The 51,047-nt window shown below is 62.8% G+C and carries 35 protein-coding genes, 2 tRNA genes and 1 pseudogene; 12 read left to right on the top strand and 26 right to left on the bottom strand.

The window, feature by feature from the left end; all coding sequences use genetic code 11:
* Positions 1 to 125, bottom strand: a 125-nt coding sequence (locus FGM15_08100) for a PHP domain-containing protein (GenBank protein ID MBU3665819.1), incomplete at its 3' end; no start/stop codon positions are given.
* Positions 126 to 221: 96 nt separating this feature from the next.
* Between FGM15_08100 and FGM15_08095 the strand changes: the two genes are divergently transcribed.
* A complete protein-coding gene (locus FGM15_08095) occupies positions 222 to 845 on the top strand; it encodes a hypothetical protein (GenBank protein ID MBU3665818.1) in 624 nt (207 codons plus the stop codon).
* Between the two features lie 217 nt (positions 846 to 1,062).
* Positions 1,063 to 1,136, top strand: a tRNA-Gln gene (locus FGM15_08090).
* A gap of 110 nt (positions 1,137 to 1,246) precedes the next feature.
* On the opposite strand, the gene FGM15_08085 is transcribed toward FGM15_08090, so the two are convergent.
* The 10 genes from FGM15_08085 to FGM15_08040 form a co-directional block, all read right to left on the bottom strand.
* Complete coding sequence (locus tag FGM15_08085; GenBank protein ID MBU3665817.1) at positions 1,247 to 3,043, bottom strand: hypothetical protein; 1,797 nt, start codon at positions 3,041 to 3,043, stop codon at positions 1,247 to 1,249.
* A 76-nt stretch (positions 3,044 to 3,119) separates the two neighbouring features.
* Positions 3,120 to 11,666, bottom strand: coding sequence for a hypothetical protein (locus FGM15_08080; GenBank protein ID MBU3665816.1), 8,547 nt, complete (start codon positions 11,664 to 11,666; stop codon positions 3,120 to 3,122).
* A 250-nt stretch (positions 11,667 to 11,916) separates the two neighbouring features.
* A tRNA-Leu gene (locus FGM15_08075) sits at positions 11,917 to 12,001 on the bottom strand.
* 64 nt (positions 12,002 to 12,065) lie between these two features.
* The gene (locus tag FGM15_08070) at positions 12,066 to 13,400 is read right to left on the bottom strand and encodes a cbb3-type cytochrome c oxidase subunit I (protein MBU3665815.1); all 1,335 of its coding nucleotides are present in this window, start codon (positions 13,398 to 13,400) and stop codon (positions 12,066 to 12,068) included.
* Entirely contained in the window at positions 13,397 to 15,790 is a 2,394-nt protein-coding gene (locus FGM15_08065; GenBank protein ID MBU3665814.1) for an HAD-IC family P-type ATPase, read from the bottom strand. Before FGM15_08065 ends, FGM15_08070 begins: the two co-directional genes overlap by 4 nt.
* Complete coding sequence (locus FGM15_08060) at positions 15,772 to 16,542, bottom strand: sulfite exporter TauE/SafE family protein (GenBank protein ID MBU3665813.1); 771 nt, start codon at positions 16,540 to 16,542, stop codon at positions 15,772 to 15,774. Before FGM15_08060 ends, FGM15_08065 begins: the two co-directional genes overlap by 19 nt.
* 67 nt (positions 16,543 to 16,609) lie before the next feature.
* On the bottom strand, positions 16,610 to 17,998 hold the full coding sequence (gene ccoG, locus FGM15_08055; GenBank protein ID MBU3665812.1) for a cytochrome c oxidase accessory protein CcoG: 1,389 nt from the start codon (positions 17,996 to 17,998) through the stop codon (positions 16,610 to 16,612).
* Positions 17,999 to 18,014: 16 nt separating this feature from the next.
* Positions 18,015 to 18,560 (bottom strand): c-type cytochrome, encoded by a 546-nt coding sequence (locus tag FGM15_08050; GenBank protein MBU3665811.1) that lies wholly within the window; start codon positions 18,558 to 18,560, stop codon positions 18,015 to 18,017.
* 166 nt (positions 18,561 to 18,726) lie between these two features.
* On the bottom strand, positions 18,727 to 21,078 hold the full coding sequence (ccoN, locus tag FGM15_08045) for a cytochrome-c oxidase, cbb3-type subunit I (GenBank protein ID MBU3665810.1): 2,352 nt from the start codon (positions 21,076 to 21,078) through the stop codon (positions 18,727 to 18,729).
* Positions 21,075 to 21,269, bottom strand: a complete 195-nt coding sequence (locus tag FGM15_08040; GenBank protein ID MBU3665809.1) for a hypothetical protein — start codon at positions 21,267 to 21,269, stop codon at positions 21,075 to 21,077. The genes ccoN and FGM15_08040 overlap by 4 nt, the downstream gene beginning before the upstream one ends.
* A 173-nt stretch (positions 21,270 to 21,442) precedes the next feature.
* Between FGM15_08040 and FGM15_08035 the strand changes: the two genes are divergently transcribed.
* Positions 21,443 to 22,237: a helix-turn-helix domain-containing protein gene (locus tag FGM15_08035; protein MBU3665808.1), complete on the top strand. Its 795-nt coding sequence runs from the start codon at positions 21,443 to 21,445 to the stop codon at positions 22,235 to 22,237.
* A 66-nt stretch (positions 22,238 to 22,303) separates the two neighbouring features.
* On the opposite strand, the gene FGM15_08030 is transcribed toward FGM15_08035, so the two are convergent.
* The 5 genes from FGM15_08030 to FGM15_08010 all read right to left on the bottom strand — a co-directional run bounded on the left by FGM15_08030 (position 22,304) and on the right by FGM15_08010 (position 31,013).
* On the bottom strand, positions 22,304 to 22,564 hold the full coding sequence (locus FGM15_08030) for a hypothetical protein (protein MBU3665807.1): 261 nt from the start codon (positions 22,562 to 22,564) through the stop codon (positions 22,304 to 22,306).
* A 65-nt stretch (positions 22,565 to 22,629) separates the two neighbouring features.
* Positions 22,630 to 24,114, bottom strand: coding sequence for a glutamate synthase subunit beta (locus tag FGM15_08025; GenBank protein MBU3665806.1), 1,485 nt, complete (start codon positions 24,112 to 24,114; stop codon positions 22,630 to 22,632).
* A 3-nt stretch (positions 24,115 to 24,117) separates the two neighbouring features.
* Positions 24,118 to 28,710: a glutamate synthase large subunit gene (gene gltB / locus FGM15_08020; GenBank protein MBU3665805.1), complete on the bottom strand. Its 4,593-nt coding sequence runs from the start codon at positions 28,708 to 28,710 to the stop codon at positions 24,118 to 24,120.
* A 132-nt stretch (positions 28,711 to 28,842) separates the two neighbouring features.
* Positions 28,843 to 30,240, bottom strand: coding sequence for a ribosome biogenesis GTPase Der (locus tag FGM15_08015; GenBank protein MBU3665804.1), 1,398 nt, complete (start codon positions 30,238 to 30,240; stop codon positions 28,843 to 28,845).
* Entirely contained in the window at positions 30,237 to 31,013 is a 777-nt protein-coding gene (locus FGM15_08010) for a hypothetical protein (protein MBU3665803.1), read from the bottom strand. Before FGM15_08010 ends, FGM15_08015 begins: the two co-directional genes overlap by 4 nt.
* Here FGM15_08010 and FGM15_08005 point away from each other — a divergent pair.
* Together FGM15_08005 and FGM15_08000 are read left to right on the top strand one after the other, a co-directional pair.
* Positions 30,763 to 31,569 carry an ATP-binding cassette domain-containing protein gene (locus tag FGM15_08005; protein ID MBU3665802.1) on the top strand — a complete coding sequence of 269 codons (807 nt, stop codon included), beginning with the start codon at positions 30,763 to 30,765 and terminating at the stop codon, positions 31,567 to 31,569. The two genes, FGM15_08010 and FGM15_08005, sit on opposite strands and share 251 nt — an antisense overlap.
* Positions 31,551 to 32,405: a squalene synthase HpnD gene (locus FGM15_08000; GenBank protein ID MBU3665801.1), complete on the top strand. Its 855-nt coding sequence runs from the start codon at positions 31,551 to 31,553 to the stop codon at positions 32,403 to 32,405. Before FGM15_08005 ends, FGM15_08000 begins: the two co-directional genes overlap by 19 nt.
* On the opposite strand, the gene FGM15_07995 is transcribed toward FGM15_08000, so the two are convergent.
* The 7 genes from FGM15_07995 to FGM15_07965 all read right to left on the bottom strand — a co-directional run bounded on the left by FGM15_07995 (position 32,399) and on the right by FGM15_07965 (position 37,906).
* The gene (locus tag FGM15_07995) at positions 32,399 to 33,571 is read right to left on the bottom strand and encodes a hypothetical protein (protein ID MBU3665800.1); all 1,173 of its coding nucleotides are present in this window, start codon (positions 33,569 to 33,571) and stop codon (positions 32,399 to 32,401) included. The genes FGM15_08000 and FGM15_07995 overlap by 7 nt on opposite strands.
* Positions 33,513 to 34,391, bottom strand: coding sequence for an acetylglutamate kinase (gene argB, locus FGM15_07990; protein ID MBU3665799.1), 879 nt, complete (start codon positions 34,389 to 34,391; stop codon positions 33,513 to 33,515). Before argB ends, FGM15_07995 begins: the two co-directional genes overlap by 59 nt.
* 2 nt (positions 34,392 to 34,393) lie before the next feature.
* A complete protein-coding gene (gene argJ, locus FGM15_07985) occupies positions 34,394 to 35,629 on the bottom strand; it encodes a bifunctional glutamate N-acetyltransferase/amino-acid acetyltransferase ArgJ (GenBank protein MBU3665798.1) in 1,236 nt (411 codons plus the stop codon).
* On the bottom strand, positions 35,602 to 36,636 hold the full coding sequence (locus tag FGM15_07980) for an N-acetyl-gamma-glutamyl-phosphate reductase (protein MBU3665797.1): 1,035 nt from the start codon (positions 36,634 to 36,636) through the stop codon (positions 35,602 to 35,604). Before FGM15_07980 ends, argJ begins: the two co-directional genes overlap by 28 nt.
* A gap of 118 nt (positions 36,637 to 36,754) precedes the next feature.
* On the bottom strand, positions 36,755 to 37,255 hold the full coding sequence (locus FGM15_07975; protein MBU3665796.1) for a hypothetical protein: 501 nt from the start codon (positions 37,253 to 37,255) through the stop codon (positions 36,755 to 36,757).
* A 46-nt stretch (positions 37,256 to 37,301) separates the two neighbouring features.
* A complete protein-coding gene (locus tag FGM15_07970) occupies positions 37,302 to 37,658 on the bottom strand; it encodes a type II toxin-antitoxin system VapC family toxin (protein MBU3665795.1) in 357 nt (118 codons plus the stop codon).
* Positions 37,655 to 37,906 (bottom strand): prevent-host-death protein, encoded by a 252-nt coding sequence (locus FGM15_07965; protein MBU3665794.1) that lies wholly within the window; start codon positions 37,904 to 37,906, stop codon positions 37,655 to 37,657. Before FGM15_07965 ends, FGM15_07970 begins: the two co-directional genes overlap by 4 nt.
* 90 nt (positions 37,907 to 37,996) lie before the next feature.
* Between FGM15_07965 and FGM15_07960 the strand changes: the two genes are divergently transcribed.
* The 5 genes and pseudogenes from FGM15_07960 (at position 37,997) to feoB (ending at position 45,526) form a co-directional block, all read left to right on the top strand.
* Complete coding sequence (locus FGM15_07960; GenBank protein MBU3665793.1) at positions 37,997 to 39,274, top strand: 8-amino-7-oxononanoate synthase; 1,278 nt, start codon at positions 37,997 to 37,999, stop codon at positions 39,272 to 39,274.
* 20 nt (positions 39,275 to 39,294) lie between these two features.
* A complete protein-coding gene (gene pepF, locus FGM15_07955) occupies positions 39,295 to 41,142 on the top strand; it encodes an oligoendopeptidase F (GenBank protein MBU3665792.1) in 1,848 nt (615 codons plus the stop codon).
* Positions 41,139 to 42,347 (top strand): PAS domain-containing protein, encoded by a 1,209-nt coding sequence (locus FGM15_07950; protein MBU3665791.1) that lies wholly within the window; start codon positions 41,139 to 41,141, stop codon positions 42,345 to 42,347. The genes pepF and FGM15_07950 overlap by 4 nt, the downstream gene beginning before the upstream one ends.
* Positions 42,348 to 42,410: 63 nt before the next feature.
* A complete protein-coding gene (locus FGM15_07945) occupies positions 42,411 to 43,325 on the top strand; it encodes a metal-dependent transcriptional regulator (GenBank protein MBU3665790.1) in 915 nt (304 codons plus the stop codon).
* Positions 43,326 to 43,328: 3 nt separating this feature from the next.
* A pseudogene (gene feoB, locus FGM15_07940) lies at positions 43,329 to 45,526 on the top strand (ferrous iron transport protein B).
* Between the two features lie 6 nt (positions 45,527 to 45,532).
* On the opposite strand, the gene hisF reads toward feoB, so the two are convergent.
* Positions 45,533 to 46,309, bottom strand: a complete 777-nt coding sequence (hisF, locus tag FGM15_07935; GenBank protein ID MBU3665789.1) for an imidazole glycerol phosphate synthase subunit HisF — start codon at positions 46,307 to 46,309, stop codon at positions 45,533 to 45,535.
* On the opposite strand from hisF, the gene FGM15_07930 reads away from it, so the two are divergent.
* A complete protein-coding gene (locus tag FGM15_07930; protein ID MBU3665788.1) occupies positions 46,290 to 47,000 on the top strand; it encodes an N-acetylmuramoyl-L-alanine amidase in 711 nt (236 codons plus the stop codon). The genes hisF and FGM15_07930 overlap by 20 nt on opposite strands.
* A 10-nt stretch (positions 47,001 to 47,010) precedes the next feature.
* Here FGM15_07930 and FGM15_07925 read toward each other — a convergent pair whose 3' ends face one another.
* Positions 47,011 to 47,667: a hypothetical protein gene (locus FGM15_07925; GenBank protein MBU3665787.1), complete on the bottom strand. Its 657-nt coding sequence runs from the start codon at positions 47,665 to 47,667 to the stop codon at positions 47,011 to 47,013.
* 320 nt (positions 47,668 to 47,987) lie between these two features.
* On the opposite strand from FGM15_07925, the gene FGM15_07920 reads away from it, so the two are divergent.
* On the top strand, positions 47,988 to 50,555 hold the full coding sequence (locus FGM15_07920; GenBank protein ID MBU3665786.1) for a hypothetical protein: 2,568 nt from the start codon (positions 47,988 to 47,990) through the stop codon (positions 50,553 to 50,555).
* A gap of 55 nt (positions 50,556 to 50,610) precedes the next feature.
* Here FGM15_07920 and atpC read toward each other — a convergent pair whose 3' ends face one another.
* Positions 50,611 to 51,030, bottom strand: a complete 420-nt coding sequence (atpC, locus tag FGM15_07915) for an ATP synthase F1 subunit epsilon (GenBank protein MBU3665785.1) — start codon at positions 51,028 to 51,030, stop codon at positions 50,611 to 50,613.
* Positions 51,031 to 51,047 lie beyond the last annotated feature (17 nt).

Genomic DNA, 51,047 nt, shown 5'->3' with positions numbered 1-51,047 from the left:
GTCATTCCCACGGCTTTCATCCCGGACTCCGAAACCTTGCGCATCAAGTCGGCAATGCGCACCGCCCCGTCGAGCATGGAATACTCGGTGTGCACATGCAGGTGCGCGAAGTCGGGGACGGCCATGGACAAAGATTAAAGCACGGCACAAGGCTGGCAAGCGGTAGAGGGAATTACTTTTCCGGGTGGCCAAAAATAGCGGCACGGGTAACCTCGCACGCCATGCCGCAAGAAGAGAATATCCTCGTTGTTCCCAGGGCCGTCTTCGAAAGAATCGGTGCATTCCAAGGGCTTTGCTTGGACACCGAACGCTACATGTCGGCCCTCCTTGACCCCGCTAACAACTTATTCCTGCCCCGTTCCGCGGCGGAGAATGACCCCGGTCACAAGCAGATCATTCCCTATCTGGTCATCCGGCACGGCGATCGTGTGCTTTGTTACACGCGCGGCAAATCCGGCGGCGAATCGCGCCTCCACGCCAAGATGTCGATCGGCATCGGCGGACACATGAACGACGGCGACACGCACGCCGCGCATTTCGACCGCAACGCCTACCTGCGTGCTGTCGAACGCGAACTGAACGAGGAGATCGAAATCCCCGGTGCTTACACGCAGCGCATCGCGGCCCTCATTAATGACGACAGCAACGACGTCGGCCGTGTCCATCTCGGCGTGGTGCATCTCATCGAAGTTGACTCGCCCGATGTGCGCCCACGCGAGGACGCCATCGCCGACCCGGAATTTCTGGCCCTCGCCGAGTTAGAGGAGTGCCGCGACCGTCTTGAAACCTGGTCGCAGATTTGCCTGGGCGGACTGGCACAGTTGCTTGTCACGCCTGCCCGCTAAAGCACCTCCGCCGTCTTCAACCAAAACGCCAACGCCACCAAGACCTCCATACCTTTTTGCGAAACTGGACGCCCGCAACTCCCATAATGAACTTGCGCAGCACCAGATTCAGGGCTACTTCTTCCGTCAATCGTGGCTAATGCGCCAGTGTATCCGCCCATCCTTAGGGAATATATACGAAAACTTTCGTAAACTCCTAATAATAAGGGAGATAAAATGCCTCGTGGTGTAACGGTAGCACAAGTGACTCTGGATCACTTTGTCATGGTTCAAATCCATGCGAGGCAGCCACTTGACGCTCAGCAGTTTACGCTGGTTTTTCACAAAAGGTAGAGTTCCCGGGCTTTTGCTGTCCATGGAACTCTCGGGCTTGCTCCGAGTTCCAAGGGGCCGGATCACCCTCAGTTCGCTGCCTTTACCTTTTGCGAACCCTCGCTTTTCAGTATGGGAAGCACAAGACGGTATTCCGGATCGGTCAAATGCGCCCCTTTGATGCCGCGCGCGAGTCGGGCTGCCTCGGCTTGTGATCCGCTGGCGGCGAGGACTGCCGCGAGAACCGCCTGCTGGCCGGCGAAAAGCTGGTGGCTTACCGGCTCCAAGGCCGCCAAGGCCAGACGCGCCTCCGCCGGACGCCCGTCATTGAGCAAAGCCAACGCATGGGTGATTCGGAAATCGACATTTGTCGGCTCGTCTGTGCTCACGCGTGCGGTCAAAGCAGGATCAACGCGCTCACCCGCAAGCAAACTCTTGCGCCACCGAAAATCACGGACTGTGGGAACGGGGTTTTCCGACACCGGGTAGCGGCTCATTCCCTCGTCAATCAACCTCGGTTCGCCGCGCATCCCGAAGCGGTAGCGCGCAACCCGCAGGACATATTCGGCGAGGGCCGGCTCGCCGCACATTTCGAGCAAAACCTCGTCGGCAAGCCCTGACTCGTTGCGGGCATCGACCTCGGCCAATGTTTCCGGAAGCGTGAGCGAATTCACGGACGCCCGCACGGCGCGGCGCAGCGCCGTTTGGGCAAGAGCAGTCCGCCCCAGGGCAGCCTCTGCCTTCGCCCGCAAAAGCTGTGAGGCAGCCTCGTCCAAAGGCGACCCGGCATCGAGCAACCGGAGCACCTCCTGCCAGTCGCGCGCCTCGACCGCTTCGTCGGCCCGCAACCGGAATACCTCCGGCGAGTGCTTGGCTTCCCGCGAGGTCACCGAGCGCAACACCTCCTCGCGCGGCCGGTTTTTCTCCGCCAGCCATGAGACGTATTTGACACGCTGTTTGAGCGGGGCTCCGACGAACACCGGGGCCAGCTGCGCCACTGCTTCGTCGGTTGTCCAATGACGATCGTTCACCATCGCTGACGCCGCGGGAAGCAGCGCCTCGTTGTCGGAGGAGAGATTGGCAAGCGCGCGTTCCGCCCATGTGCGGCGTGTGGCAGGACCGACCGGAATATAAGTCAACCCGAATGCCAAGGCCTTGTTGGCCTCCGGCCCCGCGGCGGCCGAGGAAACGATGCGCACCGCTTCGGCCGTTGCATCAGGCGTGCCGATGGCTGCAAGGACGCGGGCCAACTCCAATTGCAGAGGGATTGAATCGTTTTCGGCAATCGCAGCACGCATGAATTTCTCCGCATCCACCAGATTGCCGTATCGGAAAGCGCGGCGGCTCCGCCAAGCATTTGCCTCCCCTGTGCGTCCGGCATTATCGAGGACGGTCTTGACCTCGCTCATGTCCGCATCGGTTCCCAGCACGGCGGCGGCCTCCGCCCACGCCGACAAGTCTTCGTCGTTCATCTCCCCCATTTGCCGCAGTGTCTTCCAGTAGGCCAACGACGACCGATCACCCAAACCCGTGCGCGAAAGCGCACGCGCCCGCACGACCGGCGCAAGATCGGGTTTCAGCGCGCCGGCCGACTCGGACTGCAGGAATGCCAGTCGGTATTCCTTGCGCTCGAAACTGGCCACGGACTTGTGCGCCAAATCGTAGGCACGCCAGAGCATGAAAAGCTTCACCGCGGGGTATGCGAGGATGAGCCCGACCACTGCAAGCACTGGAATCCAGAGAAGAACACGCCGAAATACCGCTTGCCGGTAATTGCGATGCCGGCTGCGGCGGATACGCCCGGTGGCTTCCTTCCACCAGAGCCGTATGCCGGGAATGATCGAGGCGAAAAACTTTTTGATCTTTCTGCGCCTGCGCCGCCTCATAATGCTCGGACGAGTAGCCTAACGGTTTCAGCCGTTGGTGACGCGCGGAAAAACTGTCCGCAGAATAAAAGGCCGTTCAGGAAACCTTGTCCCGCCTCCGCCAGCGCGCATACGCCGCACCCCCGAGAAGCAGCGCAGCCGCGGCCCATGTGCCGGGCTCGGGAATAGGCTCCAAACCCGGCGTGTAAACCAGATTCAGATTACTGCCGTTGGTGCTGATTATGATCGAACCGGTGCCGATGACATTGGCGAAGCCGGCTGTCCCGTTGATCGACGCAAGATTGACGTTGAACTTGTTTGCATCGAAGCCATTGATGCCTCCCGTCGCGGTGGCGATCGTCCATGTGTAACCCTGCGTTTTGTCAAAATTGATCGCCGGGCCGTTGGTGTCGGACAGGATTCCGGAGAGCGACCAGAGGTTGATATTGAACTTGTTGGTATCCGAAAGCTGCGTGAGGTCGAGTTCCCCGTCTATGTCGAGCAAGTCCCACCCGTTGACATTTCCGGCCGTGCCCTCGGCGTCATAAATCTGCCAGTTGTAATTGCCGCCTCCCAGCCATGTGGCAACGCCATTGATGGACAGCGTGCCGGGCGAGTTACCCGGATTGACTGTGCCGCCGGACTCGACGGTTGTGGCACCGACTGTTCCGCTTCCGGACAGCGTTGCGCCGTTTTGCACGACCACGGCGCTGCTGGCCAGGGAGCCGTCAACCTCGAGCCCTCCGGAGGAAACAGTCGTCTGTCCGGAGAAAGAATTCGTTCCTGTGACTTGCAAGAAGGCCGCACCGGTCTTCACCAATGAGCCCGCCCCGGACATCGCGCCGGCGTAGGTTCCATTGGAGGTTTGGTTGAACACGACCGCCGCGTCATTGGTGATCGCACCTTGCAAGCTGGTTGTGTCGCCCACCAGAGCGCCGGCGTTGACCGCAGTGCCGCCCGTGTAATTGTTGGCTCCGGTCAGCGTCAAGGTGCCAGCGCCGCTCTTGGCCAAAGCACCCGCACCCGTGATCGAACCGGAGAATGATTCCGCGCCGCTGGCTTTGTTGACCGTCAAAGTCCCGCTGGAATTGGTGACGCTTCCGGCCCCGGTCAGGCCGGCAATCTCTTGGCTGCGTCCCCCGATATCAAAGGTCGCACCACTGCTCACGGCTACAGTTGTGCTTGTGGAAAGCTCACCCGCGCCCCCCAAGGCCAGCGTGCCCATGGAAATGGTCGTCGCTCCTATGTAGGTGTTGGCGCCCGAAAGAGTCACTGTCCCTGCGCCGCTCTTCGCCAAAGATCCGGTGCCGCTCATAGCACCGGCGTAAGTGCCGCTGGAGCTTTGGTTGAATTCGACCACTGCATCGTTGGCAATCGCACCTTGCAGGCTCGTCGTGTCGCCCAACAATTTGCCTGCACCGACCGTTGTGCCTCCGGAGTAGCTGTTCACGCCGGAAAGCGTCAGCGTGCCCGCACCCGTCTTCGCCAAGGTGCCGGTGCCGGTCATGTTCCCGGCGTAGGTGCCATCGGTTGTTTGGTTGAACACAACGGCAGCGTCGTTGGTGATCGACCCTTGCAGGCTGGCTGTGTTGCCGGCCAATGTCCCCGCAGTGACCGTCGTCCCGCCCGTGTAGATGTTGGTGCCGGTAAGTGTCAGCGTGCCCAAACCAATTTTCGTAAGCGCGCCCCCGCCGGAGATGACGCCCGCAAGGGTGACCGCGTTGCCGTCGGTATCGAACGTGCCACCGCCGGTCAATGTCACTGCCCGGTTGTTGGTCAGACCGGCAGCAGTCTTGAGAGTGCCACCTTCCAAATGGAGTCCGCCGGCGGCATTGCCGAGATTGGCATCGGAGCTGATCTGCAGCGTTCCACCGTTGATGTGGGTGACACCCGTGTAGGAATTGCTCCCGCTGAGCGTCACGGTGCCGATGCCGGACTTCGTCAGCCCCACGGTGCCAAGCAAGTTGGCGCTGATGCTTCCATTGACCACCTGGAAGGTTTCACTGCTGGTGATCGAACCGGCGCCGATGATCGATCCATCGTTGAGAGTGACTTGCCCGAGGGACTGCGACGTCGTGCCCACGTCCGCCGTTCCGCCATTGACGCTAAGCGCCCCGGAACCGAACCCATTGTTGGCCGTGGCCACGACCGTGCCGTTGCTGATCGTCGTGCCTCCGGCAAAGTTGTTGGAGGCGGCGAGCGTCACCGTGCCGCTGCCGGCTTGCAGGATCTGGCCCTGCAGGAGATTGCCGGCCAGCGTGACATTGCCGCTGCCGTTGTTGACCAAATAGCCGTTGGTAAGGGAAGGACTATCACCGATGAGCGTGAGGTTGTTGCTCACTACCAGCGAGCCGGAGTTGGTGAGATTATGCGCGAGGACGCTTCCGCCGTTGAACACCACGGTTCCCGTCGTGTTGGTCACGTTGATCTGTTCGGCGGCAACGCCCCCCGCGGCGACGGTGATGGGACTGTTGCTGGCCGCCGTGTTGCCGAAATACACGTTGTCACCATCGAGAAACGCGAGGTTGGTGCCCGAAGGATTGAGTCCGTTGGTCGCCACCTGCCAATTGGCAGCGTTGGTGCCCCATGTGCTGTTGACCCCGCCGACCCACAGCAGATCGAGGTTGGTGCCGGCATTGACCAGATAGAACGAGGTCGCATTCGAGCCGAAGGTGAACACGCTACGCCCGATCTGCAGGCTGGAACCCAACGCCAGCGTTGCATCGTCGATGAGCGGTCCGGTCATGAAAATCGAAGCACCGCCACCCAGCGTGAGCGAAGTGCCCGAGATCAGGATGTTGGTGCCTTGATTCCAAGGAGTATTGAGTGAAAGGAAGTTGTTCGTGCTGTTGACAGTGATGGCCCCGGTGCTCTGGATGGAATTGAGCGATTCGAGGGCGATCTCGGCGTTTCCGTTCAGGGTCAGCGCGCCGATGCTCAGCGGTGACGCCGCATTGCTGTAATGCAATTTGGCGAGGCTGGTCGCGTTGGTGCCGGTGAGTGTGACCGAACCCGTGCCCAGACTGGAAGCGGTCGAGGCATGGATTTCACCCGCAACGATCGTGGTGCCACCGCTGTAGCTGTTCGTGTTGTCGAGGAAAACAATGCCGCCGGGGCTGTCTTGCGTGAGCGAACCTGTGCCGCTGATCTGCGCGTTGATCACGGTCGAGGATGCGTGTGTCGCGGAACCGAGTTTGAAGACCAGAGAGCCGTCGTTGGTGATGGCACTCACCGAACCGATGGATGCACCAAGACTGCCGTTGCCGATTTGCAGCGTGCCCGCGCTGATAGTGATCGGTCCGCTCATGGTGTTGCTGCCCGTCAAAATTTGCGTGCTCCCGCCGTCTTTGACGAGGCCGCCCGTCCCGCTGATGACGCCGGCGAAAGTCGTGCTGCCGGACGATGTGCCGATGGTCAGCGTGTTCGCGCCCAGAGCAACGACTGAAGTGTCCGCGCCGGTCAGCGAAGCGACCGCTTGGTTCGCACCAAGACCGAGGGTCGAACCGCCCCCGCCAGTATCATCGAGGTGCATGGCCGTGCGGGTGTTGGTCGGCAGCGCGCCGGCCACGTTTGCATTGAGCACACCCGCGTTGCGGACATATGTCGGGCCGTTGTAGGTATTAGCGTTGGAAAGCGTGACCGTGGCGCTATCGACGATGAGATCAGAATTGGCATTTGCGCCGCTGATGACGCCCGTGATGTTAAAGTTGCCGCTGTTGAACTGCAGGACTGTGCCGTTTTTGGAAAGTCCGCCCGACAGCGTCAGCGTGCCCCCGCCGGTGTTGCGCAGGGTTCCCGTTCCCCCGGTGACGGTGAAGTTGCGGTCGATTGTGCCTGCCGCGCCCGTGTAAAGGAAAGTCGTGCCATTCGCCATGTTGATGCCCGAAGTGCCCGCCACTGCCGCGCTTGTGCTCACGGACAAGGTGCCGCCGCCGATGGTCGTGGCGCCCGAGTAGCTGTTGGCACCGGTCAGGATGAGCGTTCCGCTGTTGGTCTTGATCAATGATCCGTTGCCGCTCAAATCCCCGGCGAAGGTGCCGTTGGCCGCTTGATCAAAGACAAGCGAGGCGTTGTTGGTGATATTGCCCTGCAAACCCGTTGTGTCGCCCTGCAGCGCGCCCGCACTGACCAAAGTTCCACCGTTGTAGGTGTTCGCACCGGCGAGGATCAAAGTGCCCGCCCCGAATTTGCTGAGCGAGCCCGTATTGCTGATCACGCCCGAAATGGTGAGCGCGGTGGAACCGTTGGAAACACCGATGCCGCCATTGCCCGCGGCAAGGTTGATGCCGCGGTTCATCGAGGAGTTGGTCGTGCCTGCATAGTCGAGGACGCCACCGTTGGTCAAAATCACCGTGGTGCCCGCGCCAATGGAACTATTGGTGTTAGCATTGACCAAATTGGTCACGCGCAACACGCCGCCGCCGACCGTTGTCGTGCCGGTGTAAGAGTTGGTCGCGCTGGAAAGGACAACAGTGCCGGAACCCGTCTTGGCCAAGTTGATCCCGGCCCCGCCGAGATTGGCGGTGACCGAACCGTTCTGCAAATCGTAGCTGGAACCAGTGAGAACACCGGTCGTGCCGCTGATTGTTCCCTCGGTCAAAGTCACTGCACCGACTGCTTCGTTGAACGTTCCGATGTTGAAGACGGCGGTCGGGCCGTTGAGGATGAGCGCTCCAGCATTCGCCAGACGGTCAGCAGCAGTGATGGTGACGGCTCCCGCATTGATCGTGGTCCCACCGGTATAGGTGTTGACCGCGGATAGCGTTAGGGTGCCCGAACCGTCCTTGGTAAGCGCACCGGCACCCGTGCCGATGATGCCGCTGATGGTCGTGTTGCCCGCGCCATCAACGGTGAAACTGTTGCCCGCACCACTGATGGCACCGAGCGTCAATTGTGCGCCGCTGGCAACGTTGTAAGTTCCGCCGCTGGCGTTGAGCGTGACGGCGCCAAAGGTCACCCCGGCCGTGCCGCTGTTCACGTTGGCTCCTCGCTGGATGCTGATGGTCTGCGCCCCGTTGGTCAATGTGCCGAGTGTTGAAGTGATACCGGCCCCCAAAGTGAGACGGTCGGAGGTTATGGTTGTGTTGCTGGTAACGAGGACAGGATCGGAGAAGCTGATGTTGGCGTCATTGGCCAGTTCGAGGTCGCCGCCCGACAACATAACGCTTCCGCCCCCCAAAGCGCCGGCGCTGGTCGTGGCCCGCACAGTGCCGCCCAGATTGGTCAGATTGCCCGTGAACGTATTCAGACCGGACAGCGTTACCGTGCCTTGGCCCGTTTTTGTCATGCCCCCGGCGCCGGCAAGAATGGCGCTGATCAAGCCGTTCTCCACAGCGTAGCGGCTGGCGGTGAGCGTGCCGCCGCTGCCGCTGATCGTTCCGTCGGTCAGTGTCACCACGCCCAAGGTTTCGTTGTTGGCGCCCAAGTTGAATACAGCCGTCGGGCCGTTCAGTGTGAGTGCGCCCGCATCGGCCATGCGCTGGTTGCCGCCGGTTGCTAACGTGCCGGCGTTGATGGTGGTCCCTCCAGTATAAGTGGAGGAGACCGAAATCGTCATGGTTCCGGCCCCGTTTTTGGTCACCGACCCGGCACCGTTGGTAATCGCGCCATTAAAAGTAGTGTTGCCATCTCCGCCGACGAAAAGATCGAACCCGGCTCCGGAAACCGCCCCAAGCGTGAGCAATGTCCCGGCGTTGGGACTGAAAGTCGCCCCGCTTTCCCGCAACGTGACAGCGCCAAACGTCAAACCTGCCGTGCCGGAAGTCAAAGTTGCATCAGTTGCAACGGTCATGGTCTGCGCCCCGATATTAAGGGTGCCCAAAGTATGAGTGACACCTGCTCCACCCGTGAGACGGGCCGTGGTGATGGTTGCGTTGTTCGAGACCACGACAGCCTCGCCGTAGGCGAGGCCTGTATTGTTGTCCAACTCCAGATTGCCACCGGCAAGGATGACCGAAGTCACACCACCAAGCGAAGCCAGATTGGAGATGCCGCGCACCGCGCCATTGCTGATGGTCAGATTGCCCGTGAAAGTATTGGCCGCGGCGAGCGTGAGCGTGCCCGTGCCGCTTTTCACCATCCCGCCCGCTCCGCTGACGACACCATTGACCGTCGTGTTGCCAGCACCATCGAAAGTCTTGGTGAAATCGCCTCCCATCGTGCTTCCGAAGGTCAGCAACGTTCCAGAATTCACAGCGAAAGTAGCGTTACCGGTCAAGGTAGCAGCCCCGAAGGTTAGGCCCGCCAAGCCCGATGTCACCGAAGCGTCCGTCCCGGCGGTCAGCGTGCTTGCGCCAATGGAGAGCGTGCCCAAAGTGTGAGTAACGCCTACGCCTGCATTCAGACGCTCGGACAGAATCTGAGTATTGCCCGTGACCGTGGTGTTGCGTGCGAAATTCAATCCGGAATCGTTGGCCAACTCCAAAATACCGCCCCCCAAGGACAAGGCCCCGGCCCCCAGCGCGCCCGTGCTTGTTGTCGCTCGCAGCGTCCCGCCGATGAGGGTCGTTGCGCCATTGTAGGTGTTGTTGAGCGACAGCGTGAGCGTTCCTTCACCTTGTTTGGTCAAAGAACCACCGGAACTGGTCAAAGCTGTGCCGAAGGAAATGGACTGACCGCCCGTGTCGATGCTGATCGCCTGGCTGGCCGCCGTGCTGAAACGGCTGGAGTAGTCAGTCGTGTTGCCCGCGCTGTATTGCAGGGTGCCGCCACCGAAACTGATCGTTCCCGTCGTGCCCAAAGCACCCGTGCTGCCCAGTGACAGCGTGCCGCCGTTGAGCGAGGTGCCGCCGGTGTAGGAATTGGCGCCGGAAAGGGCCAGTGTTCCCAAGCCAAGTTTGGTCAAGGAACCTCCGGAGCTGGTCAAAGCGCTACCAAAGGTCACGGACTGACCGCCTGTGTCGATATTGATCGCCTGACTGGCCGCCGTGCTGAAACGGCTGGAATAGTCGGTCGTGCCGCCCGCACCGTATTGCAGTGTGCCGCCGCCGAAACTGATCGTTCCCGTCGAGCCCAAGGCATTCGCGTTCGCCACCGACAAAGTGCCGGCATTAATGGCCGTGCCGCCCGTGTAGGTATTCGCGCCGGAGAGAACTTGCGTTCCCGCGCCCGTCTTGGTCAGCGTCATGCCAACCGCCCCGTCGGTGATGGCGCCCGAATAAGTTTGGCTCACGCCCGAGGCCGGATTGAGAGTCAAGCTGGTGACACCGGAGTAACCGGACACTATTTCCGTGGCGAGATCCACCGCACCGGAGAGCCCTCCGAAGGTGGGAGTTGTTCCCGAGATGGCAAGATTTCCCCCTCCATCGGTGTTGTAAGCACTGTTTTGCAAGCCGAGATTGTTCGAGAGGACTAGGACACCTGCTTGAACCACGGTGCTGCCGCTGAATGTGTTGGCCGCCGCCAAAGTCAGGGTTCCCGCGCCAAGCTTGGTCAAGGAACCTCCTGAGCTGGTCAAAGCGGTGGCGAAGGTCACCGATTGACCCGCTGTGTCGATGCCGATCGCCTGGTTGGCAGCTGTGCTAAAACGGCCGGAGTAGTCCGTCGTGTTGGACCCGCTATACTGCAGTGTGCCGCCGCCGAAACTGATCGTTCCGGATGTGCCCAGCGCACCCGCGTTGCCCAGAGAAAGAGTTCCTCCGTTCAACGTGGTGCCGCCCGTGTAGGTGTTGGCGGCGGTGAGAGTTGCTGTTCCTGAGCCATCTTTGGTCAAGGTGCCACTGGTCGTGCCTATGACACTGGCAAGTGAGATGTTGCCGGCGCCGCCCAAGCTGAGGCCAAAGGTAGCGCCCGTGATAGTGCCGGTATTGGTAATGAAGAGCGTGCCCGAATCCGAATTGATTCGCGCCGCGGCGCCCAAGGTGATGAGGCCGCCCCAAGTGTTATCGCCCGACACATTTCGCAGGCCGCCAGTCGTGGCCCCGGCGCCGGAACCCGTGCTACTGTTGGTGAGCGCTTCATTGACCGTGATGCCGCCACTCAGCCTCAGCTCGCCGCCGCTCAGGACGGTGGTTCCCGCCGCCGTCGCGCCCAAAGCATTGTTGTTGCGTATATCGAGCACACCTTCGGTCACGGTGACTCCGCCGCCGAACGAATTTGAACCAGAGAGGATGAGAGTGCCTAGTGCCGTGTTGCCGCTGTTTAGGTTGATAGCACTGGACGCGCCAGAAATAGAACCGCTCACCAACATGGTGCCGCCCGTAGCCACGTTGAAACCGTGGGAGGCAAGAGTGAGAGCAATATTGAACGCCAGCGTGTTGGTTCCGCTGGTGGTATTGTTGTTGAACGAACCTTCCGAAGAAATGGCATTGCCAGACAGGAAGAAATTACCGGCAGCAGTGCCGAAGGTGATATTGCGCAGGAGGATGCCGGACGTGAGATCGTTAGTGTTCGTTAATCCTGTGGTGACGTTGAACGTAAGATCGTCACCCGCTACAGGCACGGTCCCGCCCCAGTTGGCCGCAAGACTCCAGTTGGCATTGGTCGCTGCCCCGGTTCCCGTCCAACCACGGTTCGCCGCATGCACTGAGAGCGGAAGCGAAAGCGCGGCCAGCAGAGATACCGACAACACCAGAGCGCTGCGTGAGCGGCAGAGCAAAAAGACGGATGCAGGCGCGGCTGCGCCGATATGGTGGGATTTCCCCATGCAGATGGCGTGAGCTAAGGAGCGGACATTAATCGGGCTAGAAGTTGAATGCCCCAGAGAAGGATCATCACAGAAACTACACGCGAATCTATGATGCCACAATACCCACTAAAGGGTATTTTTGCTGCGAGAGATTTATCAAAATGATTTGCGTCTCGCCTCTCAGCACAGCCACAAAAGCGCCCGCAACGCACCCGCGCCAATTTTCGGGATGGGTTCAACTGCCACCGCAAAGTGCAAAGTTCATTTTTGCCGGCGGCGGGACTTGAACCCGCACGGGACTTTCGTCCCAACGGATTTTAAGTCCGTTGCGTCTGCCATTTCGCCACGCCGGCGTGCGACCCGGGATGAACTTCCCGCATCCGGCAAAAAACCGCAAAGCCAAACCGCCGGGTGCCGCTACGCGCGGACTGCCTCGGTGCCTGCTTCCGCGGCGTCGGAGGATTGTCCAAGGCCGTAGAGAAAATTGCCGAGGAAGCCGAGCGCGCCGACCACGAGGAACACGGCCCCGAGGCCGAGCATCTGCTGATCCGCACCCCACGCACCGACGACAACCAAGCCGGCTCCGACCGCGTAGTTGAAGAACGAAGCGAGCAGCACTTGGCCGGCCACTTTTTCGCGGGCTGTGGTTTCCGCACGGACCCCGGAGCGGAGCTTGAGCAGCTGGAAAATGATCGCGACGAGCCCGGGAACGGCAGTGGCCATGAGCGCGACGAGACCGACTGTCCAATCGAGAGCCATCACGGTGATCGGCGCGGGCTCGACGACGGGCGCCAGACCGGCGGCTGCCTGCGGATCCACGGCGGCCACGGGCTCGATGCCGAGGCGTTCGACCACATTGTAAATGAGCACCGCGGCGGTGGCGGGAATCATCCACACGGAAGCGAGCAGGATTTTCGCATCCCACCCCAATTCGCGCGCTGTGCGGCGTTGGAGCAGCAGCCAGAAGTCACCGAGGAAGATCAACGCCCCCAGAAGAAAGATGGCCGAAGTGAGAAGAAGAAAGCCGAGCAGACCGAATGTGGCAGCCGCGACGCTCCAGGCCACACCGAGGTTGATGACAGCGAGAGCGAACCACGCCGCGGGGGTGCGCTCGGACGCGGCACCGACGGCAGCGGGCGTGACGCGCAAAGCCAGCGCGATCTGCGTGTTGAAAAAGACGCCGGCTATGACAAACAGCAGCCAGCCCGCGCTCCAGCTGGTGGTGGCAAGGAACGGAAGGGGCGGCTTGGCCGCGAAAGGAATGCCGAGGAACGCAACGATGGCCAGCCACACGCAGACAGTGCTGAGAAACGCGCTGGCGGCATCGGGGCGCTCCATTCCGCGGAGCGTGAGGGCAATGTTCACAATGAACACGACGGCGCCGCAAGCGATGAAGGTTGCGCCCATGCCGGCCTGCGGGAGATCCGTGACGAAGGGCATGGCGGTGACGATCGCCAGGCCGGCAAGATGGAAGCCGTAGTGCAGAAACACCATCTGCTTGCTGTAAAGCGGCAGAGCGAAGACGGACGGCAGCGCCCAGTAAACCGCACCGAAGGCGGCAGGCAGGCCGAACCCGAAGATCAGAAGATTGATCCACGCCTGGCCGTGTCCGGTGAGCGTTTCACCGAGGAGGAATCCGGGGCGTCCGGCGAGCATGAGGCAGCCGAGCGCGAGGAAGACCAGCGCGGTGACGGCGAATGTGATCGCTCCCGCGTTGGAAGCGCCGTTCGGTTGTGTGTCAGTGTTGTTCATGAGTTTTGTGTTTTGGTTCGGAGCGGAGTGGAAATGCGGAAGCCCGTGAGCACGATTCCGATGCAGACGAGCGAACTGAGCGGCATGATGACCGCGGCGACGAGCGGACTCATCCAGCCGGCAAGCGCGGCCGAAACCGCGCAGGCGTTGTAAAGAAGGGCGAAGCCGAAAACCGCGCGCGCAGTGCGGTGATGACTGCGGCCCGCCGCGAACAGCGCGCCCAGCCCGTGCAGTCCGCGCCCGAGCAAATAAAAATCCGCCTTGTGCTCGAGAAGCCCGGCATCGACCGCCGGCGTGCCACGGCAGAGCGCCGCATCGAAGGCAAGGCTGTCATTGGCTCCGTCGCCGAGCATGAGGGCATTGCCGCTCCAGCGCGCGCGAACGAGGCCGGCTTTTTCCGCGGGAGTGAGGCCGCCCATGGCGTGGGATTCGGGGAGCCCGAGGACATGTGCCATGGATTTCACGCGCGCAGGCTCGTCTCCGCTGAGCAGGTAAACGGGCATGCCGCGCGAGGCGAAGTGCGCAACCTGGTCGGCCGCGTCGGGGCGCAGCTCTTCGCGGAAGTCAAAGCGCGCCAACGCGGTGCCGTCCAAAGCGAGGATGGTCCCGCCGGATTCGCCGCCATGCAATGCCCACGCGGCACGGCCGAGGCGCCAGAGACCGACCGGAGATTCCCACTCGAGACCCATGCCGGGAATTTCATGGACCATCCCCCCGCCCGTCGCAGGCTCGACGCCCGACGAAAGCAGAACTTCCCGCAAACAGGCGGCGACCGGATGCAGACTCCGCTCGACCAGACGCATGAGGTAGGATTTTGTTTCGGCGGACAGGGTGTCGAAGACCGCCGGATCGGCCGGGCGCAAAGTCTCCAGCGTCACGGTGCCTGTCTTGTCGAAGAGAAGCGTGGTCACCTGCTTGAGCCGCGCCCAGAGGGAACCCTCGCGCAGATAAACCCCGTATTGCTGCAGGCGTGCCGCCGCGATGTCGTCCAAAAGCGGCAAGGCCACGCCGATCGCACACGGACACGAGACGACAAGGACCGAGATCATCACCTGGAACGCGGCCGGCCAGTCGCCCCCCGACCAACCCCAGGCGACGAAGCCGAGTGCGGCGACGACCATGACGATCGAGAGATAAACTTTGATCAACTTTTCAAGTCCGCGATTGCGCCACTGGCGCTCGGCGTCGATGCGCAGGAGCGCGGAAAGCTGCGAGTCGGCCCAGTCTTCCAGCGCTTCGAACACGGTGTCGTCCGCATCCACGCTGCGTGCGCCCGCGGGCACGATGCTTCCGGCCGGGAAAGTGCGCGGGGCCGGCTCGCCGGTGATCCAATTGAGCGCAAACGTCGCACTGCGTTCGAGCAGGCGCGAACGCACGGGAACGACTTGGCCGCGCGCGACGGCAAACTTCAAACCCGAAACGATTTCTTCCGCGCCCTTTTCGCCCGCGGCCGGATCCCCCATGACACGCACGCGTCCCGGCGAGAGCTTGAGCCCGAGGAGCCGCCGGCGGTTGTTCTCGACCGCGCGCTCCTGCAACCAGCGCCCGAGCAACATCAGGAAAGTGAAGACCGAAACAAAGTCGAAGTAGTTGAAGCTGTGCTGATCCCTGAGCCACGCGCCTACGGAACCGGCGTAGGCGATCAGCAACCCGAGGGAAATGGGCAGGTCGATATGCAGGGCGCCCATGCGCAACGCGCCGAGCGCACGCCGGAAGAAAAACGTTCCTCCGATGGCGATACTGGCCGTGGCCAGACCGAAAGAGACGACATCGAAGAGCGCGGTGAGCGCATCGCCGGGCTCGATGCCGAAATAGCGGGGCGACGCGAAAAGCATCGCGTTCATGGCCAGAAAACCGCAGAGACCGAGCTTGCGGGTCAGGGATCCCATGGAGGAGGGCGCTTTGCCCTGCGGCGGACCGAGCAAATATCCGAATCGCTGCACATCCCGCGCGTAGTCATCGAGCGCGAGCGCACCGGGCGTCCACCGCAGGCGCGCGGTGCCGGAAGATGAATTGACCACGCAGGAAACCGCGCCGGGACATTCCATGAACACCGCCTCGATCAACCACAAGCAAGCCGCGCAGGAAATTCCCTGCACATCGACGATGGTCTCGGCGACGTCCCCCGCCCCCGCCTCGGAAGCGCGCTGCTGGCTCTCCAGCCACCGGTAATCGCGGTCGTGGAAAACGAAGTTGCCCGCGGGGGACATGGTCTCGCCGTAGGAATAAAAGTCCCCGAGCCCGCGTTTGTGCAACAGATGGTGCACGAAGCGGCAGCCCGAGCAGCAAAATTCCTGTTCATCGGCGGACGGACGGAACCGCGTGCGGCAGTGCCTGCACGAATGCAAAAGCTGTTCTCCGGCGATCGTTTTCAATGGCACATCGGGCATCCGGTGGATGCGGTATAAGTTCCCCTCGCCACAAGGAGGATCACACTCACGAAGGCGAGACCGCGCCGCACGTAGTCCATGGCATCCGGCGACCAACGCGCACCGAGGCGGAAAAATTGCGATTGCAGCACAAGAAGCAACGGGACGGTGCCGAGGGCGAATGCGATCATGATCGAGCCGCCGGACCAGGCGGATCCGGAGAGCGCAGCCGCGGCAACGACGAGATAAAGCGGGGCACAAGGCAACAGCGGCGTGAAAAATCCGAGCACGCCCGCGCGTCCGCGCACCCCGCAACGGGCGGAAGCCGCACCCATCCACGCGAGGGAACCTTTGGGAACAGGCAGCCGGATGCGCTTGTCGAGACCCACCACGACCGCGAGGAAAAAGAGCACGAAGAGCCATGTCATCCATCGGGTGCCGCCGCCAAGCAGCGCATCGGACAGGCGCCGGCCGACGAGTCCGGCCGCGAGCCCGACAATGGCGTAGGACACCACGCGCGACCCGTGGTAAATCAGCGTCGCCTGCATGCTCCCCTGCCCGCCACCCCGCGCGCAGGCGGAGCAGGCCAGAGGCCCGCACATACCCACGCAATGCAGGCTGGTGATGAGCCCGGCCAGCAGGGCGGCCAACGGTCCGGTGATCTCGGGCAATGTCATCATTGCGCCTCCTTTTTTCGCAGCAGCAGAGTTTCCTCCGCCGGCGTGAGTTTCTGCGAAGGAACGCGGCGGCTCACCATGTAAGTGGCGACCCATGCCGCAATGAGCACGATAAAGGCGACCCAAACGAGGAGCCACGGACGTTTGGAGAAAAATCCCGAGGTCATGGCGCTTCGCGGAACGGTCCGAGGAATGGAACCGTTTTCTCGCCCTCCACCTGCCCGCTTTGGCCGCGCACCTGGACTTTGACGTCGAAGTTTCCGTGAAAATCGGCGTCGGGAAGTGTCATAATGAGCGGCTCCTGGACTTCCTCCCCGGGTCCGAGCGCGAGCTTGTGCGCCGAGGCGCCGGTCGATGACAGGCCCGCCGCCGGAGAATCCAGGGTGACGGTGTAATCGTGGGTCTCCGCGCGCTTGTTGGCCACGCGCACCATGAAGTTGTTGCGGATCGAACCCTGGTCGCGGAAATACGGCGCACCCTGCATGCGCAGCACCGACAGGATGACGGGCTTGACCTGTTGCGTGGCGTAGGCGAACGCCGACGCACCGACCATGCCGAGAACGATGTAGATCAAAAGGCGCGGACGCCAGAACTTCGACGGACGCCCGGCCAGGGCGTTGAGCGAATCGTGGCGCACAAGGCCCTTGGGACGGCCGATTTTCACCATGATCTCGTCGCAGGCGTCGATGCAGGCCTCGCACGATATGCACTCCATCTGCAACCCCTGGCGGATGTCGATGCCGGTGGGACAAACCTGGACGCAGCGGCGGCAGTCGATGCAGTCGCCGGTGGTTGTCCCCGCCTTGCCCCGCGGCTCGCCGCGAACGGTGTCATAGCCGACGACGATCGAGTTGTCGTCGATGAGGGCGGAACCGAGGCGCCCGTAGGGGCACATGATGATGCAGAACTGTTCGCGGAACCACGCGAAGTTGAAGTAGAGGACGCCGGTGAGGGCGAAGACGAAGAGGAAGAAGCCCCAGTTCTCGCCCGGCGAATGCCGCATCATGGCGTAAAGCGAGGGCAACGAGACAAAATACGAGAGGAACATGTGCGCGATGGCCGCGGAGAGAAGGAAGAAAATCCCGTGCTTGAGCGCGCGTTTGAATATTTTTCCGCCGGTCCACGGCGCATCCTCGAGCCGGCGCCGGGCGGGCGCGTCCCCGTCGATGAAGCGCTCGACGCGGCGGAACACGTGATCGAGAAAAACGGTCTGCGGACACGCCCAGCCGCACCAGAGGCGGCCGGCGACGGAGGTGACCACGAACAGCCCGAAGGCCATGCCGGTGATGAGGAAAAACAGCAGCCACAAGTCCTGGAACATCAGGGTAAGCCCGAAGATGTGGAGCTTGCGGTGGAAGATATCGAGGAACACCGCCGGTTCGCCCTTGATCGGGATAAAGGGAAGCGAGACGTAGAGGGCGATGAGGAAAATGGCGAAAATCCGGCGGCTCAGGGTGAAAGGTCCGCTGACATCGGCCGGGTGGACGAAGTAGCGCGACCCGTCTTCATTGATCGTGGTGACCGAATCAATGCTGGGCGCTTTCGGCTTCATACGGACGCGGCCGGTCCTATTGCTCGGCCGGCTTTTGGATCGTCGGGTTTTTGCTGACGACGAACGCTACAACGTCGGCGATACGCGCCGCGCCGAGGACCGGCCCCCACACGGGCATCCCTTTTTCGAGGACGCCTTTTTGGATGGTGTTGTAGATGTCCGTCGGCTTGCCGCCGTGGATCCATGTGGCATCCACGAGGTTTTGCCCGATGCCGCCCTGCAACTCCGCGCCATGGCAGGCCACGCAGTTGGCGGTGTAGATCTTCTGGCCGGCCTCGACCACCGCGGGATCGCGGCTCAGGTTCCAGAGCTGGATGTCGGTCGGGGTTCCGCCGCTGGCAAGCGCGGCCTTTTGGATTTCCTCGATCTGTCTTTCCACGCGCACGTAGCCGGGCACCATGTGGGCCGACCAGTGGTAGTAGGCCCAGTAAGCGGCGGAGAAAACAATCGCGCCGTAGAGGGTGAAGAGCCACCAGTTCGGCAGGCGCTTGTCATATTCCTGGATGCCGTCGTAGGTATGGTGACGCAGCGCGTCGTCATCGGTTTTGCGTTGGTCGTTCATGGTGCTTTGTCGTCCTCCCAAGGAAGGTTCTCCAGTTTCTTGATTTTGCTTTTCGGGTAACGGATGGTCGCGACCACGATCGCGACAAACGCCGCGAAGGTGACGAGCAACGCGACCACCGCGCCGATCGTGCTGAGTTGCGGGATTTGCAGTTGCTGGAACATGGTCAGCGGGAGGCCTGCGGCGGCATCGAAGGCGCGGGCGGCGCATCCGCCGTGCCCCCGGGTGCCGGGGCATCGGTTTTGTAACGTCCGAGCTGCTGGATGTAGGCGATGAGGGCGATCACTTCCTTGTCGGGGCTGATCTTCACGCCGCTTGGCGCGAGGTCATCGACGATCTTCTGTCCCTGGGCGAGGAATTCGCTGCTGATTTCGTCGGGAGTCCGCTCGGGGAATGGAACGCCCAGTTTGCGCAGGACGCTGATTTTGCCCGGAAGGGACGCGATATCGGCTTTCTGGCGGTAAAGCCACGGATAGGCCGGCATGTTGCTGCCGATCGACGTGGTGCGCGGATTCTCGAAGTGCTGGAAGTGCCACATGTTCGGATATTTCCCGCCTTCGCGCTGAAGATCCGGACCGGTGCGTTTCGATCCCCATTGGAACGGATGGTCGTAGAGAGATTGCCCGAGGCGTCCGCTTTCGCCGTAGCGCAGGACTTCGCCGACCAGGGGACGGATCATCTGGCTGTGGCAGTTGTAGCAGCCTTCGCGGATGTAGATGTCGCGACCGCACAGCTCGAGCGGCGTGTAAACGATTTGCGTCGCCTTTTCGTAATCGACCGCCTGTTTGGAGAAGACGAGCGGCAGGATCTGGATCATCCCGCCGAGCACGACGGCAAGGAGGGTAAGGACCGTGAAAGGCAGCCAGCTTTCAAGCAGCCGCTCATACCATTCGCCCCACTTCGCCCCGGATGCGCTGAGGTGAATCATGGCAACCAGCATGGTCTCGACGAGGAGCACGAAGGAAACCGTGCTGACGGTGCCGCCGGTGAATCCCCACAGGCAGGCGAAGAGGACAATCAGCACCGAATACATCGTCGGCGCGTTGAAGAGGCCCTGTGCGAGCGTCATTCCCTCGCGCGTGCGGCGTTCAGGCGCCGGGACCTCGACCGTGGTGGTCACCGGCGTGCCGCTGCGCACCGTGCGGATGAGGTTATAGGTCATCAGGATGAACCCGAGGAGGAAGAGACCGCCGCCGAGCACGCGCATGTGCAGCATCGGCCGCACCGAATTGACGACCTCGAGGAAGTTCGGATAGGCGAGCACGCCCTCGGACGTCACGGAGTTGAGCATGAGGCCGGTGGTGATGCCGGACACCCACATCGCGGCGATGTAGAGAAGGATGCCCACCATCCCGAGCCAGAAATGGACGTCGGCGAGCTTGGTGGAGAAAAGTTTGGTTCCCCACAGGCGCGGCGCGAGCCAGTAGAACATTCCCGCGGCCATGAAGCTGTTCCAGCCGAGCGTGCCGCTGTGCACGTGTCCGATGGTCCAATCGGTGTAGTGCGAAAGGGCGTTGACCGAGCGGATCGCGAGGAGCGGCCCCTCGAAGGTGGACATTCCGTAGAAGGTCACGCCGGCGGCGAAGAACTTGAGCACTGGGTCGGTGCGCAGTTTGTGCCAGGCGCCGCGGAGGGTGAGCAGGCCGTTGAGCATGCCTCCCCACGAGGGCGCCCAGAGCATGAGACTGAACGTCATGCCGAGGGTCTGCAGCCACTCGGGCAGCGCGGTGTTGAGCAAATGGTGCGGTCCGGCCCAGATGTAGATGAACACCAGCGACCAGAAGTGCACGACCGAAAGCCGGTAACTGTAAACGGGACGCTCCGCCGCTTTCGGCAGATAGTAATACATGATGCCGAGGATCGGCGTGGTGAGGAAGAACGCGACGGCGTTGTGCCCATACCACCACTGCACGAGGGCATCCTGCACGCCGCCGAAGATCGGATAGGAGTGCAGCAGCGACGTGGGCAGCGAGAGATGGTTGACGATGTAGAGCATCGCCACCGTGATGATGGTGGCGATGTAGAACCAGATCGCCACGTAAAGCGACTTCTCGTTGCGCACGGCCAGCGTCCAGAAAAAGTTGATCGCGAAAACCACCCAGATGAGGGCGACGGCAATGTTGATCGGCCAGATGAGTTCGGCGTATTCCTTGCCGCGCGTGAAGCCGAGCGGGAGGGTGATGGCCGCGGCGACGATGATGGCCTGCCAACCCCAGAAGTGCAGCCAGGAGAGGAATCCGGACGCCAGGCGCGTGCGCACCAAGCGCTGGGTGGAGTGGTAAATCCCGGCGAACATCATGTTGCCGACGAAAGCGAAGATCGCGGCATTGGTGTGCAACGGACGCAGGCGGCCGAAGGTCAGCCACGAGGTGTCGAAGTTGAGCACGTGGAAGCTCATCTGCGCGGCGATGAAGACGCCGGCCGTCATGGCGACAAGCCCCCAGAAGACGGCGGCCATCATGAAATACCGCACGACCTTGTCGTCGTAGGTCACGGAAACGGTTGTGGTGTTGTTCATGGCAGATTTTTCTTTTCCTCGCGGACGGCGGCATCGCCGGGTTTCTGTTTGTTTTGTTCCTCCTTGTTGAACGGGAGAAGGCTGTCCCGGAGCGGATCCCCGCCGGAGAAATCGTGGTGGTAGAGAAAGCCGGCGGCGAAAAAGAGCGCCAGCATCAAGCTGACGAAGATCGTCAGATAGAGGACACTCATCGGCCCCGCCCTTTCAGCGGTGCGTGTGCCTTGAGCCCGGTGGCTTCCGTCATGGTCACCAAAACTAAACGTGGCCCGCGGACGCGCTACGCAGCTTTTCGGAAAACCCGCGCGTTTTTTTGGAAATCCTCTTGTCGGACGGATAAAATGACGGAAAATTAACACTGCTAATAGTGAGCAAAGCGTCCGACATCCTGCGTTCGACACCGCTGGCCCGCGACCATGCGAAATCTTTCAGCGCCGCGACGGGTCTGCCGGTGAGCATCGAGACTCCGGGCGAAACCAATCTCGCAGCCACCGACCTGCCGGAATGCTGCCGGCAATTTCTCGCGGACGGCAAAGCGCGTTCGCGTTGCGAGCAGACGCACAAGGCACTGCAGGGCAAAACGCCGCGCACGGTGCGCTGTTTCGCCGGGCTGACATCATCCGCCGTCCCGGTCGTGGTGCGCGACGAGACCGTGGCTTATCTTCACACGGGCCACGCAGCGGTGAACGGCGACGCCGACCAGCGGCACATCGGCGCGGTGCGCAAAACGCGAGGGCAATACGAGGGCGCGCTGCGTCTGCTCGAACTGTTTTCGCAGCAGCTCGCGCAGAGCCTGCCTGCAGAAACGCAAGGTTGCCCCTACCCCGCGATCGACCGAGCGGCGCTGGAGATCAGCCGGCATCCCGAAAAACGCTGGCGACTGAGCACGCTGGCCCACGCGGCAAAGATGAATGCCGCCTATTTCAGCGAGATGTTCCGCCGGCGTTTGGGCCTCACCTTGACCAGATTCATCGCCGCGGCACGCATCGAAAGGGCGAAGCAACTCCTGCGCCATACCGACATGAAAGTGATCGAGATCGCCTATGCGTCGGGATTCGGCTCGGTATCGCAGTTCAATCGTGTGTTCCGCCGCGAATCCGCCGCGCATCCGGCGGACTTCCGCAGCCGGCACAGGCCGGCGAAAAATCAGAATTCGAGATAAGCGCAGCCCGACAGGGCGAAAGTCAGGGCGAGCAGGAAGAGCGCGGCGAGATATTTCATAAAAAGCTCAGCGGAAGACGGGACGGCGGGGGCCGCCGGGGATGTGCTCGAGCATGTTGCCGTGGGGACCGCGGCGCTTGGCGCGGAAGTATTTGAACATATCGCCGTTGCGCCGGCGCGAGGGATCGACGAGCTGGTATTGGGCTTCGGTCATACCCCAGATTTGCCGCAAGGTTTTCTGCGGCGCAGGAGCGGCGTCGGGTTGCTTCGGCGCTTCCTGGGCCACGGCGAGGGAGACGCCGAGCAGGAGGAGGAGAAAACTTCTCATGGGGCGAAATTCGGCGGCGATCCGGCCGATGGCAAGCATGATTTGGACAACGGGCGCGGCTGGCCTCACGGAAGATTCGTGAAGCCCATCAGATAACGGTCGCACTCGCGCGCGGCGGCACGGCCTTCATTGATCGCCCACACGACCAGGCTTTGACCGCGCCGCATGTCGCCGGCGGCGAAAACACCCGGGACGCTGGTGGCGAACTTGCCGTATTCGGCTTTCACGTTGCTGCGTTCGTCGGTGGCGAGGCCGAGTTTTTCAACGAGGGGCTTTTCGGGCCCGAGAAAACCCATGGCCAGCAAAACCAGTTGCGCGGGGATCACTTTTTCCGTTCCGGGCACGTCTGCAGGCGCATAGCGGCCGTTGCCGTCGAGTTTCCACTCGACCTGCACGGTGTGGATTTCCTTCACGCGTCCGTCTTTCTCGCCGGTGAACTTTTTGGCCGTGGTGCAATAAACGCGCGGGTCGGAGCCGAACACCGCCGCGGCTTCTTCCTGTCCGTAATCGGTGCGGAAAATCTTGGGCCATTCCGGCCACGGGTTGTTGGCCGCGCGGGTCTCGGGCGGGCGAGGCATGATCTCCAGCTGGGTGACGCTGCGGCAGCCTTGGCGGATCGACGTGCCCACGCAGTCGGTGCCGGTGTCGCCGCCGCCGATGACAACGACGTCGCGGTCCTTGGCGCTGATGGATTCCGGCACACCGGTCCCGTCAAGCAGGCAACGGGTGTTGGTGGTGAGAAATTCCATCGCGGGAAAGATGCCCGCCAGGTCGCGACCCCCGATCGGAAGATCCCGGGCCTGCGTGGCGCCGCAACAAAGGACCACGGCATCGAAATCCTTGGCGAGTTTTTCGGCGGGATAATTTTTGCCGACATCCGCGCTGGTGACAAACTCGACACCTTCGGCGGCAAGGATGTTCACGCGGCGCATGACGATGTCCTCCTTGTCGAGTTTCATGTTGGGAATGCCGTAGGTGAGCAGCCCGCCGATGCGGTCGGCGCGCTCGAGCACGGTGACGGCGTGACCGGCTTTGTTGAGTTGATCGGCGCACGCGAGGCCGGCCGGACCGGACCCGACCACGGCGACTTTCTTGCCCGTGCGGTGCTTCGGGGGATTCGGCACGACCCAGCCCTCGGCGAATCCTTTCTCGATGATGGAAAATTCGATGTTCTTGATCGTGACCGGCGGCTCGATGATCCCCAGCACGCAGGCGCCTTCGCAGGGCGCGGGGCAAACCCGGCCGGTGAACTCGGGGAAGTTGTTGGTCTTGTGCAGGCGGTCGAGGGCATCGCGCCAGAGCCCGCGGTAAACGAGGTCGTTCCACTCGGGAATGAGGTTGTTGATCGGGCAACCGCTGGCCGCGCCGCCGAGGATCAGGCCGGTCTGGCAAAAGGGCGTGCCGCAATCCATGCAGCGCGCGCCCTGCTTTTGCAGCATCTCATCGGGAGTGTGGTCGTGAAACTCTTCCCAGTCGCGGATGCGCTCTCGGGGTGAACGATCCCGCGGCAGTTCGCGGGTGAACTCCATGAATCCGGTCGGTTTGCCCATAAATCAATTGCCTCCCACGCGCGCAAGGTCGCGGGCATTTTCCTCGAAAGCGGCCATGACGGCCTCGTCGCCGCTGAGGCCCGCCGCGAGAACCCGGTCCATCGCCTGCAGCACACGCTTGTAATCCTTCGGCAGGACCTTGACGAATTTCTGCGCCGAGTTTTCCCAGCCGGCCAGGATCTGGTGCGCGCGCTTGCTTCCCGTGAACTTCGCGTGACGCTCGACCATGGCCCGGACCTCGGCAGCCTCGTCCTTGTCGTCCAGGCGCTCGAGATCGACCATGTCCATGTTGCAACGGGTGTGGAAGTCGCCCGCCTCGTCATAAACGTAGGCGATACCGCCGGACATGCCCGCCGCGAAGTTGCGGCCGGTGGGACCGAGGACGACAACGCGTCCGCCGGTCATGTATTCGCATCCGTGGTCCCCGACGGCCTCGACGACCGCCTTCACGCCGCTGTTGCGGACGCAGAAGCGCTCCCCGGCCATGCCGCGGATGTAGGCTTCGCCGCCCGTGGCGCCGTAGAACGCGACATTGCCGATGATGATGTTTGTCTCGGCGTCGAAGGTTGTCGCGCCGGGCGGCTGCACGACGATTTTTCCACCGCTGAGCCCTTTGCCCACGTAGTCGTTGGCATCGCCTTCCAACCGCAGGGTGAGACCGCGAGGCGCGAAGGCACCAAAGCTCTGGCCGGCCGAGCCGACGAAATCGAGTTCGATGGTGTCCTCCGGCAGGCCGTCCATGCCGTGGGCTTTGGAAATTTCGTAGCCGAGGATGGTGCCGACCACGCGGTTGACGTTTTTGATCGGCAGGCGCGAGTGCACTTTTTCCCCGCGCTCGATGGCCGCCTCGCAAATTTTGAGCAGGGTCGTGAGGTCGAGGGATTTCTCGATGCCATGATCCTGCTTCATCGTGCAGTAGCGGCCCACATCTTCGCCCACGTCGGGAGCGTAAAGGATGCGCGAGTAATCGAGGCCCTGCGCCTTCCAGTGATCGACCGCCTTGCGCATGGCCAACCGGTCCACGCGTCCGACCATTTCATCGATCGTGCGGAAGCCCAGCTTGGCCATGAGTTCGCGCACCTCGGTGGCGATGAAGCGCATGAAGTTGACCACATGGTCCGCGTCGCCGGTGAATTTTTTGCGCAGCTCCGGATCCTGCGTGGCCACGCCGACGGGACAGGTGTTGAGGTGGCAGGCGCGCATCATGATGCAACCCATGACGACGAGGGGCGCGGTGGCGAAACCGAATTCCTCGGCGCCGAGCAGCGCGCCGATGACCACGTCGCGTCCGGTTTTGAGCTGGCCGTCCACTTCGACGACGATACGGCTGCGGAGGTTGTTGAGCAGAAGGGTCTGATGCGTTTCGGCGAGTCCGAGTTCCCAAGGCATCCCCGCGTGCTGGATGCTGGAAAGCGGCGACGCGCCGGTGCCGCCGTCGTAGCCGCTGACAAGCACAACGTCGGCATGTGCCTTGGCCACGCCCGCGGCGACCGTTCCGACACCGACCTCGCTCACGAGTTTGACCGAAATGCGCGCGTGGCGATTGGCGTTCTTGAGGTCGTGGATCAACTCCGCGAGATCTTCGATCGAGTAGATGTCGTGGTGCGGCGGCGGGGAGATAAGGCCCACGCCCGGCGTGGAATGCCGGACTTTGGCGATCCACGGATAGACTTTGGTGCCGGGGAGCTGGCCGCCCTCGCCCGGCTTCGCGCCCTGGACGATTTTGATCTGCAGTTCCTTGGCCTGCGAGAGGTAGTAGCTGGTGACGCCGAAACGCCCCGACGCGACTTGCTTGATCGCGCTGTTTTTGGAGTCGCCGTTGGGCAGGATTTTGTAGCGCTCCGGGTCCTCGCCCCCCTCGCCCGTGTTGCTCTTGCCGCCGATGCGGTTCATGGCGATGGCCAGCGTTTCGTGCGCTTCCTGGCTGATCGAGCCGTAGGACATGGCGCCGGTCTTGAAACGCTTCATGATCGACTCGACGGATTCGACTTCCTCGATCGGGACGCCGCCGTCTTGGGGAAATTCGAAATCCATGAGACCGCGCAAGGTGGCCAGCTTGGCCGACTGGTCGTTGACCGACTGCGAATATTTGCGGAAGACACCCATGTCGGCCGTGCGGCAGGCGTGCTGCAGCAGGTGGATGGTTGTGGGGTTGAAGTTGTGGTGCTCGCCATCCTTGCGCCACTTGTAAACGCCGCCCGGGTCGAGCACGTCGTCGCGGAAATCGCGTCCGGGCCACGCACGGCGGTGACGGTCGTGCGCCTCCCGGGCGATACCCTCGAGATCGATGCCCTCGATGCGCGAGGCCGTTCCTGTGAAATAGGTGTCGACGACTTCGGTATTCAGACCGACAGCCTCGAAAATCTGCGCACCGCGATAACTTTGGATCGTCGAGATGCCCATCTTGGACATCGTCTTGACGATGCCCTTGACCGCGGCCTTGACGTATTGCTTCATCGCCTTCTTGGGATCGATACCGGTCAGGCTGCGGCGGTTGATGACATCCTCGATGGATTCGAAGGCGAGATAGGGGTTGACCGCACCCACCCCGTAGCCGGTGAGCAGGGCGAAGTGATGCACTTCGCGCGGCTCGCCCGATTCGAGGACCAGGCCGACTTGTGTGCGCGTGCCGTTGGCGACGAGGTGATGATGAAGGCCGGAAACCGCGAGCAGCGCCGGTATGGGGGCCATTTGCTCGTTCAAGCCGCGGTCGGAAAGAATGAGGATGTTCACGCCCCCGGCAATAAGGCGGTCGGCCTCGGCGAAAAGTTCGTCCAGCGCTTTCCGCAAGGAGGCGCCGCCGCCGGCGACGTCATAGAGGATGGGCAGCGTGGCGGATTTGAATCCGGGGCGGTCGAGCGCGCGCAGCTTTTCCAGCTCCTCGTTGGTGATGACCGGCGAGGCGAGCTGGATCTGGCGGCAGCTGCCGGGGCCGGGCTCGAGCAGGTTGCCCTCGGATCCCAGCGTGGTGATGGCCGAGGTGACGATCTCTTCGCGGATCGAATCGATCGGCGGGTTGGTCACCTGCGCAAAGAGCTGCTTGAAGTAGTTGTAAAGGAGATGCGGCTTGTCCGAAAGCGCGGCAAGCGGCGTGTCGTTCCCCATCGACCCGATCGGCTCGACAGCCGTGCGGGCCATCGGCGCGATGATGAGATTGAGGTCCTCCTGCGTGTAGCCGAAGGCGAGCTGGCGCGTGGTCACCGTCCCGTGGTCGGGATGCGCGGGTTCCTTGCCCTCCGGAAGGTCGTCGAGCTTGATCAGATTGTCTTTGAGCCACTGACCGTAAGGATGCTGCTTGGCCAAGGAGGATTTGATTTCCTCGTCGGCGATGATGCGACCTTCCTTGGTATCCACGAGGAAGATGCGGCCGGGCTGGAGACGTCCTTTCGACGCCACGCGCTCGGGCTTGATGTCGAGCACGCCGACTTCGGACGCCATGATGACGAGGTCGTCCTTGGTCACGTAGTAGCGGCATGGACGCAGGCCATTGCGGTCGAGCACGGCGCCGATCTGCACGCCATCGGTGAATGCCACCGCGGCCGGACCGTCCCACGGTTCCATCAGGCAGGAATGGTATTCGTAGAAGGCCTTGCGGTCGGCGGGCATCAAGTTGTGGTTGGCCCAAGGCTCGGGGATCATCATCACCGCGGCGTGGGCGAGCGGACGCCCCGAGAGGACGAGAAACTCGAAGCAGTTGTCGAACATGGCCGAGTCGCTGCCGTCGGCGTGGATGATCGGTTTGAGCGTCTCGATGTCCTCGCCGAAGAGCGGCGAAGCCAGCTGCGACTCGCGGGCATTCATCCAGTTGACGTTGCCGCGCAGCGTGTTGATCTCGCCATTGTGCGCCACGAAACGGTAGGGGTGCGCGCGATCCCAGCTCGGGAATGTGTTGGTGCTGAAGCGCGAGTGAACGAGGGCCAGCGCGCTTTCCATGCGCGGATCGGAAAGGTCTGGGTAATAAAGCGCGACCTGCGGCGGCGTGAGCATGCCCTTGTAAACCAGGGTGCGCGCCGAAAAGCTCGGCACATAAAAGAAACTGCCGCCCGGAGATCCGGCGTAGCGGATCTCGTTGAAAAGCCGGTGGCGGATCACGTAAAGCTTGCGCTCGAAAGCGAGGTCGTCCGTGATGGACGAACTGCGTCCGACGAAAGCCATGCGGACGACCGGTTCTTCCGCCTTGGCCGTTTCGCCGAGGCTGGAGTTGTCCGTGGGCACCGAGCGCCAACCGAGAAACTTTTGCCCCTCGGCACGCACGACCTGCTCGAAACGCTCCTCGATTTTTTTCCGCTGCTGCTTCTCTTGCGGCAGAAAAACCATGGCCACCCCGTATTGTCCGGCCGCGGGAAGGTCGATGTGCTCCTCCTTGGCCACGGCCGAGAGGAACTTGTGCGGCATCTGGATCAGGATGCCGGCGCCGTCGCCGGTGTTTTCCTCGAACCCGCAAGCGCCGCGATGCTCGAGATTGACCAGAATTTGCAGACCCTGCCGGACAATTTCGTGCGACTTGGCGCCTTTCATGTTGGCGACAAAGCCGACGCCGCAGGATTCATGCTCGAACTGCGGGTCGTAGAGTCCTTGTTTTCCGGGCTTTTTCATCGTGGCGGTCAGTGGGTTTTCCAGCGGGCGGCAAAAGCTAATTCTTCAGGCCCGAGGCGCAAAGAAATTTTGCCACAAAAAACCAAAATATACGCAAAAGCAGCCTCCGTGCCAAATTTTACCGACACGGAATTATTTCCGCTTGGCCGGGGAGGGTCGGCGGCCGCGAGACCGCTGACGCTTCTCCGACTCCGGGCGGGCACGCAATTCGAGCAGCAGCGGCAGCCCGGGGTATTCGCGCACACGGCGGAGCTGCGCGGCGAGATAGGTCTCGTAGCTCGGCAGGAGCAGTCCCGGGGCGTTGACAAAGAGCAGGAAGCGCACCGGGGCGAAAGGCCGGGGATTGGTCTCCTCCAGCTGCGTGGCATAGAAAACCTTGAGCCGTCGCGGGCCTTTCATGGGCGGCGGGTGCAAGATCATGGCGTCGCGGATCACGCGGTTCAACTCGCCGGTGCCGATCCTTCGCGTGGCGTGCTGACGGACCTTCTCCAAGGTCGTCCCGAGACGCTTGAGGTTGGCCCCCGTCTTGGCGGAAAGCATGACAAAGGGAGCGTAGGGGATGAAAAACAACTGCGAGCGCCACAGCGACAAGCGCTCTTTCAGTCCGTCACGACGGCGATCGTCAGCCGGAAGAAGGTCGGCCTTGTTCACCGCGACAACCACGGCTTTGCGCGACTTTTGCACGAGGCCGGCTATGCGCTTGTCCTGCTCGGTGACGCCCACCGAGGCATCGATGACGAGCACGCACACGTCGGCCATGCGGATCGCTTCCTCGGAGCGCATGACGCTGAAAACCTCCACCGAGGTGTCGTGCCGGGACCGGTGCCTTATGCCCGCGGTGTCGAGCAGCAGGTAAGGCCGCTCCCCCAACTCGCACGGAACCTCGAGGGCATCGCGCGTGGTTCCGGCAATGTCGCTGACGATCGCCCGCTCGCGCCCCAAAAGGGCGTTGGTCAGCGAGGACTTGCCGACATTGGGACGTCCGATGATGACGATGCGCGGAGGAATCGACTGCTCGGGGGGCGCGTTTTCCCCGCGGTCGCCGAATGCCTCGCCGATCGCCTCGACCAAATCGTCCGTCCCGCGGCCGTGGACCGCGCTGACTCCCGCGATGCGCGAAAAGCCGAGCTGATGGAATTCCTCGGCGAGCGCATCGTGCTTGGGGTCGTCGAGTTTGTTGACCACAAGAATCACGGGCCGGGACCAACGGCGCAATTTGGCGGCGAGTTCCGCGTCCAAAGGCAGCAGCCCGTCCTTGCCATCGACCACAAAGAGAACAACGTCGGCGTCCTCGACGGCGGCGTCGGCCGCGCGGTGCGTGGCTTCGGCGAAATCCGGATCAGGCGCGGCGCCGATGCCACCCGTATCGACGATGGCGAAAGGATTGCGTCCGAGCCCGCACACCGCCTCGATCCGGTCGCGGGTCACGCCGGGTTGGTCGTGCACGATGGCGATGCGACGGCCGGCGAGACGGTTGAACAGGGCCGACTTCCCGACGTTCGGACGGCCGACGAGGACAGCCTTTTTCATGTCGCGCGCGCCGCGCCGCCCAGAGAGGCCAAGCCGCGCCAGACATAACCGATGCCGCTGGCCAGGGTGAAAATACCCGCGGCCCAGACGACCCACATCTCGTGGGGAATCTGCAGCAGGACCCACGCGACGGCGGTCATTTGCAAAGCGGTGGCGATTTTCCCCAAGGCGCTGGGGCGCACCTCGACCTCGCCATTGAGAAACTTTAGGACACCGCAGCCAACAAGAATGACCGCATCACGCGCGATGACGAGGATGGGAAACCAGATCGGAAGTCCGGCCGCCCACGGGTAAAGACTCAGCGTGATAATGGCCGTGAGGAGCAGGCCCTTGTCGGCAATCGGGTCGAGAATCACGCCCAGGGCGCTGCGCTGGTTGAAGCGCCGCGCGATCCAGCCGTCCACGCCGTCGCTCGCGGCCGCAACGACGAACACAGCGACGGCAGCCCAGTGCAGCCATTCCACCGGAGCCCCGTCGCGGCGGCTCGCCGAATAATAGACGGCGAACACCACGAAGACCGGGATGAGCAGGATGCGCACCAGCGTGATTTGGTTGGCCAATGTCACACTCGGGAGCGTGCCGATCGCGACGGCAAGGCGCAACAGATTCTTCCTGCATTTTGACGCGGGTGCGTCCAACATCGCAGCAAGCGCAATGAACGCCCCGATGCTCCGCTGCCGAAATCTCCGGTGCCGGCGCCCGCTCTGGCGCGCCGGAGCCTCGCAGGTGCGCGGCATCACGGCGGAATTCGCCGCCGGGAAATTCCATGCCATCCGCGGTGACGAAGGCTGCGGCAAAAATCTTTTGCTCCATCTGCTCGGATTGCTCGAGCAACCGGACGAGGGGAATGTATGGCTCGGCAACATCGACACGACGTCCCTCGGCGCGGAAGAGCGCGACAGCTTGCGGCTGAGGAATTTCGGGTTCCTTTTCCCCGCGTGCGCATTGTTGCCCTCGCTGAGCCTGCTGGAGAATATCGCTTTCCCGGTGATCAAGGCGGGCGTCGGCGACGAAGTGCTGCAGGCCGAGCGGACATTGCTCGCGCTGCAATTTTGCGGGATGGAGAGCGAGGCTGATTTGCCCGTGTCGCGATTGAGCCCCGAGCGCCAGGCGGTCGGCGCCTTCGCCCGCGCCATCGCCCACCGTCCGCGCGTGCTCATCGCCGAGTCGCCGGCGGCGGAGGAACTGATCGTCCCTCTCGCGCGACTTGCGGTGGACGAGTTCGGGCTGACCGTGGTGTGGGGTTCGCGTGGGGACGGTCCGGCCACGGGTGCGGCGGACCGGGTCTTGTCGATGGCTGACGGCCACATTTGCGCCGTCGCGGCGTGAACCCGCTGTCGCCACCTGCACGGCTCGACGGCGGCTGCGTCGTCCGCGCGAGCGGATCGAGTTTCGCCCCGGCTTTCCGACTGCTGCCGCCGGAGCGCAGAAGCGATCTGGAGACGCTTTACGCTTTCTGCCGGGCGGCGGATGACATCGCGGACCACGGCGACCACGACCTCAACACGCGCCGCGAAGCGCTGGAGGAATGGCGCGCGGCTTTCCTCGACCCCGGGCTGCATGGAGCGCCGGAGGATTTGCGGTCGATGATGCAGCGACGCAAACTCGCGCCTGGCCTGTTTGTCGAACTACTCGACGGCATCGCAACGGATCTCCATTCCCCCGTTCGCATGAACGCGCGGGCAGACTTGGATCTTTACTGCCACCGGGTTGCCGGCGTCGTCGGCCTGCTTTGCCTTCCGATCTTCGGGGCCGACAGCGCACGCTGCAGGGACTACGCGGAGACCTTGGGCCGCGCGCTGCAATACACGAACATCCTGCGCGACACGGCGTCGGACCTGAAACGCGGCCGGATTTACTATCCGCTGGATGAGTTGACGGCGTCGGGTCTCGATGACGGGAGTTTCATGCGCGACGATGGAAAGCGACGCGACTATCTCGAAACTTTCGCCGCCGGGGCGGCGGAACTTTTCACCATTGCATCGGACCAGTTGCCGGCGGCGGATCGCAGGGCTTTGCGTCCGGCCCGGATGATGGCCGCGGTTTACGCGAAGCTGCTGCGCAAAATGCGGGTCGACGGGTTGCGCGTGACCGAACAGCGCTACCGCCTGACGTCCGCGGAAAAAATCACCGCACTGGCCGAAGTCATGCTCGGCCGTCAGTAGCCGGCTTTTTTCAACAGCGAGGAAACGCCCTTCACGTTGTTCGCCATGGTGGCGAGGCGGAAGAACACGTGCCCGGAGGGTCCGCTGCCGACCGTGCGCGAGAGCGCGACCTGCCGCACGATTTCTTGCGGGGGCCAGCCTTGCTCGCTCATGCGGTAAGCCGCGATACCGGGGTAAATCGGGATGCCCCGAGGGTTGGCGGAGGGACTGCGCCACCATTTGAGCAATTCGGCGAAACTCTGGTCGGACTTGTCCTTCCAATAAAGCTGCGGCGCGAGGTAATCGACCCACCCGTTGCGCATCCAAAGCACGGGATCGGCGTAGATTTCGTTGAGTTGGTCAAGGCCGGCTTTCACCGTCGAAGGCTGGCCTTTGGTGTAAATCCCGAAAGGACTCACGCCGAAAAGGACCCCCGGTCGCGCTTGCTTGGCCGCGCGGCAGGATCGCTCGATGAGCTTGTTGACGTTGTCGCGACGCCAGTCGCCGATATCGAGTTTGCCCCCCGCGGCCCGGTAGCGCTCGTAAGTTTTGGCGTCCGGCAATTTTCCGACCGACGGATAAGGATAAAAATAATCGTCGAAGTGGATTCCCGCCACCGGGTAGCGGCTCGCGATGTCGGAAACCACTTTGACCACGTGGTCCTGGACCTCCTGCGAACCGGGATCCATGCAAACCACAGAGCCCACGCGGTGAGCGTAGGGACCGAAACGGCGAGCCATGTGATTCGAAGCGAGAGGCGCGCCGGCCTTCACCGAGGCGCGATAAGGATTGATCCATGCATGAACGCGGATCCCGCGCCGGGAGGCTTCGCTGATGCAAAAAGCCAGGGGGTCGTAGCCGGGATCCCGGCCCTGCGTCCCGGTGAGAAAGCGGCTCCAAGGCTCGAGCGAGGATTTGTAGAGCGCGTCGCCCTCGGGGCGCACCTGGAAAAACACGTCGGTGAGCCCGAGAGACTTGGCCGAGTCGAGCAAGCGCACCAACTCGGCCTTCTGCGCTTCCGGCGGCAACCCCTGCTCGGACGGCCAGTCGAGATTGTGAACCGCGGAAATCCACGCCCCGCGGAACTCGGCCCGCGCAGCAAAGGCGAGCAGAAGGACAAAGACAAAACTAAGCCACGATTTCAGTGCCGACGCCCTCATTGGTGAAAATTTCCAACAACAAAGCATGGGGAAGACGCCCGTCAATCATATGCGTCTTGCCCACGCCCTTGCGCAGCGCCGCCACCGCACCCTGCACCTTGGGAATCATCCCGCCCTCGAGAACCTTCTGGCGGATGAGACCATCCACCTGGTCGATCCGCACGGTGGCGATGAGCGAGGAGGGATCATCGCGATCGCGCATGATCCCGGGCACGTCGCTGAGAAAAATCAGCTTGTCCGCCCGCAGCGCTCCCGCGATGGCGGCGGCGGCCTCGTCGGCATTCACGTTGAGCGTGTGGCCGTCGGCCCCCCGGGCAACCGGCGAAACAACGGGCACGCGCTCCTCGTGCAGCACACTTTCCAAGCCGGCCGTCTCGACCCCGGTCACGCGCCCGACGAAACCGATATCCTCGGCCGCGCCCTTCTCGTTTTCGACCGGCGGCAATTTCTCCGCACGCAGCACATCACGGCCGGAAAATCCCCTCGCCCGCCCCCCGAACTCGCCGATCGCAGAGACAAGACGCGGGTTGACCTCGCGGTCGAGCACGTCCTCGACGATGCGGACCGAATCCTCGTCGGTCACGCGCAGGCCGTTGACGAACCGCGCAGCCAGGCCCGCCTCGCGCATGCGCGCGCTGATTGCTTTGCCGCCGCCGTGGACAAGCACGGGATTCACCCCCACGGCTTCGAGAAAAACCACGTCGCGCAAAAGGCGCTCTACCGCCTCGTCGCTTTCCATCGCGCTGCCGCCGTATTTTATGACAAACGTTCGCCCGCGGAACGTCTGCATGAACGGGAGCGCCTCGATCAGAGTGGCGGCGCGGAGATGGGCGTCGGCGAGACTCATGGTCACTCGCTGAGATTGAGTTCGACGAATTTCTCCGTCAGGTCGGTGGTGTAAACCGTGTAGAAGGCGCGTCCTTGGTGGAGATCGACGGTGACGGTGAATTTTTTGCGCGAAACCGCCTCGACGAGTTTTTCCTTGGGTGTCGGCGCCGCCGTTCCTCCGCGGACCGCGGCCACGCCGTCGTAATAAATGTCCACCAGCTCCTCGCGGATGCGCACGCCGCTGTAACCGGCGGCGTCGAGGATGCGGCCCCAGTTCGGGTCGTTGCCGGCCCAGGCACATTTGACGAGCACCGAGTTGGCGACCGCCTCGGCGACTTTGCGAGCGGCCTGCAGGCTGGAGGCCCCGCGCACCTGGACGGTGACAAACTTCGACACGCCTTCACCGTCCTCGACAATCATGTGCGCCAGCCGCAGGCAGACCTCGCCGAGGGCCTCGACGAAGAGCATGTATTCGGGCGAGCCGGATTTGATCGAACTTCCGCCGGATGCGCCGTTGGCCAGCGCAAGCACGGTGTCGTTGGTGCTCATGTCGCCGTCCACCGTGATGCGGTTGAACGTGCGCTCCACGGCATGGTGCAGCGCGTTTTGCAGCGTGCCTTTGGAAATCTTCGCGTCGGTCGTGATCACGCAAAGCATGGTGGCCATGTTGGGATTGATCATACCCGCGCCTTTGGCCATGCCGCCGATGCGGAACGTCCCGCCGTGCCCGCGCACCTCGACCGCGTATTCCTTGGGAAAACTGTCGCTGGTCATGATGGCCCGCGCCGCCGATGGGCCGCCCTTGGCCGAGAGCCGCACCGCCAACTCCGGAAGCTTGGCCGACATTTTTTCGACCGGAAGCGCCACACCGATGCGCCCGGTGGAGCACACGAGCACGCGGCGCACGCCGCAGTCGAGCGCTTCCGCCATCGAGGAGGCGAGAGATTTTGCCGCGGCGATCCCGCACGGCCCGGTGCAAGCATTGGCGTTGCCGCTGTTGAGAAGAACGGCGCAGGTGGAAGGCGAGCGCAGATGCGCCATCGACACGCGGACAGGGGCCGCCTTGACGCGGTTGGTGGTAAAAACTCCGGCGCCGACCGAGGGCACTTCCGATGCGACGAGCGCCATGTCGTCGCGCCCCTTGTTCGTGGCTTTGATGCCGGCAAAAACCGCGGATGCGCGAAAGCCTTTGGCTGCGGTCACACCGCCTTTGATCGCTTTGATCGAACTCACAGCAAGCCCGTCCTTTCGTCCCATGCTTGCGACATGTTGAATGCCTGCACGGCCTGTCCTGCGGCGCCTTTGCCGAGATTGTCCAGCGCGCTGAAGAGCAGCAACCGGCCGGTGCGCGGATCGTGACGCACCGCGATATCAACGAAGTTCGTTCCCGCGACGTGTTTGGAGTCCGGCAGATGCGGCACCATGCGGATGAAAGGCCTCCCGGCGTAGTCCTCAGCCCAAGCTTTTTCAACCGCGCCGGCATCAGCGCCGTTGTCCGGCGGGACGACGATCGTCGAGATCATACCCCGTGTCACGGGCACGAGGTGCGGTGTGAAACTGACAGTGACGGCAGAGCCGGCGGCAAGGGCAAGCTCCTGCTCGATCTCGGAAAGATGCCGGTGCTTCGGCACACCGTAAGCACGCAGGCTTTCGTTGCATTCCGCAAAAAGGTAGGAAACCTCGGCCTTCCGACCCGCGCCGCTCACACCGCTGAGGCTGTTGATCACGATCGAGGACGCATCGAGCAGCTTCCGCCGCAAGAGCGGAACAAGCGGGACCAAAATGCTCGTCGGATAACACCCCGGGCACGCGAGCAAGCCGGCGTCTTTGAGCGCTTTCTCACCGCAAATCTCCGGCAGCGCATAGACCGATTCCGCCAACAACTCCGGCGCCGGATGCTTCCCGCCGTAAAACTCCGCAAAGACCTCGGCCGACTTGAGCCGGAAGTCCGCGCTGAGATCGACCACTTGGATTCCGGCCGACCGCAAAGGCGCGGCAAACTCCGCCGCCAGTCCGTGCGGCAATGCGAGGAATACCGTCGTCGCGCCGGATTTTTTCAGCGCCTCGACCGAAGGCTCGACAAATCTCATGGCGGCAATGTCCGAACCGGCCATTCTCGGAAAGACTTCCGCCAAAGTCCGGCCCGCCGACTGCCGTGACGTCACCGCCACGACCCCGACCCGCGGATGCCGCGCAAGCAAGGCGACCAACTCCTCGCCGGAGTAGCCGCTCGCGCCGACAATGGCTGCCTTCACTTTTTGCATGCGGCGGTTCTAGCGTTTCCCGCGCCGCAAGGAAACGCGCAAAAATCAAAGCTGGTCGCAGGGAATACCGGACGCACCCCCCAAAAAAGAGCCGGCCGCTTCGGAAGCCACCGAGCAATCACTGGACCTTCAGCCGGATCACCTGTTCGGTGCCCGGCAGAGGCTTCGGCGCATTCGGGCCGAAAAAGTGCTCGTGCGTCAGGACCATCCCCGTGTGATGCGCGGCCTGCAAGGTCCAAAGCATGAACAGGCATGCGGCCACCGCCACCAAACGCGCCAGCAAGGACACACCCGGGATCAAATTGCTGAAAAACACCACCGCAGCCGCGACTGCCGCGATCCACGAAGCCGCCAGCATGAGGTCGGAGGCGTTCTTGTGCTCCTGCACTGCCAGAGCCGTCGATTCGCCGACATAACGGATCGCCGCCGCCTCCTCCGCACCTGTGCGGTGCGCCCACGTCCCCCCCAGCGCACCGAGCAACATGCAAAGCAATGCGAGACGCACAATGTAGCGGTTCGGCCAGAGCAGCGACGACACAACCGCGACCGTCCCCAGCAGAAGGAACGCCACGGGAAAGTGCACCGCGAAGGGATGGACCGGATCCGGCAGGTGAAGCATGGCTGCGAATGTGACGCCCGGAAACCCGGTGATCAAACCTTCCTCTTCAAAGTCCGCGGCATGACCCGCAACCCCTCGGACGCCGCAACTTTGCGCTGGCGCTGTTTTCCGCCAGCACCGCGGCGCGAATAAAAACTTTCTGCAAATCAAGGAAATCCGGCCGCCTGAGCAAACCCCGGCGCAAGTCGCTGCACAATTCGGCCAAAACGGCACTCTCCTGCACCGCCGTGATTTCGCCCCGGAATCTTTTCAAATAAAACGCGTTGGGAACCTCGACCTCGTGGAGCGGGGTAAAAGCCAGCGGGATGCCCAAGCCCCGCAAAACGTCTTCCGCCTCGTCCGAACCGGGCTCATCGAGGTATCTTTTGACGACGATCGGGGAATCCGCGTAGGCAAGGCTCATGACTCGCCGCGTTCGTAGCTCACGATTTCCTCGGCCGGGGCCGGCCCCGAACCCTTCGGAAAAACACGCCTCCGCCAGGCCGAGAGATCTGGCCATTTCGCAATCGACCCGCCCACGGGGAGCGACGCCGGGACCGGTCGCGCGAATTTTCGCCCCCGCTTGGTGATCTCCAGCTCCTCGCCCGCCTCGCTCCACCGCGAAATGCCCGCGAAATTGTTGCGCAGGTCAGCCACGACCGCCGACTTCATGCTACATGCACCTATCATGAGCGATCCATGCCGTCAAAATTCTCCTCGGTGGACTCTGCGCGCGCCGCAGTTAAGAATCCCGAATCCGCGATGTTCGAAGAATTCCTGCAACAATCCCTCGCCGATCTCGAGACGCGGCATAGACTTCGCCGGCTCCGCGTTTCCGATCTGCCCGCCGGCCCGCTCGTGCGCTTCGGGGGAAAAACGCTGCACAATTTCGCCTCCAACGACTACCTCGGCCTCGCCGCTCATCCCGATGTCATCGGCGCCGCCCTCGAAGCCACGCGCGAATTCGGTGCCGGCACCGGGGCTTCGCGTCTTGTCACCGGCACGCAAAAGCCCCACTGCGATCTGGAAGAAAAAATTGCGTCCTTCAAAAGCACCGCCTCGGCACTCGTTTTCAGCAACGGCTACGCGGCGAGCATCGGCACATTGCAGGCGCTGGCCGGCAAAGACGATGTCGTCCTCCTGGACAAATTGAGCCATGCCTGTCTCGTCGATGGCGCGCGCCTGAGCGGTGCGGCACTGCGCCCTTTCCACCACAACGACGCGGACCACCTCGACCATCATCTCAGGTGGGCGCGCGAAAAGCATCCGCAAGCCCGCGTTTTCATCGTCACGGAATCTGTCTTCAGCATGGACGGCGATCTTGCGCCGCTGCGCGACATCGTCGATTTGAAAGACCGCTACGGCGCCACCCTTATTCTCGACGAAGCCCACGCCACCGGTGTTCTGGGACGCGGCGGACGCGGTCTCGCCGACAAACTCGGACTTTCCAACCGCATCGAAGTGCAAATGGGAACGCTGGGCAAAGCCCTCGGCAGTTCCGGCGGTTACATCGCCGGCTCGCGCGCACTCGTCGATTTCCTCGTCAACCGTGCGCGCAGCTTCATCTTCTCCACCGCAGCCCCGGCCTCGACCGCCGCCGCAGCTTCCGCCGCACTCGACATCAGCTCCGGACCCGAAGGCGACAAACGCCGCGCCAAACTGCGCGAACTGGCCGCGCACTTTGACCCCGCACCGGCCGCGGCCATCCATCCCTTGACCATCGGCGCGGAAGACGACACGCTCCGCGCCTCGGAACAAATGGCACAGCTGGGGTTTCACGTGCCGGCCATCAGGCCGCCCACCGTGCCGAACGGAACCTCGCGCCTGCGCGTCAGCCTGTCCGCCGCCCACGATTCGGAGGTGGTGCGCACCCTCGCCGCCGCCCTGCGCGCCGTCGCAAACCCGGTCAATCCCGCCGCCGGCAATCCGGACACCGTGTGCCCGGTCTGCGGCGCGACGCTGATCTCGGAAAAATGCAAAGTTGTCTGCCGCAGCGCAACCTGCGGCTACCGAATTGTTTTCAATTGCTCGGAATTCTGACCCGCCCAAAATCACCGACCATGTCAGCCCGCTCCACCGAACCCGCCGTCAAACGCGTCCCCACCCGGGACGAAATCCCGGAAACCGACCGCTGGGATCTCGCGCATCTCTACGCCGACGACACCGCGTGGGAAAAAGAGTTCGCGGATCTGCAGCAGCGCTATCCGCAGATCGCCCGATTCCGCGGCCATCTGGCCGGGTCCCCCGCCTCGCTTCTGGCCGCGCTTGAATTCGAAAAGAGCATCGACCAGCCCCTCGAGCGCCTCGCCACCTACGCCAGCCTGCGCGTCAGCGAAAACGCCTCGGATCCGGTTTTTCTCGAACGCGAGGCGCGCCTGCAAAACCTCCATACCGACATCGTGGAGAAGTGCTCTTTCATCAGCCCCGAGTTGATGGCCATTCCCGACGAGCGCTTCGCCACGCTCGCGGCCGCGCCCGAACTCGCCCCTTGGCGCACGGTGCTTGAACGTTTGCGCCGCTTCAAACCGCACACCCTCGCGGAAAACGAAGAGCGCCTCCTCGCCATGAGTTCGCAACCCTTGGCCGGACACGAAGAAACCTTTTCCCAGCTCACCAATGTCGACCTCAAGTTCGGCCTCATCACCGATGCGCGGGGGCAACAGGTCGAACTCAGCCAGAGCAGTTTCAGCTCGTTTCTGGTCAGACCCGACCGCGACCTGCGCCGGCGCGCGTTCCACCAATTTTACGAGGAGTTCTCCGACCATAAATTCACGCTCGCCAGCACGCTTGCCAGCTCCGTCCGCACCGATGTCTTCCAAGCCAAGGCGCGCAACTATCCGTCCGCCCTTGCCGCCGCCCTCTTCCGCAACAACATCCCGACGGCTGTCTATGACAACCTCATCTCGACAGTCCGCGCCAATCTCGCCCCGCTCTGCCGCTACTACGAACTCCGCCGCCGCGCTCTCGGCATCGACGAGATCCATCATTACGACACCTATGTTCCGATCGTTCCGAAAATCACCACGCACCTGACTTTCGATGAAGCCATCGACCGCACCATCGCGGCCGTTGCACCGCTCGGCGCGGAATACGCGCGCGAACTCGAGGCAGGACTGCGCGGCCGCTGGTGCGACCGCTACGAGTCGAAAGGCAAACGCAGCGGCGCCTTCTCCAGCGGATGTTACGGGTCCCCGCCCTACATCCTTATGAATTACAAACCGGATGTCTTCGCCGACATGTTCACGCTCGCCCACGAAGCTGGACACTCCATGCACACGTGGTATGCCCAGAGGCACCAGACTTTCCAGGATCACCATTACCCGATCTTCCTTGCCGAGGTCGCCTCGACCTTCAACGAGGAACTGCTGACCCATCACCTGCTCGGTCAGACGGACGATCCGCAAATGAAAGCGTATCTCCTCAACCGACAGATCGACGACCTGCGGGGCACGATTTACCGGCAAACCATGTTCGCGGAATTCGAGAAGATCATCCACGAGCGGCAGGAGGCAGGCGAGGCCCTGACACTCGACACGCTCACCAAGATCTATCACGAACTTCTCGTCGCGTATTTCGGCCCGGACTTCACCCTCGATCCGCAGCTCGACCTCGAGTGCCTGCGCATTCCTCATTTCTACAGCGCGTTCTACGTTTACCAATATTCCACCGGGATGAGCGCCGCCATTGCCCTCTCGCGGCAAGTCCTCGAAACCGGCGATCCGACACGCTATCTGGGCTTCCTCCAGTCCGGCGGCAAGCAATACCCGATCGAGACGCTCCAAGCCGCCGGCGTGGACATGACCTCCCCCGCCCCCGTCGAAGCGGCCCTCGCTCTGTTCGCCCGGCGCGTTGACGAACTGGCCGGTTTGCTCGGCATCGATCTCGACGAAAAATCCCGCGTGGCATGAAACGCGCTTTCCTCGACAAAATCCTCGCCCGCCTCCGCCGCATCCAGCCGGAGGAAGTCGAGGCGTTTTTCGTCGAACTCGCCCGCGACAAGCGTTTCCTCGAAACCATCTTCAACGCCATCAGGGAAGGCGTCATCGTGACCGACACCGCCGGCACGGTCATCTACATGAACGATGCGGCGGGCATGCTCTTCGGACTCGACCCTGCCGCGGCACTCGGTCGCCCCCTCGCGGAAAACATCAGCGGTCTGCGCTGGAAAGAACTCGCACAGGGCCGCGAAGTCGTCACCCGCGACATCGAGGTCTTTCATCCCGGCCACCGCATCCTCAATTTTTACGTCGTCCCGCTCATGGCCGAGGACGACGACAGACCAGGAGACCGCCAGCACGTCGGCTACGCGTTGATCATGCGGGATTTCACCGAGCGCCACCGCGCGGCGCAGGAAACCCTCGAGAGCGAGCGCATAGCCGCCTTGCAACTTCTTGCCGCCGGCGTCGCCCATGAAATCGGCAACCCGCTCAATTCCCTGACCATCCACCTCCAACTCCTCGAACGCCGCCTGCGAAAAATACCCGAAGAAGAACGAGCACAGTTCACCCAACCGCTGTCCGTCGCCCAGGAGGAAATCAAACGCCTCGACAGCATCGTCACCCAATTCCTCCGCGCCATCCGCCCCGCCCCTTTGCAGCGCGCGCCGAACGACCTCAACTCGCTCGTGCGCGATGCCGCCGCCTTCCTCGCCCCCGAACTCAAATCGCGCAATGTCCTCCTCGAACTCGACCTCGCACCCGGACTCCCGGTTCTCGACGTTGACCAGGACCAACTCAAGCAGGCGTTCTACAACATCATCAAAAACGCCAGCGAAGCGATGAAGCAGGGCGGTTTGCTGAAAATCCGCACCGGCTCCGACGGCGAGTGGGTCAACGTCACCTTTGCCGACACCGGAGGAGGCATGACGCAGGAGGCCATGGCCCGCGTATTCGAGCCCTACTTCACGACAAAAAAAACAGGCAGCGGCCTCGGCCTCATGATCACCCAGCGCATCGTCCGCGCACATGGCGGCGAAGTTGTGCTGGAGAGCGATCCCGGCAGGGGACTGCGGCTGACCATCAGGCTGCCCCGTCGCGACCGCCAGGTGCAGATGTTGCCCCCCGCGCCGCTCCCGTTGCCCGCACCCCCGCCATCGCCGGACGCGACAAGATAGGACCGGCCGAAGCTGCGGTGCATCGCGTTGCCTCGCGGGCGCCGCGACCGTATTGTGAGTGCCATGGGCGCCAAACGTGAGGATACCAAACCCCACTCGCCGCACCTGCAGCATGCGCTCAAGCATCTGCACGAGTCCGAATACGGTGGCACACACGCCACCAACGCAAGCCTCGCCGGCGCAACCGGACTTTCCCTCGAGCGCGCCGCCGAACTCGCAGGCGAACTCTCCGGCGCCGGGCTCGCGGTTTCCTCGGCCGCGGGCCTGCAACTCACCGAAGCCGGACGCGAACAGGCGCGGCGCATCGTGCGTGCCCACCGCATCTACGAAACCTACCTCGCCCACCAAACGGGGGTGACGAGCGACAAGTGGCACCGCCACGCGGACCACGCGGAGCATCGACTTTCCGCGCGCGACGTCGATGCGCTCGCCGACCGACTCGGCCGCCCGCGCTACGACCCCCACGGCGATCCCATCCCCACGCGCGAAGGCACGCTGCCGCCGCGCCGGGGAGAACCGTTGGACGCCGCAAGCGCAGGAAGCAATGTTGTCGTCACTCACCTCGAAGACGAACCCGAGGGATTTTACCGCCGCGCGGCCGCCCTCGGCATCGTGGCCGGAGCACGCCTGCATTTGATCGCACGCACCCCGGGGTTGCTTCGGCTGCGCATCGAGGACCGCGAGTGCGATCTGCCGCTCGACGTGGCGGGTGCCATCCAGGTCGAGCCTTGCGCGCCTCCGCCACCCATGCGCGCGCTGTCCTCGTTGCGCACCGGCGAAGCGGCCAAGGTTGTCGGACTTTCCCCGTCCATCATCGGAGGCGAACGCCGCCGCCTTCTCGACCTCGGGCTCGTTCCCGGCACGCTCGTGGAGCGCGACTTCGACAGCATGCTCGGGAGCCCCACGGCTTACCGCGTCCGCGGGGCGACCATCGCCCTGCGCAAAGAGCAATCGGACCGCATTTTCGTGGAGGCCTGAACGGTGTCGAACTGCCCGCCATCGACCTGCGAGACCTGCGCCGCCAACAAAGCGGAACTACGGCGACTCGGACTCCGGCTCGGACGCTGGGATTTTGTCGTTGCCTTGGCCGGCAATCCCAACGTGGGCAAGAGCACAGTCTTCAACCTGCTGACCGGGCTGCGCCAGCACACCGGCAATTGGCCGGGCAAAACCGTGTCGCGCGCCGAGGGTGCCTTCGACCTCGACGGAAAGCGTTACAAAGTCGTGGACCTGCCGGGCACCTACTCGCTGCTTGGCACCACGCCCGACGAGGAAGTGACGCGCGAATTTCTTCTCTTCGGCCGCCCCGATGTCACGCTCGTCGTGGCCGACGCCACCTGCCTCGAACGCAATCTCGCCCTCCTTTTGCAGATCCTGCAAATCACCGGACGCGTCGTGCTCTGCCTCAACCTCATCGACGAGGCCCGCGCGCACGGACTCGAGATCGATGCGCGCGGCATCGCCCGCGAACTGGGCATTCCCGTCGCCGCCACGGCCGCCCGGATCGGCGAAGGACTCGACGATCTTCTCGTCGCCATCCGTGATGTCGCCACCGGCGCACTCGCCGCACGTCCACGCGGGCCTGAGGCCATGCCGGACGGGCTGCGCGAACCGGTGGCCAGACTTTCCGGCCGCCTGCGCGCCGCTTACCCGCACCTCGACAATCCCGAGTGGATCGCGCTTCGCCTGCTGGAGGGCGACCCGCGCATCGCCACCGCCCTGCAGAAAGGCGAGTTCGAGCAATCCCGCAATGCTGCATGAGCGATCCTGCTGACATCCTACGCGAAGCCGAGGAACTGCGCTGGCAGCTGAGTCCGCATTTCCAGGACGAGATCGCCGGGGAAGTCAGTCGCGCGGCGTCCGCTCTCGCCTCACGCCACGTGCGGGCGACGGGCGATGCCTCTCGCATCGGGTGGCAGCGCAGACTCGATCGTGCTCTCACCGGGCGCTGGACCGGCATCCCGGCCATGGCCCTGCTGTTCGCACTCGTCCTGTGGATCACCATCGAAGGCGCAAACGTTCCATCGGGAGCGCTTGCGTCCCTGCTCGTCGATACGCTCCACCCGTGGCTCAAAGCCCGGGCGCTCGCGCTTGGTTTCTGGCCTTGGCTCGCCGGACTCCTCATCGACGGCATGTATCTATCCGGCGCGTGGGTCGTGAGCGTCATGTTGCCGCCTATGGCGATTTTCTTTCCGCTCTTCACTCTGCTTGAAGACTTCGGCTACCTCCCGCGCGTCGCGTTCAACCTCGACCGCATATTTCAAAAAGCCGGCGCTCACGGCAAACAGGCGCTGACGATGACCATGGGGCTCGGTTGCAACGCGGCGGGTGTCGTGGCCACGCGTATCATCGATTCGCCGCGCGAACGACTCATCGCCATTCTCACCAACAACTTCTCGCTCTGCAACGGGCGATGGCCCACGCAAATCCTCATGGCCACCGTCTTCGTCGGCGCGCTGGCTCCACCGGCCGTCGCCGGTCTTGTCGCGGCCGGAGCCGTCTTCTCCGTGGCCGTGCTCGGGTTCGCTTGCGCGCTCGGTGCATCGTGGCTGCTCTCCCGCACCTTGCTCCAGGGCGAAGCCTCCTCGTTCAGCCTCGAACTCCCGCCCTACCGTCCTCCGAATATCCTGCGGGCCCTCTACACCTCGCTCATCGACCGCACGCTTTTCGTCCTTTGGCGCGCCGTCGTGTTCGCCGTCCCGGCCGGCGCCGTCATCTGGCTCATCGCCAATATAAACGCGGGCGGACACAGCCTCGCGTGGTGGATGGTCGCCGGACTCGATCCGCTGGCGTGGATCATGGGACTCACCGGCGTCATTCTCGTCGCTTACATCGTCGCGATTCCGGCCAATGAGATTGTCATACCGACCATACTGATGCTGACGGTTCTGCTCACCGGATCCGACGTGACCGGGGCCCCCGGAGCGGGAGTCATGTTCGAGACCGAGGACCACATTTTGCACGGACTTCTGACCGCGGCGGGATGGACAACGCTCACAGCCATCTGCCTCATGCTCTTCAGCCTCCTGCACAACCCGTGCTCCACCACGCTTTATACAATTTACAAGGAAACCGGCAGCTGGCGCTGGACCTTCCTCTCCGCAGCTCTACCGCTGGCGCTCGGCTTTGTCGCGTGCAGTTCCGTCGCTTTCGTGTGGCGGATGTTGGCGGGAGGCTGAATTCCCTCAGCGGGACGCGGACTCGGCCAAACGGACCGGAACCCCTCTCGCCGCGAGAAATTTTTTCACATCGCCCACCGTGTATTCGCCGAAATGGAAAATGCTGGCGGCTAGGACGGCATCCGCTCCCGCTTGGAGCAAAACGTCGGCCATGTGTTCGAGCTTTCCCGCACCCCCGCTGGCAATCACGGGAATGCTCACCGCTTGGCTCACGGACCGCACCAAGTCCATGTCATAACCCTCCTTGGTTCCGTCGGCATCCATGCTGGTGAGCAGAATTTCGCCCGCGCCGAGGTCGGCGACGCGCTTGGCCCAGGCCACGGCCTCGAGATCCGTCGGATTCCGGCCACCGTGCGTGTAAACAGTCCACCCACCCCCGGGACGCCGCCGTGCGTCGATCGCCACCACGATGCATTGCGATCCGAACCGTTCCGCGCCTTCCCGCACCAACTCAGGACGCTGGATGGCCGAGGTGTTCACGCTGACTTTGTCCGCACCGGCAAGCAGCATGATTTTCATATCCTCGACCGAGCGGATTCCGCCACCCACAGTGAGCGGCATGAAGCACTCGGACGCGGTCCGCTCGACCACATCGACCATTGTGGCACGGTCATCCGACGATGCGGTGATGTCGAGAAACACCAACTCGTCCGCGCCCTGCGCATCGTAGGCCTTGGCGCACTCGACCGGATCGCCCGCATCGCGGAGTTCTAGAAATTTCGTTCCTTTCACGACTCTCCCGCCGGTCACGTCAAGGCAGGGGATGATTCTTTTTGTCAGCACGCGGCGAGGATGCCCTCACGGGAGATTCGGCGCAATCCACAGATATAGCGTTGCCACGGCGGGCCTTGTTTTTTACGGTTCGCCGATGCGCCGAGTCCTGAAACCGCTGGTTGCCGTTTTGCTGGCGTCCGTTCTCGCCGGGTGCGCCGGCGGCGGGCACATCGGAGGCTTCCGCACTGTGGTCGTTGATGCGGGCCACGGCGGCATCGACAAGGGTGCGCGGGGCGTTGATGGCTCACTGGAGAAAAAATACACCCTCGACACAGCCAAGCGGATCGAGCGCGGGCTCCGCTCGAAGGGATACCGCGTGATCATGACGCGCAAAGGAGATTACTTTGTTCCCCTGCCGACGCGCGCGGCGATTTCCAACCGCCAACGGGGCGCAATCTTCGTCAGCGTGCACTACAATGACGCCCCGCGTTCCGCGCCGAACGGGACGGAGACTTACTATTTCAACTCCCGTTCGTATCCCCTTGCCGCCCATATCCAGCGCGAACTGGCCCGCATCTCCTACAATCGCGGCGTGAAAACTGCGCGCTTCCATGTGCTGCGCAACAATGCGAGGCCTGCCGTTTTGGTGGAACTCGGCTTCCTTTCGAATCCGACGGAAGCGCGGCGCATCCGCTCCGCGGGCTACCGTCAGCGTCTTGCCGATGCCGTGGTCAGGGGCGTCAGCAAATCCTCGAGGTAAAACCGGATCTTCACGGCAGATCCCGCGGCGGTGAAGTCGCGATGCCAGCGATAACACGGCCGAAAATTTCCGCGGACTCCAGCCGACTCCCGTCGGATCCCGGCGCGAGATTTTTGAACAACCGCTCATAGGAAATGCTGCATTGCAGGCGGCGCTGCGACTTGTCGATTTTCGGGTTGATCTGGATCACCGACTCCGAAAATGGCGGCTCCTTCTTCCGCCGGAGAACCTCCCTGCGCACCTCGGCGATGGGCATGGATGTGTCCCTTACCAGCTTATCCAGAGTCTCGAGGTCGGCGCGCTTCACCGGCGACCACAGATTTCGCCACTGCTGGGGCGTGACATGCGCGACCAGCGATTGCACGAATTTCTTTTCGTCCCCCGATTGCTCCCAAAACCCCACGATAAGGAGGAAAGGTTCATCGATGTCGTATTGCCTCAAGGCGTCGCCCATCCCGACCGGTTGGCCGAACTTCGTGGCCTTGGGATTGACAGGAACACCCCCGTGCTCGGTGTTTGCCGATGCCGGAATGTCCCATTTGGCGATCGGACCCTGCGGGCGATATCCGCCGAAGAAAACGTCGGCCACCCAGTGCTCGAAGCTCAGCCCGTGTTTCTGGACCTCGGAGGCAAAGACGGAAGAAAACCAAAGGAGAGTCGCGATCACGCTGATACGTGCGCCGGTCGCCAACTGCGAAGAACACGGCCTGTGCATCCGGATGCCAGGCGCGGCGCCTCGTCTGCAAAACATGCCCGCAAAAACAGCCCCGAGGCATACCAAAAGCCCGGAGTGATCCGCGTGTTGCATCCCGTTGACCGGACACTAGCGTTCGGCGCAAAAGCAGCCAAAGAAAATCCTGACTACTTGCTGCTCACAGCCACACCGAGAGCGAGTCCGGGACACTTGTGACCCGCCAGGCGAGCCCAAGGCATCCAAGGCCGCAAAAAAGTCTTGCCCACAATTCAAACGAGCGTTTGAATTGCCGCATGTTCAAACATGCCCGGACAACATTCCTTGTGATGTTTGCCGCCGTCTCCACGCTGCGCGCGCAAGGCGAACGTATCGCATTCGATTTCACCGGAGTCAGCCCGGCGCTGAACCTTCCCTGGACAAAGACATCCGTCATGGAATCCGGCCTGACGACACAAGGTTGGACAGCCGGTGCCGGCATAACACCAGCAACCGGAGATAACCGCCTCGCTTTTTCGGTTTCGAGCGATGCCAACCTCAGCACCCTGGCGCAAGCGCGCGCCAACAGCGCGTTTCTTTCCGTGCGGGTTGCTTCATCGAGCCAGACGCTGAACCTGAACTCCAATCGTGTCGCTTTCACCATCCGGCGCGAGAATTGGCATTCTCCACTTCAATACGCGGTGTTCACGAGCGTGGACAACTTCACTTCACCGGTCTTTGCCACGCCCTTGCTGGATAATTCCAACACGGCAACCGACGACTTCTCCTTTCTCATTCCCGCCACGGGATACGGAAATCTGTCGGGCAGCGTCGAGTTTCGCATTTATCCGTTTTCTGCGCGCTACACGGGCCATGCCGCATCTCTCACGGCATTTTCGATCCGCTCCCCAGTCCAGACTTACACACTGAACCTCACGGCCACCGCGGGCGGATCCGCGTCCACAGCGCCGTCCGGGAGCACTTTCGAAGCCGGGCAAGTCGTGCAAGTCACTGCCACACCCGCGGCCGGTTACACTTTCAGCGGTTGGACGGGAGATGCCACAGGCGAAACCAATCCGCTTTCGGTGACGATGAACTCGGATCTTTCGGTCGTAGCCAACTTCCTGCCGAAACCGGCGCCCCGCATGGATCTGGGCGGCAACCTCGATGCGCTCACCGACTGGACCACGGCGTGGGTTTTCAAAGACTGCTTCAAGTTGGCCCGCACGTGGATGACCCGCAGTGCATCCGGCAGCGAGTGGGAAAGCAACCAGACGCCTCTAACCGATGCAAACGGTTGGCCCCTGGCAGTTCCGTTCACGCCAGCCGGCGGCAGTCCTCAGATATTGCACACCCTCCTGCCGCTTTACGGCCCCGGGATCTACACTGTGCGCCTGCAAGGTGTCGGGAGGGTCGATCTGATTCCCCCGAACGGAGGCGCCCGCCAGACCGTCACGGCAGCAGGCGGCACGACCGTGCGCACTTTCACCTTCAGCCCGACACTTGCCGACAACATGCTCTACCTCGAGGTTCGCGAATCATCGGGATCCAACCCCGTGCGCAATATCGAGATCATCGCCCCGGGACAGGACACCAAACTTGCCGCAGAACCGTTCCACCTCGATTTTATCGCCTCGCTGGCCCCCTACCGTTGCCTCCGTTTCATGGACTGGATGCAAACGAATCTTCTGCCTTGGGAGAATGTCACCCCTTTGAGCGACTGGGCGCAGCGCACCACCGCAGCAACCTGCACGCAGACGCGGCGCGAGGGCGTAGCTCACGAATACGTCATTGCCCTGGCCAACCAGACGCACAAAGACCCCTGGATCTGCATTCCCCATGCTGCGGACGACAATTACGTGCGCGAGACAGCAAGACTCTATCGCGATGCACTCGATCCCGATCTCGAGCTTTATGTCGAGTATTCCAACGAAACATGGAACGGCGGTTTCATGCAGACCACCTATATTCAAGATCGCGGGAAAGAACTCGGCCTCGACCCGGACCGCTGGCAGGCCGGACAGAAATTCGTCGCCCGTCGCTCGGCGGAAATTTTCGCCATTTTCGGGCAGGAGTTCGGCACCGCCAACCGCCACCGCGTTGTCAACGTGCTCGCCACCCAGGCTGCGGGTGCCGGCGGTGTCACGCAGACACGCATCGACGCCATGGCAAATCCGGCCATCAACGCCTCGGGCACGCAACCTGACGCGCTGGCCATCGCACCTTACTTCGGGGTGAATTACGAACCGGGGGATGCAGTGCCGACCGCAGCACAAGTTGTCACCACACTCTCACAGGCCGCGATCGCCGAGGCGACAGCATGGACCAAAGAGCACCGGCAACTTGCCGACGAGCGCGGCTGGCGACTGGTATGCTACGAAGGCGGTCAGCACTTCGTTGGCATAGCCGGAGCGGAGAACAATGCCACGCTGACGGGCATCCTCCACGCAGCCAACCGCGATGCCCGCATGCAGGAGCGCTACCGCGAATATCTGGTCGCGCTTGAAAGCGAGGGAGTGGATCTGTTCGTCAACTTCTCCCATGTCAGCGGCTGGTCGCAATGGGGAAGTTGGGGCGTTATCGAACACCAGCAGCAACCGGCGGCCGATGCACCCAAATGGCGTGCGCTTTCCGATTGGGCGCTCGATCTGGCCGCGCGACGCGACGCAGTGTCGGTCCTTCCATCGGCACCGGGCGGAACTTGGTCGCTCCGCGCGACCCTGCGTCCGGGCCGCCGCTACGCTGTCGAATCAAGCACGGACCTCGCCGCTTGGAGCACCTTGGCAGGGCTGGAAAACATCCGCGGAGACGGCGTGACGGCGGAACTGGATGTTCCCGTTGCGAGCGAGCAACGACGATTCTGGCGCTTGCGATCGCACGACTGACCCCGGCGGGCGGCAGCGCGACGCCGAGGGGAAAGATCCGGGAGAAAAGTAGAACTCAGGCCGAGCGCCGCCGGCGTTTGACGCCGAGCATGGCGAGGTTGCGCTTGAGGCCGGCTTCGAGCGCGGATGCTTCTTCGTCGCTCAGATTGGCGGCATTGGCCAACGCAGTCTGGGCGCGCTCGACGGCTTTGGCCACGGCATCCTCGTCGATCTCGCCTTCGCCGGCAACCATGTCTGTGAGAATGGAAATACGTCCCGGCGTGATCTGCGCGAACCCTTCGCCCAGGGCCGCGTAAGTCGTCTTGCCATCGTGAGTGACTGCCATTTCCCCTGGCTCGAGCATTGTCATGACCGGCTCGTGGTGGGGCAGCACGCCGATTTCTCCGGTCGTGGTGGGCAACACGACCATGTCCACCTCGCCCGAACGGGAGACCCCCGCGGGCGAAACAATCTCGAAATGGATTTTGGCCGCCACTTATTTGCGCACGGTCT

Source organism: Chthoniobacterales bacterium (assembly GCA_018883245.1).
Taxonomy (GTDB): domain Bacteria; phylum Verrucomicrobiota; class Verrucomicrobiia; order Chthoniobacterales; family JACTMZ01; genus JACTMZ01.
Note: the sequence above shows the minus strand (reverse complement) of the source record. Positions and strands in the feature narration are given on the sequence as shown.

What these genes read in the sequence shown, in the direction of transcription:
- FGM15_08095 (MBU3665818.1), top strand. Translation starts at nt 222, where the DNA reads ATGCCGCAAGAAGAGAATATCCTCGTTGTTCCCAGGGCCGTCTTCGAA.
- FGM15_08085 (MBU3665817.1), bottom strand. Translation starts at nt 3,043, where the DNA reads ATGAGGCGGCGCAGGCGCAGAAAGATCAAAAAGTTTTTCGCCTCGATC.
- FGM15_08080 (MBU3665816.1), bottom strand. Translation starts at nt 11,666, where the DNA reads ATGGGGAAATCCCACCATATCGGCGCAGCCGCGCCTGCATCCGTCTTT.
- FGM15_08070 (MBU3665815.1), bottom strand. Translation starts at nt 13,400, where the DNA reads ATGAACAACACTGACACACAACCGAACGGCGCTTCCAACGCGGGAGCG.
- FGM15_08065 (MBU3665814.1), bottom strand. Translation starts at nt 15,790, where the DNA reads ATGCCCGATGTGCCATTGAAAACGATCGCCGGAGAACAGCTTTTGCAT.
- FGM15_08060 (MBU3665813.1), bottom strand. Translation starts at nt 16,542, where the DNA reads ATGGGTCGCCACTTACATGGTGAGCCGCCGCGTTCCTTCGCAGAAACT.
- ccoG (MBU3665812.1), bottom strand. Translation starts at nt 17,998, where the DNA reads ATGAAGCCGAAAGCGCCCAGCATTGATTCGGTCACCACGATCAATGAA.
- FGM15_08050 (MBU3665811.1), bottom strand. Translation starts at nt 18,560, where the DNA reads ATGAACGACCAACGCAAAACCGATGACGACGCGCTGCGTCACCATACC.
- ccoN (MBU3665810.1), bottom strand. Translation starts at nt 21,078, where the DNA reads ATGAACAACACCACAACCGTTTCCGTGACCTACGACGACAAGGTCGTG.
- FGM15_08040 (MBU3665809.1), bottom strand. Translation starts at nt 21,269, where the DNA reads ATGAGTGTCCTCTATCTGACGATCTTCGTCAGCTTGATGCTGGCGCTC.
- FGM15_08030 (MBU3665807.1), bottom strand. Translation starts at nt 22,564, where the DNA reads ATGAGAAGTTTTCTCCTCCTCCTGCTCGGCGTCTCCCTCGCCGTGGCC.
- FGM15_08025 (MBU3665806.1), bottom strand. Translation starts at nt 24,114, where the DNA reads ATGGGCAAACCGACCGGATTCATGGAGTTCACCCGCGAACTGCCGCGG.
- gltB (MBU3665805.1), bottom strand. Translation starts at nt 28,710, where the DNA reads ATGAAAAAGCCCGGAAAACAAGGACTCTACGACCCGCAGTTCGAGCAT.
- FGM15_08015 (MBU3665804.1), bottom strand. Translation starts at nt 30,240, where the DNA reads ATGAAAAAGGCTGTCCTCGTCGGCCGTCCGAACGTCGGGAAGTCGGCC.
- FGM15_08005 (MBU3665802.1), top strand. Translation starts at nt 30,763, where the DNA reads ATGAGCAGGATGCGCACCAGCGTGATTTGGTTGGCCAATGTCACACTC.
- FGM15_08010 (MBU3665803.1), bottom strand. Translation starts at nt 31,013, where the DNA reads ATGGCATGGAATTTCCCGGCGGCGAATTCCGCCGTGATGCCGCGCACC.
- FGM15_07995 (MBU3665800.1), bottom strand. Translation starts at nt 33,571, where the DNA reads ATGCTTTGTTGTTGGAAATTTTCACCAATGAGGGCGTCGGCACTGAAA.
- argB (MBU3665799.1), bottom strand. Translation starts at nt 34,391, where the DNA reads ATGAGTCTCGCCGACGCCCATCTCCGCGCCGCCACTCTGATCGAGGCG.
- argJ (MBU3665798.1), bottom strand. Translation starts at nt 35,629, where the DNA reads ATGGGACGAAAGGACGGGCTTGCTGTGAGTTCGATCAAAGCGATCAAA.
- FGM15_07980 (MBU3665797.1), bottom strand. Translation starts at nt 36,636, where the DNA reads ATGCAAAAAGTGAAGGCAGCCATTGTCGGCGCGAGCGGCTACTCCGGC.
- FGM15_07975 (MBU3665796.1), bottom strand. Translation starts at nt 37,255, where the DNA reads ATGCTTCACCTGCCGGATCCGGTCCATCCCTTCGCGGTGCACTTTCCC.
- FGM15_07970 (MBU3665795.1), bottom strand. Translation starts at nt 37,658, where the DNA reads ATGAGCCTTGCCTACGCGGATTCCCCGATCGTCGTCAAAAGATACCTC.
- FGM15_07965 (MBU3665794.1), bottom strand. Translation starts at nt 37,906, where the DNA reads ATGAAGTCGGCGGTCGTGGCTGACCTGCGCAACAATTTCGCGGGCATT.
- FGM15_07960 (MBU3665793.1), top strand. Translation starts at nt 37,997, where the DNA reads ATGTTCGAAGAATTCCTGCAACAATCCCTCGCCGATCTCGAGACGCGG.
- pepF (MBU3665792.1), top strand. Translation starts at nt 39,295, where the DNA reads ATGTCAGCCCGCTCCACCGAACCCGCCGTCAAACGCGTCCCCACCCGG.
- FGM15_07950 (MBU3665791.1), top strand. Translation starts at nt 41,139, where the DNA reads ATGAAACGCGCTTTCCTCGACAAAATCCTCGCCCGCCTCCGCCGCATC.
- FGM15_07945 (MBU3665790.1), top strand. Translation starts at nt 42,411, where the DNA reads ATGGGCGCCAAACGTGAGGATACCAAACCCCACTCGCCGCACCTGCAG.
- FGM15_07930 (MBU3665788.1), top strand. Translation starts at nt 46,290, where the DNA reads ATGATTCTTTTTGTCAGCACGCGGCGAGGATGCCCTCACGGGAGATTC.
- FGM15_07920 (MBU3665786.1), top strand. Translation starts at nt 47,988, where the DNA reads ATGTTCAAACATGCCCGGACAACATTCCTTGTGATGTTTGCCGCCGTC.